The following is a 57,671-nucleotide window of genomic DNA, read 5'->3' as shown; positions in this document are numbered from 1 at the left end:
AGTGTAAGGGCTAATGGAGCGTGATGGGGGGATTCGGTATTGACGGTTTTACTGCCCAGGCTGATAAAGACCAGCGGGCTGAGTAAAACAGCTTTGTAGACCAGTTTCATGACGGACAAGGGGAGACAGGACCTGACTAGGTGCCAGATACTGAAGCGGCCTCGTTTCTAAATCTACCTGTTTGCCGACGAAAGGAGTTGCAGGTACTGTAGCCAGAAAACGGCTATATGGGAGTAAATGAAGACGGTTGCCTTTGGTTACTCCGGACTAGGCAGGCAATGACGTAGTCAGTAGGAGTTTTGTCTGCGCCTGCTGGTTTAGTTTATTGATAATGCGGGTATGCTCCGCCAGCTTTTTATAATTTTCGGTTGGTAACGACTTGTTTGGGCAACTTACTGACTCCATATCGATTACCAGCCTTTCCATTTGCTTTTGCATCGTCACCAGCAGCGTTATAAGTACATCGACAGGACATTGTCCAACGAAGGAACGAGTTGCGGCTGCACTTACCGTTTGCTCCGGCTTATTCGGGCTGATACAGGCCAGCAACTTGTTGTAGTTTTCGTGTAAACGAGCGGTCGCTTCAGCCCATTCCGTCAGAATAGTGAAGGACGTGTTGATCGTTTGTAATTGATTGGCTGTCTTTTTCGGCAGAGCAGTCATAGCGTGCGTTCTGGTAAAGGATTGACTATAAGATAGGGGTCTTGTTAAACAAAAATCCTGCGCTATACCTGCTCAGGTAAAAATCAAACCAATGTTAAGGAGGTGTTTGGGGCTGTTCCAAGGGCCCATTTTGCTCATTTATCGTGCGTATAAATCAAGGCATCGCCTATTCCATTTGTTAATAGATCATCAAAACTAATGATGGTCCCCATCGGCGGGTATGTACCTACTTTTGTAGAGTAGACGGTCAGGGTTGAGTTAAGTAACAAAAAGATATTGATGAGTAGATAAATTCGACTCGTTCACTAGACATGATAACAACTGATATTTGTATTATTGGCGCTGGCCCGGTGGGCTTGTTTGCTGTTTTCGAGGCTGGTTTATTGAAAATGCGCTGCCACCTGATTGATGCGTTGCCCCAGGTGGGTGGGCAACTCTCGGAAATTTATCCACAGAAACCAATTTATGATATCCCTGGCTATCCGGCCATCAATGCACAGACGCTGGTCGACAATCTGATGGAGCAGATTGCGCCCTTCAATCCGGGATTCACCCTGGGCGAACGCGTTGAATTGCTTGACCGTCAGGATGACGGCTCGTACCTGATTACGACCAGCGACGGGACTACCGTACATTGTCAGGTGGTGGTTATTGCGGGTGGACTGGGTAGCTTCGAACCCCGCAAACCCGACATTTTGAACCTGGAACACTTTGAAGGAAAGGGGGTTAGTTACATGGTTAAAAATCCGGAGCAGTTACGCAACCGGCGGGTAGTGCTGGCTGGCGGGGGTGACTCCGCCCTCGACTGGACCATTTTTCTGGCTGAGATAGCTCAGGAAGTGACGCTTGTTCACCGTAGCGACAGTTTTCGGGGAGCACCCGACTCGGCCGAGAAAGTGGTGGAGCTGGCCAGGCAGGGGCGCGTTAACCTCGTTCTTCAATCGAACATCACCAGCATCAATGGAACTGGCCATTTGCAGGAGGTTACCATTACGGCGAAAGACAAATCCACTACAACCCTGCAAGCCGATAACCTGATTCCTCTATTCGGATTAACGCCTAAACTCGGGCCCATTGCCGACTGGGGGCTGAACATCGACAAATCGGCCATTAGCGTCAATACGACCGATTACTCCACAAACGTCGAGCGCATCTACGCCATTGGCGATATCAATACGTATCCGGGAAAACTAAAGCTGATTTTGTGTGGCTTTCACGAGGCTGCGCTGATGTGCCAGAGTGCCTTTCACCACGTTCACCCGAATCAAAAACTGAGTTTCAAATACACGACCGTCAACGGTATTCCTACTTTTTAATATGATTACATTCACCGTCGAAGACCGCAATGGCGAACAGAAACCGGTAGAGGTGCCCGAAGGAATTAGTCTGAACCTGATGGAAGTACTGAAAGCGTCGGACTACAACATCCTGGCGACCTGTGGTGGCATGGCCCTCTGTGCGACCTGCCATGTTCAGGTACTGAACGGATTCGATAACTTACCATCCGCACAGGATCTCGAACTGGACATGCTCGACACCCTGCCAGACGCTGATTCGGATAGCCGACTCGCCTGCCAGATTCGGGTAGATGAAGCTCTCGAAGGGGCAATCTTTAAACTAAAAAGTGAGGAGCCTACCTAGGGGTACTGGTTTGTGGAAGATATTACAATCAATATGTTTCTGTTAATGGTATTATTGGGCTGATTGTTAGAATTTTATTTGGTCTATTCATTAGAATAGGAAATAAAAAAGCTTATTTGGGTTTGTTTTATAAGCTACTCAAATAAGCTTTTTATTTTAGACATCAACCCATGAAGAAGTTTACGTTGCTGAGCCTGGTCGTGGGGCTCTGGTTGTACCAATCCGTTCAGGCTCAAACCTTCTCGCTGGAAGCGGTAAAGAGTTATCCTTTTCCAAATGAACTGACCAGCTCGGCCAAGGGATCGCGTATTGCGTGGGCATTTAATGAGCAGGGTAAACGGAATGTGTACGTTGCCGAAGGACCGGATTTTACCCCCCGAAAGCTGACTAATTACACGGAAGATGATGGACAGGAAATTACCAGTTTGTCCATTTCAGATGACGGGAAGTGGGTCGTCTATGTGCGGGGTGGCGATCATGGAGCCAACTGGGATGATGAACTGCCCGTCAACACTCTGTCGACGCCGGTGCCACCCAAAGTTCAGATCTGGAGCATTCCGTTCGCGGGTGGCGAAGCCAAAGCCATTGCGGAGGGCGATGCGCCCGCTATTTCGCCCAAAAGCGACCGGGTTGCCTTCATCAAAGGTGGCCGGGTTTGGGCGGCTCCGCTGGATGCTTCCTCCGCAGCCAAAGTTCTGTTTACCGTTCGGGGGACGAATAGCTCTATTCAATGGGCACCCGATGGGTCGAAACTGGCGTTTGTGTGTGATCGGAAAGACCATGCCTTTGTGGGCGTTTTCACCAACGAAACGACACCCATCGCGTGGATAGCGCCGTCGTTCGCGCAGGATGAGTCACCACGCTGGTCTCCCGATGGCAAACGGCTTGTTTTTGTACGAACCCCCGGTTCGGGCGGGGCTCCCGATTCACTGCTGGCCCGCAAACATCGTCCGTGGTCGATCTGGACCGCCGATGTAACGTCGGGCAACGCATCCCAGATTTGGCAGGCTCCCAAAACGCTGGCGGGTTCGGTACCGTCCACGCATGGAGGCTTTAACCTGCACTGGACCGCCAATGAGCGGATTGTTTTTTTGTCGTACCAGGATGGCTGGCCCCACCTGTATTCCATGCCCTCGTCGGGTGGCTCTCCTTTATTATTAACATCCGGGCCGTTTATGGCTGAACACATTACCATGAGCCACGACCGAAAATGGCTATTGTTCAGCGGCAATACGGGTCCTGATAAACTGGATATTGATCGTCGGCATGCCGTTCGCGTACCGGTCGACAAAGCGGCTATGGAAGTGCTTACCCCAGGAGCGGGCCTGGAATGGACACCCGTTGTAACGGGGGATGGGGCCACCATCGCCATGATCAGTGCCACGGCCCAACGCCCACCACTGCCAACCGTGATGGCCTTTACCAAAGGAACACCTAAAGTGTTAGCCCAAAATCTGGTACCGGCAAATTTCCCGACCAGTCAGTTGGTGCTACCTAAGCAAGTTACCTTCAAGTCACCGGATGGCATGACCGTTCATGGTCAGCTCTTTGAACCAGCGGGCGGGAAAAAAACAACCGAACGCAGTCCGGCGCTTATCTATGTGCATGGTGGCCCTCCTCGTCAAATGCTTTTGGGCTGGAATTATTCTGACTATTACGCCAACTCCTACGCCCTCAACCAGTACCTGGCCAGTCAGGGGTTCGTGGTTTTGTCGGTCAATTACCGGCTGGGTATTGGGTACGGCTATGATTTCCATCAGCCCGCGAATGGAGGGGCAACCGGTGCATCGGAATACCAGGACGTGCGGGCAGCTGCCGTATGGCTGGCGGAACAGCCACAGGTCGATGCCACCAAAATTGGTATTTACGGTGGTTCGTATGGCGGTTACCTGACGGCGCTGGCGCTTGCCCGTGATTCCAAACTTTTTGCGGCTGGTGTGGATATTCATGGCGTCCATGACTGGAGCCAGCAACGGTACGGTGTTAGCTCGACGGATCGGTTTGAGAAAATTCCGGATGCCGACAAAGCGGCTAAAGTCGTCTGGGAATCGTCGCCGGTCTCGTCCGTTAGTAGCTGGACATCGCCCGTGCTCATCATTCATGGCGACGATGACCGCAATGTACGCTTCAATCAAAGTACGGATCTGGTCCGGCGTCTCGACAAGCAGGGCGTTCCCATGGAGACGCTGGTGATCGTGGACGATACGCACCACTGGATGAAACACACTAACGCCTTGAAAATGAGTGCCGCTACGGCTGAGTATTTCAAACGCAAGCTGATGAAGCCCAAGCAGTAAGTACGGTTTTTGGTGCGGTCGGGTTTAAGAACCCGACTTCACCGTATAAACCTCAAGCCACAAAATACGCTCTTTCTTAACCATTAACTTTATGCACCTCTTTACTACTAAACGACTGAGTTCCATGCTACTGGCCGGGCTGGCGCTCGGTAGCCTGACCATCCAGGCACAGCAAACCGGGCCGATGAAGATTGACGAAACGTACAATCAGAAGATTAAGGAATACACGACAGATTCCCGGTTTCTGCCCGCGTCGGTGCTCAATCTTCCGGACGATGCCAGGATTCCATCACCGCTCAAGCATTTTGGGCAAATCGTCGGGACGCCGGGTGTCATTCATCGGACCCCCGAGATTTATGGATACTACAAAAAGCTGGCGCAAACGTCGCCCAACATTACGATTCAGCAGGTAAGCACGACTGAAGAGGGTAGGCCGGTTCAGTTGGTGGCCATTGGGAGCGAGGAGGCTATGAAACGGCTCGATCATTACAAGAAGCAACTCGCTCTCCTGGCCGATCCGCGCAAAATGAATGGCCAGAATCTCGATAAAATTCTGGGCGATACCAAACTGGTTTATTACCTGAATGGTGGGCTGCACTCGCCGGAAATGGGCTCTCCCGAAATGTTGATGGAACTAGCTTATCGGCTGATTACCAGCCAGGAAGCGGAAATTAAAACGATTCGGGATAACATCATTGTCCTGATCAATCCGGTGTCTGAGCCGGATGGGTGGGACAAGCAGGTAGACTGGTACTATCGCTTTACGAAATCCCGGAAAGACTTTGATGACGGCTTCCCCAAATCGCCACCCTATTGGGGGAAATACACGTATCATGACAACAACCGGGATGGTTTGCAGATTTCTCAGGCGCTGACAAAAGCGCTTTACAACGTATTTTACGACTGGCATCCTACCGCCAGCCTCGATCTGCACGAATCGGTACCGCTGCTGTATATATCGACCGGAACCGGCCCATACAACGAAACCATTGATCCAATAACCATTGGCGAATGGCAGATTATGGCCCATCATGACATTACGACGCTGGCGTCGCAGGGCATTCCGGGCGTGTTTACCTGGGCATTCTACGATGGCTGGTACCCGGGTTATGCCCTCTGGATTTCCAACAACCACAACGCCGTCGGCCGCTTCTACGAAACCTTCGGCAATGCTGGCGCGAACACGTACCTGCGCGATCTGTCGGAGCAAAAGTATGCGGGTGATCCGGCCACGACCAAAGAATGGTACCGTCCCGTTCCGCCTACCGAAAAGGTGTACTGGTCGTATCGAAACGGGATCAACTACATGCAGGCGGGTGTGCTGGCGTCGCTGTCGTACGGGGCAACGAACAGCCGCTTAATGCTGAAAAACTTCTACCAGAAAGGGCTTAATAACATCAAAAAAGGTATGGAAGAAACGCCACGTGCCTTTGTGATTCCCAAAAATCAGCGCGACCCCGCCATGGCCGATTACCTGGTCAACCAGTTACGGGCGCAGGCTATTGAGGTGCACAAGGCGGAATCGGGCAAGAATCAGGGCGATTATGTCGTGCTGCTGAATCAACCGTACCGGAATCTGGCCGTTTCGCTGTTAACCAAACAGAACTACCCAAAGGAAGCCAAGTTTCCACCCTACGACGACATTGCCTGGACGATGAGTTATCTGTACGGAGTCGATGTGAAAGCCGAAGACAGCGTCAAGTACGTTTCCAGCGAACTCAAGTTAGTGAATGAGCCTGTCAAATACGCTGGCTCCGTTGGTGGCGATGGAACCAACTATGTCCTCAATTACAAAGCCCAAACCAACGTCCTGCCTGCGCTACTCTGGCTCAAAGGGCAGAACAAGCAGGCCAAAGCGGTAGTGCTGGATACAAAATCGACGATTAGTGGGATGAACGATACGCTGTCGGCGGGGAGCGTCGTGTTTAAAGGGCTAACAACCGAACAGTCGAAGAAACTTGCTTCGCAGTTCAGCCTCGATTTACAGGCTACCAAAGCAGAGCCAACGGGTTTGGGAACGTCGTTGCGACAGCACGAGGTGAGCCTGCCCCGCGTGGCCATTTACCACAGCTGGTACAACACGCAGGATGAAGGCTGGGCGCGATTCACGTTCGAACAACGCGGCATTCCCTATACATCGATCAACAAAGACCATCTGAAAGCCGGCGAGTTGCGGAAGAAGTTCGACGTTATCCTTATTCCCCGTATGCGTGGCTCGTCGACCAATTTTATTCATGAAATCGACAAGAAGTTCGGGCCGCTTCCGTATACCAAAACGTCGGAGTTCCAATCACACGGCTTTCCGGATGCAACAACGGATATGACGGGAGGACCGGGTTTCGAAGGTGTCGAGAAACTGAAGCAGTTTGTGGAACAGGGCGGTGTGCTGGTCACCCTGGACAACTCATCGCTGATGGTTGCCGAGATGGGTATTGCCCGTGATCTGGACGAAGTTAGTGCGCCAACGTTGTTTCACCCCGGCTCCATCGTAACGGTCAAAAACCGGAAACCAGAAAGCCCGGTTATGTACGGTTTTCCGGAAACCTTTCCCATCTTTCGGGGTATTGCTCCGTTGCTGCAAACGAAGAAATACAATCGTGATATGATGCTGATGCAGTATGGCACCAAACCGCTGAAGGATGAAGAGGAATATAAGGGCCTGATCATGGGGATGCCCGACAAAAAACTTGCTAAAGAAACGGCCAAAGCGACCTCTAAGAAAGAAGATCCTTATGTGCTGTCGGGTATGGTGCGCAATGAGCAGGCAATCATTGGGCACGGCGGTATTTTCAACGTACCCGTTGGTGCCGGTCGTGTCATTGCGTTCACGTTCGATCCGCTACACCGGTATCTGAATCATCATGATGCGCCCCTGCTGTGGAACGTGCTGATCAACTGGAACCATCTGGAAACACCTGCCAGTCCGGCTACGGCAGAAACCGCCGTTCAGTCATCCACAAAGTCGGGCGGTGGAAAGTAGGAAAACAACAAAATAAGTGAGACAGACGTCTGTCTCACTTATTTTGTTAAAGTGGTGTCAGTTTCATAAAACTGACGAGCGCGGTTTCTCAAAACCGCGTTAACCAGATTAATCGGTAGGTTTTAAGAAACCTACCAAGTCAGTTTTAAGAAGCTGACACCACTCTATGGACGCCGATAACATAAATTACGAACATAAGTAAGTAGAAAAAGAAAGAGTCAGTGATATCATTAGCTGTCCAACCGACTCTTTCTTTTTCCAAATTTGACAGATCAGCGTTTAAACTGGGCTAGCAGGTAGTCATAAAAATAATTCACGTTCACATCGGTCGCGATAGTCAGTTCGTAGCCCGCTTCGTCAAGGTAGGTTTGCCCGGCATTGGGTGGTCGGGTACTGACGTTCGCTTTTATCCGTTCGGTAGTAAAGTGCTCAGGCATGGCCAAATAACTGGTTGCCAGAATATCCCACATGAAATACGTGTACTGATAACTCGGAATGGTGTCGATGGTCAGCGCCCAGAGCTGGCCCGTAAGGTTGGATAGTCTGTACTCTATCTGCGTGGCTAGCGTAGACAAAAAGTCTTTGGTGACCGGCACGTGATTCGTAACATCCAGTGGAATGAGGGTCAACGGTAATTCATACGAAACCAGCTTTTGCGAACTGATCGGGTCCCAGAAAACATTCCATTCGGCGGAGCCATCGTGCTGATAGGTCTGTACATTTCCAGGAACACGAAACGCCCCGGCCATCCAGACGATGTCCGCGATTTTATCTTTTAACTCGGGGGCTCGTTCCAGGGCCATAACCAGATTGGAACACGGTCCCGTCATCAGAATGCTAACCTTTTCAGTAGTCTTCGTCAACGTCTCCATGATCAGCTCGGGTGCACTCAGATACGAGTACGGGTCGGGCGATTTGGGCAGGTTGATTAGCAGTGGTAAGGCATTGATAATTTCGGGCCGCGCCCGCCATTCGCCCGGAAAGGCGTTAATGCCGTAGTAATCACCTCGTCCCAATGGGATATGTTCCTGCTTCATCAGCTGGAGCAGCTTGTACGTCGATTCTAGAGCGGGTTCAATGTAACAATCGGCGGGCGTAACCGTGACGCCGATCAGCTCAACGTCGGGCATGGTCAGAACAAGCAGTTGTGATAACAGATCATCAATGGCCCCATCGTGATCCATTAAGAGAAGTTTGGGCATTACAGAAAGCAGATTTTAAGCTTGTTAACGACTTATGTTTAGTTGCGGCAGCCATACCCCTTACGGAGCCAGTACGCCCACTTTCAGGAAGCTAACGCCCGGCTTGCCGTGGTAGACCCGATGAGTGGCTTTCTTGTAATCAGACTCTTTGGCGCTAAAGACGGGGACGAATGTTTGCGGATTCAGGTCACTCCAGGGAAAACAGGAACTCTGTACCTGCACCATAAGCCGATGCCCTTTTTTGAACGTATGCAGCACATCCTGCAACTCGACCGCAACCGGAGTTGGCCGATTGGGGCTGAACGGTTCCGGTTTGCTGATGTTGTTCCGGTAGCGTCCCCGGATAATTTCGCTCCGTACTAACTGCTGATAATCGCCGTAGACAACATCTGGTTTCTTTGGATTCTGAGGAGCATTAGGCGGATACACGTCAATGACTTTAACGACCCAGTCGGCATCGGTGCCGGTGGTTGACACGGTAAGCTGCGCCAAAATTGGTCCGGCCAACGTCATGTCTTCGGTAAGCGTATCGGTTTGAAACGTCAGTACATCTGGGCGAGCCGAGGCAAACCGCTGATCCTCCACCATGTAATCGGATGAGAAGCCATCGTTGATTTTGCTGGAAAACGGCACGGGATGCGCTGGGTCAGACGGAAATTCGGAGAAGGCGGCACCGGTTGCTGACGAGGTAAAACTAAGTTTGCCGTTGCCTGCCAAATAAAGTTGTTTCTGAACAATACCTTTTGGTGGGTAAGTGTCGAAGGACCGCCAGCGATTTGTCCCGGTTTCAAACAGCGTAGCTTCGGGGAGTGCCAGCGGAGTCGCGGTCTGACCGTTCGATTCATTGAAGAGGTAATGTTTAAAGAATTTAGCTTCGATATTTTCCTGATAGTAGGGCGATACTTTCGAGCCAAAATCCAGGTCGGCGAGCGTCTGCCCCGACGGGCCCGCCCAGCCGCCATGTACCCAGGGACCTACCACGAAAATGTTCTGGATGCCGGGATTCTGTTTTTCAATAGCCTTGTAGGTATTGAACGTACCAAACAAATCCTGCTCATCGTACCATCCGCCCACGACCATCACGGCTTGCTTGATGCCCTTGAGGTGCGGTAGAATGTTGCGTTTTTTCCAGTGTTCGTCGTAATCCGGGTGCTCGAAATTCTCGTGATAATACTTGTTTCGCCCTTTGTAGTACGCGCTTTCCGAATTGGCGGTTGGCCCCATGTTCAGGTAAAAATGATACCCGTCGGGATCGTTGATATCGAAGAGAGCGGGTGGATTTTGTTTGGTTGGCTGTTTGTGCTCCTGAAAAAACGTATAGAACCCAAAGTTAGCGGCAATCATAAAGGCTCCGTTGTGGAACGCATCATCGCGCCAGAGGTCGGCCATCGGGGCTTGTGGGGAAGATGCTTTCAGCGCCGGATGCCCGGAAACGGCTCCCGCTGATGTAAAAAAGCCGGGATAGCTAATGCCCCATTGACCCACGTTGCCATTGTTGTTAGGGATGTTTTTCAGTAGCCAGTCGATAGTGTCGTAGGTGTCGGAAGCCTCGTCATGATCAGCGTTTCCTTTTTTTACATCTACGTGAGGAGTCATCTCCACAAATGTGCCTTCGGAAGCCCAGCGCCCCCGAACATCCTGATACACAACGATGTAATTGTCGCGAAGCATGAACGCATTGGGGCCTACCCGCCGACGAATGCGATCGACTCCGTAAGGCTGACAACTGTAGGGCGTCCGTTGCATAATGATCGGATGTTTAGCCGTCTGATCCTTCGGGGCATATACCTGCGTAAACAGTTTCGTGCCATCGCGCATGGGCACCATAAACTCAGATTTCTGGTAGTTCTCCCGCACATAAACGGAATCCTGGGCAGGCGTAAACGGGTATGGATTGGCCGACGACGTCGTTTGGGCAACGACAGCTACAGGCATCAGTAACAGGAGTGTGACGAGTGTTTTCAAAAGGATAGTTGATAGAGTTAGTGTCAATGCAAAATAAAACCTAATGGCGCTGGTTGATTGTTAATTACATTCAGCTCAGAAGTGGGCCATCTCGATCAGCTCAAAAAATAGCCGGGCGGCTGGCTCGATCAGGTTATCGTTGAAATCGTAGTCGTCGTTGTGCAGGGCTGGCGAATCTTCACCATTGCCGATGCCAAACATAGCGCCGGGAAAATGCTGGGTAAACAACCCGAAATCTTCACCCCATTTGAACGGTTCCTGTTTCTCAACAAACGCATAGTCCAGCTTCAACGCGCTCCGCCTGATCTGGTCAAAAGCTTCTGTATCGTTTTCGTTGGCAAAAAAGGATTCGGTATAGCTCGTTTTTATCGAAAGGCCACTGGCAGTTGACAACTCAGAAAGCAGCGCCTGCAACTGAGTCGTGAGGGCTTCCATCCGATTGGCATTCCGGGTCCTTAACGTCAGATGTACTTCGCCATAACCCGCCGATATGCCGTACGATTTTTCGCCCATCGTCGTGTAAGCCGGCGTTACGAGCGCAAAGCTATCGGACCCAGGGTCTGTGTTTTGTAAGGGTCTGGTTCTGAGTAAGAAATCTGCCATTGTGTAGGCTGGATTCAGGCCCTTTTCTGGTTCGGCCGAATGCGATACCTTTCCTTCGAAGGTGGTGATCAGGGTGAGTACGGATGACGTGAACGAGCCCGGTTTGCACACGATGACCCCTGTTTTGTAGCCGGGTAAATTGTGCAGAGCAAAGTTTCGATCGGGGTGAATACCAGCAAAGGCGGGGTCGTTCATAACGGCCTCGGCCCCTTTCCCGTTTTCTTCTGCGGGCTGAAATAGTAAATACACCCGGCCTTTGGCTATGGGTTTCTGGTCCAGCAGCGATGCCAGCCGGGCCAGAATTGCCGCATGACCATCGTGTCCGCACTTGTGTGAAACGCCATCGATTCTCGATCGATGGGCAAATGTATTTGTCTCCTGTATTGGTAACGCATCGATATCCGCCCGGATCAACGTGACGGGTCCTTCGTCGTTTTGGCCATACTGTAGCAACAAGCCGGTATTGGCCACCTCAATCATACGGGTTGGTGCAAACTGACTGACGAAGGATTTTATCCGTCTCTGCGTATCAAACTCCTGACTCGACACTTCGGGGAATTGGTGAAGCTCCTGCCTGAATTGAACAAAAATGTCTGGTGCATCGACAGTCATAGAATAGCTTATTTGGATGAATATTAAGTGCAGTAGTGCAAAGACACGAAGAAAACGGTTGGGCCGTTGCAGAACAAATAAGCTTGTTACCGGCTTCCCGAATACCTGGCGGGTGCACTATTTTGAGGAATGCTTTTCTGAATGAACTTCCTCAGGTGTTCGTTGCTGGTAGCGAGGTCTTCTTTGCGCAGATACATCATGTGGCCGCTCCGGTAGCCAATCCACTCCATTCGGTTGTTCAGTTTGCCGCTGGCGTCCATCTGCCACATATTATATTTGGCATTAAAATAATCGCAGGCTCCGTCGTAATAGCCCGATTGCACCAATACGTGCAGATACGGATTCTGAGCCATTGCCTGACGCAGGTTTTCGCCCGTGTGGTTGTTGGTATTGTCCCAGGGGAACGTGGGGCCGAACATGTAATATTTCAGATCGGTTTTGTAGTTCAACTCTTCGCGCATAAACATGTTGATGGCGGGTGTAAAGGAGTGCAGCCAGGAGGTTAGCTCCGCATTGTAGTCGGGACCGATACCGGCATCTTTGCTGTCCATACCCAGGTACCGGGAGTCAAGTCGGCCCACTGTCTGGCTCTTGCTTCGGAGCAATTCTTTCCAGAAAAAGTTAGCGGGTACATCCAGATTCTGCTGCATCACGGCCGTTTCGGATAAGCCCGAATACCGGGCCACTTTAGTCGCTATCTCCTTCCGTTTCTGATCGCTCAATGAACCGCCGAGGGCCAGCGCAGGCAGGTATTCCGAAATCGTGAACGCTTCTACTTCGGGCAAAATATCCGTTAAGTCTTTCTTCTGCAAATCGGCCGGTAACGCTTTATGATACCAGGCCGTTGCCGCAAAGTAAGGGAGTTTAAGGGCTCCTTTTGCCGGGCCATCCCGTTCGATACCTAAGTCCGTAGGCGATACCAGAATGACACCATTTAGGTACATCCAGTGGGCATTCTGAAGTTCCAGCGCCAGGCCTGATACGCGGGTCGTGCCGTAACTCTCGCCAATCAGATACTTAGGTGACGCCCAGCGATTATACCGACTGACGAAGGTGTTGAGCCAGTCGGCCAGGTATTTGATGTCGGCGTTGACGCCGAAGAATAGTTTGCCTGCGGGAACATCTTTGTTGGCGGGGCGCGAAAAGCCCGTGTTGACCGGATCAACGTAGACAATATCGGCTACGTCCAGAATCGAGTTGGGGTTGTCTTTAATGCCATAAGGCTGGGTCGGGTAACCTTCATCATCGATTTTCAGGATGCGCGGGCCGGTATAGCCAATCATCATCCAGACGGAAGCCGTACCAGGCCCGCCATTGAACGAAATGACCAGCGGACGGGTGGTGCGGTCGGCTACGTCGGAACGTTCGAAGTAGGTGAAAAATACCCCGGCAATGGGCTTGCCTTCCTCATCCCAAACGGGGATGGTTCCGACGGTCGCTTTATAGGGAACCCGCTGGCCTTTGATCGTGACCTGCCCATTGGTCACAACCTGCGAATCCAGGTTCAGGGTGCGGGAGGCTGCACCGGCCTTGTCTTCTTTAGGGGCTTGTTTTTCAGTGCTGGCTGGCTTTTGAGCAACTGAGTTGGTAAATGTGTAGCAACAGATGAATAGGATCAGGAAAACCTGTTTCATGACTAGTGACGTGACTGACGTAGTAAGTGGTGGTTGGGCCGGGTGCCATTTTCGGCCCAAGATAAGCAGAATAGCTGCGTAAATCGTGCATTTCGATAAGACGTATTTCTATAAAATGGCCAGTGTAGGTGTACTGACTTCCTATAAAGATTTCTTATATAATGCTATTTTGTTGTACGTTTAGGGTTTATTATTCCGTTGTTCAGGCCGTTTGCCAAATTAAGTATTTTTATGAAGCCTATATTCTTAAGTCTCTTGCTGCTTACTTCGGGCGCCTACGCCCAGTCATTGTCCAAACCTGAAGCGAGCGTTATTGCCACCGTCAGAAAGCAGATGCCGGAAACCGAAGCCTTTCTCGAAAAGGTCGTCAATATCAATAGTGGCTCGCTCAATAAGGAAGGCGTACGGACGGTTGGCAAGTTGATGTCGGATGAGCTCGATAAACTGGGCTTTAAAACGGAGTGGATCACGCTGCCCGATTCCCTTAACCGAGCCGGGCACCTGGTGGCCACCCGACAGGGAAAGAAAGGGAAAAAGCTGTTTCTAATCGGTCATCTGGACACTGTCTTTGAAAAGAGCCTGCCAATGGAGCCCTTTACACGGGTTAATGATTCGACGGCGTCGGGGCAGGGCGTTAACGACATTAAAGGGGGCGACGTGCTGGTTATTGCCGCGCTGAAAGCCCTGAATGCGCAAAAACTGCTCGACGACACATCGATTACGGTTTATTTTACCGGCGATGAAGAAAGTGGGGGCGGAGCGGCCAGCCGGATCGATTTTGTAGAACGGGCCAAAAAATGTGACATCGCTCTGGCCTTCGAAACGGCGCAGGGGTTGCACAGCGTTACCACCGGTCGGCGGGGTGCCAGTAGCTGGACACTCAACGTAAAAGCCCGAACGGGGCACTCATCCCGGATTTTCAGCGATTTGGGTTACGGGGCTATTTATGAAGCCGTTCGTATTCTGAATGAGTTTCGGCGCACGCTGGGCCAGGAACAATACCTGACTTTCAATCCCGGTTTGATTGTAGGTGGCTCGGAGGTACATTATGATGACAAGACGGCCAAAGCAGAAACCATCGGCAAAACGAATATTGTGGCCGGAACGGCGCTGGTAAAAGGCGACCTGCGGTTTCTGACCGAAGTCCAGAAGGAAAGTGCCCGAACCCGTATGCGCGAAATCGTCGATAAATCCTTGCCCCTTACCAAGGCAACGATCTCATTTGCCGATGGCATTCCGGGCATGGAACCATCCGCGGCTAACGATGAACTTCGTAAACAACTGGATAAATTGAGTCGCGATATGGGCATAGGCCCCGTTCAGGCGGGTGACCCGGGGTCGCGCGGGGCGGGTGATGTATCGTTTGTGGCGCAGTACATGCCCTGTCTGGATGGGTTGGGCGCATCGGGCAAAGGGGCGCACAGCATTGAAGAAACCATGAATACGAAAGAATACCCCTTGCTGATTCAGCGTACGGCTTTGTTTATCTATCGGCTCACGAGGTAGGTTAATTTTTAAGTCAATTTCGAAAATTTAAGTTTAGCATTGTGAGTTTTCCAGGCTTTGGTGCTTTTGCTTTAAATACAACTATTTAAGTATGTTCAGTAATCATAAAGCAACAAGCACTCGTTTCATTGGCCTTTGGTTGGCACTCATCTTCAGCCTGAATCAGGGGTTTGGTTTCGCCCCCAAACGGGAATTTTACCAGGTCAAAATCTACCACCTCAAAGACAGCAACCAGAAAGATCGGCTGGAAACGTATCTGAAGCAGGCTTATCTGCCCGCGCTGCATCGGGCAGGAGTTGGTAAAATTGGCGTCTTTACGCCAGCGGATGCCGACTCACTGGTGTATCTGTTGATTCCGTTCAAATCGGTAGATCAGTTCATGGGACTTCCCGAAACACTGGCGAAGGACAAACAATACGCGTCGGCCGGACAAGACTATCTGGAAGCGGCATTTGACAAGCCGGTTTATAAAGGGTTCGAGTCGATTCTGATGGAGTCATTTGCCGGTATGCCTACTATGGTTCTGCCGAAGTTAAACGCGCCAGCCTCCGAGCGCATTTATGAACTTCGCCGGTACGAAGCCGCCACCGAAAAATTGCATGAGAACAAGATCAGCCAGTTCAACAATGGTGAGCTGGATATTTTCAAGCGGTTGGGGTTCAACACCGTGCTCTGTGGTCAGGTGAAAGTGGGAGGCAAACAGCCAAGCATGATGTATATGACCTCGTTCGAAAACAAAACCGAGCGTGATGCTCATTGGAAAGCATTTGGTGCCGACCCCGCCTGGAAAACCTTGAATGCACTTCCGGAATATGCGCATAACTTTCTGAGGGCCGATATTTATCTCTTGCATCCAACCGCCTACTCGGAAATTTAACGTGACGCATCCGTCAGAACAGAACGTCGATTGGACCGGCTTACGTGAATGTTGGGGAGAATTGTATGGGCGGTAACGCGTCGCTGAGTGGTCAACGAAGAATGCAATTTCCGGGCATAATGGCCTCTGTGAAGAAACGACCGTAAGTGAGAATTTTCCTAACAATTCACGTTTAACCCTCCAGTGCCATGAAAAAAGTAAGTGCCTTTTTCTTCTTTTTGCTACTGATTATTGCCGGAAACAGTATTGCTCAGGCGCCCGTTCCAGCCGATTTCTTTGCCGGTAAGTGGGATATCGTGGTGGCAGGAACACCCAATGGCGATACACAATTGGTGGCTAACCTGGTTCGAAAAGACGGTAAATTAACGGGCGAAATAACTACGCCTGCCGATACCACCAAGGGAGCCATACCAATCACCAAGATTGACGAAGGGACAGATAAACTGGCACTGTATTTTACGGCTCAGGGCTACGATGTTAACCTTGATCTAACCAAAGTGGATGACGATAATCTCAAGGGCAGCCTGATGAATATGTTTGATGCCAAGGCAAAGCGGCTGAAATAGTAGTCAGAATGTAACACGTTTATCAAAATGAGGACGGCAATGAACGCTGTCCTCATTTTGCGTTTTACCCGTCGATATAACTTTCTGAAACAAAAGATGAACGAAAGGGAGAAACCCGCGCGGATTCCGCTAAAGTGCTTATTTTTACCCACGTACCCGTTTTTCTTATCCCTCTTTCATGAATAAACGATTACTCTGGCTTCTTCCCGTTCTTCTAATTGCTGCCGTCTACCTGTATCCTACACCTACGAAAGACGCGCTCGATTTATACACGGGTACGGACAAAACACCTATCAACGGGCTGGCGGCTTTTCGGAAACTACCGACACAGTCTATCGAAACGCAGGGATACAACTGGACGTATATAGCCCTGGGAAAAGGCCCTCAAACCATTTTGTTTCTGCACGGGATGACGGGAGGCTATGACTTCTGGTGGCAACAGATGAACGCCTTTAGCGTTTCGTATAGAGTAATCAGTGTCACCTATCCGCCCGTCGATAATCTGGCTGACCTGGGCAAAGGCATCATGGCCATTCTCGACAAAGAAAAGGTCGATTCGACGATTGTTGTTGGCAGTTCGCTGGGTGGCTACCTGACCCAGTATTTACTGGCAACGTATCCTGAGCGGGTAACCAAAGCCGTTTTAGGCAATACGTTTCCGAAAAATGATATCTATGAAGAGCAGAACCAAAGCCGGATTTCGCTAGCTACCTGGCTGCCCGAGTGGGTGGTGATGAACGCGCTCCGTCAAAACCTGACCAAGGTGGTGATACCCACCTCCGAGAATAATCCGCTGGTGGGAGCGCAACTGCTTGAGAATACCTACGGACGCATGTCGAAAGCGCAGTTTCTGGCTCGGTATCACTGCGTAATTGATCAATTCCAGCCAATTGACGGGAAACAATTGACAGTCCCGCTGTTGATTCTGGAGTCCGATAATGATCCACTGATACTCCCTGAACTGCGCACGAAGCTGAAACAATACTACACAACAGCGCAGGTGCACACGTTCCATCGGAAAGGCCATTTTCCGTACCTGAACGATCCCGAAGAGTACAATACTGTGTTGCGGGCGTTCCTATCGAAGTAAGTGCACAGAAAAATGAGTAAGCATGGAGACACAACGAGTACAGCGCTATTCAGGCAATTATTCACTGTGTTCTTTGTGCCTCTGTGTTTGTTGATATTATTTTAGTTAATCCTTCACAATCAATCCGTTAAACCAATCTTCATGAAACACCTACTTCTTTGTCTGCTGGTTTTCAGCATCAGCTTTTCGGCATTTGGTCAGCATAAAAAAATCGTTCAGCCGGGGAAAGCACCGGCCAATCCCTATCCGTTCAGTCCGGGTGTTATCAGCAATGGGTTGCTGTTTGTGTCGGGGCAGGTGGGCACCGATCCGCAAACGGGCAAACTGGTGCCGGGTGGAGTAGAAGCGGAAACCAGACAAACGATTCAAAACATCAAAACGGTACTTGAGGCTGCGGGTGCTTCTCTGGATGATGTCGTGAGTGTAACGGTGTATCTGAGTGATATGGATGACTTCCCGAAGATGAACGCGATTTACAAACAGTTTTTTAAAGAAGGTACGTACCCGGCTCGCACAACGGTGGGCGTCGCGAAGCTCGTGTTCGGGTCCAGTGTTGAAATGACCATGACGGCTGCCCTGCCCAAAAAATAAATTAACCCTTCTTCCCAAAACGGTTCAATGAATAAATACACAAGATTACTTGTCTTGGTGCCCCTGTTCTGGGCAAACCTATCCGTCGCTCAAAAACAAAAAACGACCAAGCCAACCCAATCCACGGCCGTTTTTGCGGTCCCGGCCCGGCTCACGCAGGAACTGATGCGCCTATCCGATATGTCGGGTGGGAAAGTAGGCATTTGCGCTACACACATCGAAACCGGAAAGACAATCACGCAAAACGGGAAAGAAGGGTTTCCGATGGCAAGTTCCTACAAGGTCGCTATTGCCACCCAGTTGCTGACCCGCGTAGACAGCGGTAGCCTAACGCTGGCTCAACTCATACCCATCACAAAAAACGATTTTCATCCGGGTAGTGGCATGCTATCGGATCGGTTTAACTGGCCCAACTCACCAAATTCTGATCTTTCCTTATCGGTCAGAAGCCTGCTCGAACTGATGCTGCTTATCAGCGACAACAGTGCAACGGACATTTGCCTTCGGCTGGCGGGTGGCCCTGCTGCCGTAAACGCCTGCATGAAGCGAATGGGCATTGAAGGCTTGCGTGTCGATCGGCCAACTGCCTGGCTTATTGCCGATTGTGTGGGCATACCTATGGCTGCCGATCAGCCCTGGGCACCTGCTCGCTACGATTCACTGGCCAAATTCAGTACGGCGTTGACGCGCGAAGCCAGTTATGTAGCTTTCGAGAAGGACCCGCGTGATACATCGACCCCGGAAGCCATGACGCTGCTTTTAACGAAACTGTATACGCAGCCCCTGTTGAAACCAGCCAGTCAGGCACTGATTCTCGATATTATGAAGCGTTGCGAAACGGGACTTGCCCGACTAAAAGGAGCTCTCCCGCCCGATACGGAAGTGCTGCACAAAACAGGTACGATTGGGCTGACCGCCAGTGATGTCGGTATTATTACATTGCCGGGCAACGCGGGTCATGTGGCTATCTCCGTCTTCGTCAAATCATCTCCTAAAGATGGCTCTGTTCGGGAGCGAACCATTGCCGAAGTAACCCGGACCATTTACGATTACTTCCTCTTTTTGTAAGTGTGACAGAAAAATACATAGTGGTGCTGTCAGTTTCTTAAAACTGACACGATAGGTTTCTTAAAACCTTTTGAAAAGGATATCAATTGACCTAGGTTTTGAGAAACCTCGCTCGTCAGTTTTAAGAAACCGACAGCACAAGTAGACCTGTTACACGATCTGGTAGGTCAGGTTTATTACAGTGACCCGCGCCGGATCATGTAAAACGGATTTTTGACTTTTATCCGCTTGTTGTCCAGCAGGAGCGAAGCTGCCGTATAGCCCATTGCCTCGAAGTCGGTTGTGATAACGGTAATATTCAGTAATTCCTTGAGCGTAGTCTCATTAAACGAAATAACGCCAACGTCATGGCCTAGTTCGAGATTTGATTGCCTCGCCTTTTTTACTACTTCCGACAAGTCGGTTTCTTCAACGACTACGTAGGCCGTGCTTTCCTGCAAGTGCTCGTGAATGGCGTTTTCCTTGATCGAGAATTCCTTGTTGTAGTTAACGCAAAACGAACGAAACCCGTGGGCAATTTCAACGGGATAGTTGCCGTCACTGGGTAAAATAAGGACCATCCGGCTATACTTATCCAGTAAATCCTGGGCGTTCTCGAGCGCCCCGCAAATGTCTTTATCGAAGTTCTGATAAACGCTCAGGGGAGATCCTGCCAGTTCGGATACGTCTTTATCCAGCAGCACCAGTTCATTAGGCGGGATGGAGGCAAGCACGCGCATGTAATCGGCTTTGTCCAGATCCTGGGTAAAATGGGGCATGACAACGTAATAGTTGTACTTGCCCAGATTTTTGGCAATAATTTCCTGGAAATGGCAGGCGTTGTAGTGGTGAATCTGCAAATCGACCGTTGCCTTCTCGCCGAGTGCTTTCAGAAAGGCATAGTAGATGATTTTCTTGTATGAACTGAGCTTATTGAAGACCAGGAGGATTTTTATCTTAGCGTCCGTATTCGTCTGCACATAATAGCCCTTACCCTGCACGGAAGTAAGGTAGCCTCGCTCCCGGAGTTCACGGTAGGCTTTCTCTACGGTGTCCCGGGCAAGGTAATATTCCACGCTTAACTCACTGATAGACGGCAATTGCTCCTTGTTTTTCAGGACACCCCGCTCAATGTCGGTAATGACCGATTGGACAATCTGCTTATACTTAGGCGTCTTATCCTTCGGATTGAACTGAAGTTTGTAAGCAGGCGAACAGGAGTCGCTATACCTATCGTCAAGATCGTCGTAGAGTTGACGGCGACTAGAACCTGGAGACGTAAGTTTAGCAATCATACTAATCGATCTTTATGTACTATTCTGGGAGCGAGCAAAGCCAATCCACACTACGATGGCTGGAAATCTTTATAAGCTTCCGAATAATAGCAGATATAAAGAAGCAATTTACGCACTTTTTTTCTGCAAACGTTGCCGGTAACGTTATTGAAGAGTATGAATGCTAGATTTAGTTGTAAAAAAAGAAGGCATAAGGGGTCTTCTATGTGACACATTTCATACGCATGTTGTCACCTCAGACAAAAGAAAAATTGTACTTAAACGTGAAGGTGCCTAAGCTGTAGTTCGTTGCTCTCAACCGATTTGACAAATGTCCGTTTGTCTTACTCCACCCATGCTGCGCGAACGGACGGCGGCCTGTCATTGCCCGATCATCAAAAAGCTGAAATCACGATAGAAAATTAATCCTGCGCTGGTAGATGATTGTCCGTTCTGCCTTTGCGTAGTAAATACGGTTTTAATGAAGCCGCCCGCTCTTATCTACCCGCTTTGAACGCCCAACTATGCCCAAGACCTTTACTACTGGTTTCTTGTTTGCCTTTCTTTTGTTTCCCGCAGCACTACTGGCCCAAACGACACCTTCCCGCCAGGCCTGGATCCGCGGTAAGCTGGTGGATGAGAAAAAAGCCCCAATTCCGTTTACGACCGTTGCCCTGCACCGAACGGCTGATTCTGTGCTGATAACCGGAGTTGTGGCCGACGAGTCGGGGGTATTTGCGCTGCAAATCAGGCCGGGTCGTTATTACCTCAAAGTTAGTGCTGTCTCCTATCGCGAGAAAATAGTACCGGCTATCGACGTGGATGAGCAGGATAAGCAACTCGGTTCACTCGTACTTGTGGCCAGCGCCAAACGGCTGGATGAAGTAGTTGTCAGAGGAGAAAAGAGTCAGATGGAGTTGGCGCTGGACAAACGAATATTCAATGTCGGGAAAGACTTGGCCAATGCCGGGGGGACGGCTTCCGACATCCTGAAAAATATTCCGTCGGTGGCTGTGGATGGAGATGGCAATGTGAGCCTTCGGGGCAGCAACAGTGTTCGGATTCTGATTGATGGAAAGCCATCCGGGCTGGTGAGTTTTAAGGGCGGAAGCGGCCTGCAACAATTGCAGGGGAGCATGATTGAACGGGTAGAGGTTATCACCAACCCATCGGCTCGCTACGAGGCCGAAGGAATGGGTGGTGTAATCAACATCGTATTGAAGAAAGAACGAAAGGAGGGGTTCAATGGCTCGTTCGATGTCATTACGGGTTATCCCACCAACTTTGGGGCTGCGGCCAACATCAACTACCGACGCAAAAATTTAAACTTTTTTGTCAATTACACGGCTTCCTTCCGCAACACACCCGGCCGGAGTTCGCTCTATCAGGAAGTGTATAGCAACGATACCACCTTCGTGTACCGGCAGAATTCAACCAGTAGTCTGAAAGGCCAAAATAATAATGCCCGCGCGGGTATTGACTATTATTTCAACCCTAAAAGTATACTCACGGCTTCGTACACCTGGCGTCTCAGCAAAGGCAAACGCTTTTCGGATATTCAATACCTTGACTATAAAACCAACACGAACGATGTGCTGCAAAGTATCACGAGCCGAACGCAGGACGAAACCGAAACCGAGCCCAACTCGGAGTATGTCGTGAGTTATAAAAAGACATTTGCCCGTGAAGGCCATGAACTTACCGCCGATGTCCGGTACCTGGACAACTGGGAAAAGTCGGACCAGTTTTTTGCTCAGAAAACCTCATTGCCCGATGGGAATTCGTCGACGATCCCAAGTACATTGCAACGGGCGCTCAACGATGAAACCGAGAAGCAACTGCTGGTACAGGTCGATTATGTGAAGCCATTTGCCAAAGATGGAAAGCTGGAAGGGGGCTTACGGGTTAGCTCCCGCAACATGACGAATGATTATTCGGTTACCCAGCAAAATACGGACAACACCTGGACGCCCTTGCCCGGCCTGACCAATGATTTTTTGTACGTCGAAAAAATCAATGCTTTGTATGGGATTGTTGGTAACAAGGTTCGTAAGTTCTCGTATCAAATGGGGCTTCGGGCGGAGTGGACAAACGTAACGACAACGCTTAAACAAACGAACGACGTTAATCCGCGCAGCTACGCCAATTTGTTTCCGAGTGTCCATGCAACCTACGATTTGCCCCGCCAGCATGCGTTGCAGATCAGTTACAGCCGTCGGGTGCGTCGGCCGCAGTACAATGACCTAAGCCCCTTCATGACCTTCAGCGATAACCGGAATTTTTTCAGCGGGAATCCTGATCTGAATCCCGAATTCACCAATGCGTTTGAAGTCGGTCATATCAAATATGTTGAGAAAGGGTCGATGAGTTCGTCCGTTTATTACCGGCACACGACGGGGAAAATCATTCGGATTCGCCGGGTCGATGACCAGGGGAATTCGACGACCCGCCCCGAGAATCTGGCAACCGAGGATTCGTATGGGGCTGAATTCACGGGTTCGTATGCGCTTTATAAATGGTGGAAACTGGATGGGAGTGTAAACTTTTTTCGGGCGGTTACCAATGGCGGTAACCTCGATGCCAGTTATCAAAGTGATACGTATAGCTGGTTTACGCGATTAATGTCGCGCTTTACGATTCTGAAAAGTACGGATTTCCAGTTGCGGGGAAACTACGAAGCGCCCCAGAAGACGCCCCAGGGCACCCGTCAGGCCATTGCCACGCTGGATTTATCGCTGAGCAAGGATGTGCTTCACAACAACGGCACGCTGGTGCTCAATGTTATCGATGTGTTCAACTCCCGGCGTTATCGGTCCATTACCGAAGGGGCTAACTTTTACACCGAAAGCAGTTCGCAGGGACGTTTGCGGCAACTAAATCTGACGTTCAATTATCGTCTGCATCAGGCTAAAAAGAAAACCAAAGAGCCCGGAGAAGGGGAGTTCTAGTTAGCACAAGCGGAAGATCTGGCCAGTGGTTTCCTCGGACCGTGAGGACACGGCCTGAGGAAACAGAACGCATGGTTAATGAACCTGTTTGGGGTTAACGTTGTCATTACCATCTGTAAGAAAGACAACATTTACCCAAACCCATCTTCGAGTTGACAACTACACCCCAACAAACGAAAGCGGCTTTATTTGCTCTGTGCCAGACGTACGTACAGAAACGCATCGACACGGCTCGAGAGGCAATGGAAGCCGCTCAGGAAGCGGCCAATTCTGAGTCGAAGAGTAGCGCGGGCGATAAGTATGAAACCGGGCGGGCTATGGCCCAACTCGAACGTGACCGTCACGCGCAGCTACTTGCCGAAGCCCAGAAGCTCGAACGTGAGTTAACCCAGCTCAGCGTCGACAAAATGTATGAGACGGTTCAGCCCGGAAGTCTCGTCATTACCGATCGAGGGAAATTTTTTATCAGCGTTGGCGCTGGTAAACTAACTGTCGATGGTGTGGACTACTTCGCTGTTTCGGCGGCATCGCCCATTGCTTCGGTACTGGTCGGCCGCAAGGCCAACGATACCGCACTGTTTAACAAGCTCGTGTATCAGGTAATGGCGGTACATTAGATCGGATAATTTATTTCTGTCATCCCGACGCAGGAGGGATCTTGAACTATCCTCCTACCGAAGATCCCTCCTGCGTCGGGATGACAGAAATAAATTATCCATGTTGACTTATCACGCTTAATACACGCGTTCTCCACCAATCCAGGTTTGTTTTACTGTTGTCTGGCGCAACTGTGGGTTGGGTGCGGTCATGATGTCGCGGTCGAGTATAACAAAATCGGCTTGTTTGCCAGCGGCTATACTGCCTCGCAAATGATCCTCAAAACAGGCGTAGGCGGCCCAGCGGGTCATGGCCAGCAGGGCTGATTTACGGTCGACGGCGTTTTCCATCTGATAGCCACCCGCCGGAAAGTTTTTGGCATCCTGACGAGCTACGGCAGAATGAAAACCAAAGAGTGGATTGACTGCTTCGACCGGGAAGTCGCTGCCAAAGGCAATCAGTCCGTTCTGTTTCATAAGGTCCTTAAAGGCATAAGCCCCTTTTACGCGAACGGGACCCAGGCGCTCGCTGGCCCAGTACATATCGGAGGTGGCATGTGTCGGCTGAACCGATGGAATAATGGAATACTTACCAAACTTCCAGAAATCGTCGGCCGATACAACCTGGGCATGTTCAATGCGCCAGCGCCGATCATTCGATCCCTTCAACAGTTTTCCGTAGAGGTCAAGCATCAGGTGATTGGCTGAGTCGCCGATACAGTGCGTATTGGCCTGAAAGTCTGATGCATACAATAGCTTGGTCACACGCTCCAGCTCCGATGGACTGAGCAGTAGGAAGCCCCCCGTTTGAGGCCGGTCGCTGTAGGGACGTCGCAGACAGGCACCGCGTGAGCCCAGTGCTCCATCGGCATACAGCTTAAACGATTTTACCGTTAGGCGGTCGGTCTGAAAAGGCCCCCGTTTGAGGAAATAGTTTAGATTCGGTTCGCCGAGGCTGATCATTGCATAATCGCGGATTTTCAGCTTGGAGGCCTTCTGCAGACTGTCGATCAGATTGATTTCATCGGGGCTAATGCCCGCGTCAGAAACGGTAGTCAATCCCAGCGATACGCAAACTTTCTGCGCTTCCAGCAACATAGTTGCTTTATCAGCCAGATCAGGCTGGGGGATCACGCGCTTGATAAATTGCATGGCGTTGTCCACTAAAACGCCCGTCGGCTGGCCATTCTGGACGATGACCTCGCCCCCTGGTAAGGTTGAACCAGCCGTTACCTGTGCCAGCCGCAGGGCTTTTGAATTGACGAACAAAGCGTGGCCGTCTACCCGCATGAGCGCAACGGGAACATCGGGGAAAGCTGCATCCAGTTTTTCTTTGGTAGGGAAGGTTTTTTCAGGCCAGTCATTCTGATCCCAACCCCGACCTGTGAGCCACATGGCCTCCGGGTGCTTCTGGCGAAATGCCTTCAAACGGTCAAGCAACTCGTCGTACGAGCTTGTACCCACCAAATCGGCCTGGGTAAGTACCTGGCCAAGACCCAGGAAGTGGGAATGAGGATCGTAGAAGCCGGGATAAACGGGCTGCCCACCCAGATCGGCCGTACTATCGGCCTCATACTCGCCGGCCAGTGTGCTGGCCTGACCAACGTCCAGAAATTTGCCGTCCCTGATCACGAACGCGTCGGCGATGGTAAAGCTTGAATCGGCGGTGTAGATGCGGGCGTTTTTTACGAATAAATCAGCCTTTTTTTTTGACGAACAACCCAAAAGAGCGGTCAGAAAAGATATTAACAGTAGTAAACGATGCATAATGGAGACTTAATGAAAAATGCAAGATAACTCAAAGTTAATAAGCTACTGAGTCAATCGCAGATTCTCTTACTTTTGTTATACGTGTCGTTGTTAACCTATATTCGATGAAACTCAGCAGTTACCTTCTTTTAGCTTTCCTCCCTTTTACGGCTCTTGCGCAACAGCAAACTCAACCCGCCCAAACCCCAATACAACGTGCCCTTCGGAACTCTACGATTGTACAGCAAGGAGAAGTAGTTACATTGGGAGATGCCATTCGAACGGCACTTGCCCAAAATTATCAAATTAAATTAACACAGGCGCAGCAGCAGATAGCGGTGTATAACAACACGTTGGGCAATGCGGGTATGTTGCCTAGCCTAACCGGTAACCTGAACAACAATAACTCCAATCAGCACTTACGGCAGACATTCTTAACGCCTACCACCCAGCCAGGTGACCGGCCGGGTGTCATTAGCCGCAATACAACGGTTGGTATCAATTTTAACTGGACTATTTTCAACGGCTTTGCTACGTTCTATGTGCTCGATCAACTGAAAGAACTCGTGCGGATCAGCGAAGTGAACACCCGAGCCAATATTGAAGGAACGGTAGCCAGTGTGTCAACGGCCTATTATGACGTGGTGCGTCAGTTGCAACGCCTAATGGCCGTACGACAGGCGCTGGATATATCGCAGTACCGGCTTGATCTTGCCAAAACTAATTTTGAAGTTGGGAGCTTCTCCAAAGTCGATTACCTGACAGCTCAGGTTGACTACAATGTGGATAGTGCCGCTCTGATCGCGCAACAGTTAGCCTTGTCAAATGCCAAAATCCTGCTAAATACCCTTTTGGTTCGCGACCCGGTTACTGAATTTGCCGTACGGGATACTATTCTGGTGCGTTCGAATTTAGAGCTTGGCCAACTGCGGGAATCACTGATCAACAATAACCCCCTGCTGGCAGCCGCCGTTTTGAGCAGGCGCGTGGCTGACCTGAATATAAAATTAGCCAAAGCACAACAGCTCCCCACGTTAAATCTGTTGTCGGGCTATTCATACACCAGCACCAATAACCAGGGCGGTAACACGATTGTGGCGACGGCCAGAAACAACGGCTTTACGTACGGGGTTCAGGCGTCGGTGCCCATTTTTAACGGGTTTAACCAACGGCGGCTAAATCAGGTGGCAGCCGTCAATGCCCTGTCGGCCGAGTACCAGGCCAACGACCAGCGCGTACAGCTGGATCTCGCACTAACGCAAACTTATCAGCAGTATAGGACCAATTTACAACTGCTATCGCTCGAAATTCAGAATTTCAAAATTACCACTCAGAACGTAGATATCGCCTACGATCGCTACCGCTTGGGAACGCTGACCGCCGTTGGCTTTCGGGATGTACAGCGCAACCTGCTGGATGCCCAGCTTCGCTTGATCGATGCCGAGTTCAATGCCAAGACGGCTGAGATCGAACTGTTGCGCTTAAGTAGCTCCATCACGCAGGAGCTTGGCCGTTAGATAACCCGTCCAATCGGTTTAGGCGTCAATTGGTTAAGGTAGGTATTGGCTAAGCCAATTGGTACGAACTCATTAACGCCTGATCGATATGCCCTGGACAAAGAAAGACTATCCTGTCTCGTTGAAGAATTTTATGGCGCCAGTTCGAAACAAAGCTATCGCTATTGCCAACGCCCTATTGGCCGAAGACACAGAAGAACAACGCGCCATCGCCATTGCAACGGCCAAGGCGGAAGAGTGGGCCACTAATCGGGGCATCAAAATCCGTAAGGATAATGCCCCGGAGACAAAAAAGTAACGTAAAATGGCGGATGCAGGTGTGGGTTCTTACCTAGCCCGGTCCGCCATTTTACGTTACTTTTCAACCGTCTTTTTGATTTGGTCTTTCAGAAACTTGAGCAGTAGTTTCTCAATGCCGTCGAGTCCGTACGGGCTACTTTGCCTGAATCGGGCCTTTTGCTTAATGTAGGGATTTAAATCCTGGCACTCGTAGGCTTCCAGAATTTGGGGATGTACATAGTGTTTCCGGCAAACGGTACGGGTATTGCCCAGTTTATGCGACACTTCGTCTAGAACGGTATTAACGTTTTTCTTCAGTTCTTTGTCGGTCTCGCAGGGTTCCAGTTCGGCCAGAAGCCGTAGCGCGTTGACCGTGCCCGCCCAGGTGCGGAAATCTTTTGCGGAGAAATCGTCGCCCATGGTTTCATGCAGGTAAGCGTTTACCATGCCGGAGTCGATTGGATGCCGATCCCCATTCTCGTCAAAATATTGAAACAACTCCTTGCCCGGAATATCGCGGCATGCTTTTACCAGGCCGGATAACCGCCGATCATGCAGCGTGATGTCGTGATAAATGCCTTTTTTCCCTTTGAAGCTAAAGCGCACTTCTGTGCCATCCAGCTTCACGTGCCGGTCTTTGAGCGTCGTTAAGCCGTAAGAGCCATATTCTTTCTCATAAGCCGCGTTTCCTACCCGGATTAGGGTTTGCTCCATCACACTGAGGGCGATGGCAATCACTTTATCGCGTGAAAGCTCGGGTTTCTTCAAATCGCTTGCCAGTCGTTTACGGAGCAGGGGCAGGGCTTCGCCAAAAGCCACCATCCGAAAGAATTTTGTCTGGCTCCGAATCGCATTCCATTTGGCATGATACCGATATTGCTTCCGGTTTTTGGTGTCGATGCCCGTTGCCTGTAAATGGCCATTCGCCCTGGGGCTGATCCATACATTTTCCCAGGCGGGCGGCAACATCAGGCTGCGGATACGGGCCAGCATTTCGGGATTGTCAATGGGCTTGCCATGCACATCGGCATAGCTGAACTGATCCTTTGACTTTTGCCGGCTAATTCCCGGCATCGTATCGCTCATATAAACCAATCGGGCTACCTTGGCCGTTTCGACGGGGTCATGAGCTAATTCCAATAAATCCACGTTCGTTGAGTATAGGTCGTAAAACAAGTGATTGAGTAACTGGTTTGACAAGCGATTGGTTAGCCGGTCAGGCAACTTTTCACTTATCTCAGGCCCAGATCATTCGCTTGTTCGTTATTTACGGGCGCCCGCCCGCCAGTCAGATGCTTTCCCAAAGAACCATAACGCCAGTGTGGTAGCATAATGGTAAAAATCAGTTGGGTGAATGAAGCCATCAAATGAGTCTGCTTTCGTAGCCAACCCCATCATCATGGCAGCCAGAACGACCCAAAGCCCTCGCTTGTTTCGCTGAAGAAGCGAAAAAACAGCCAGTAGCATAAGTATCAAAATTCCCATAGAGGGCACAATAGGCGTAAATACGCGAACCGTAGGTAACAACAGGATTATGAACAGAAATAAGCCGAAAAGCACCGTGGTCACGAAGGAAATCAGGGTAAGCGTCTGCTGGTTCAGCAGGGCGTAAACGGCCGTGACCACACACACAACACCCAGTGAATCAGCCAATACGATCATGGATCGATGTAGTGGTTCCAGTGATTCGTTGCCGGCGAAATGGAGAACGCCAATGAGGGCTGCTACGGAGGTTGTCAGCAGAAAGAAACCCCAGAGTAACCGGTTAAACAGGGAAATGCGTCCAAAAAAGTGCCAGAACACTCCGACGCCCGCCCCGGCCAAAATAGAGCCGGAAAGGATGTGCGAAAAAATCATCACGTAATTTACGAAGTTTCGGCTACTTTTGCCCAACTTTTTAAGCGGAATAGGCCTATTAAGCCAAATAGAAAAGAAGGTGATTCCTCGCGGAATACGTTCTACTTTGGTTTGCAGGCTTCTTCCGACAATTAACCGTATCGCCAACGATTTACAAACCGTCATGAGCGTTTTAGTCAACAAAGACTCCAAAGTTATCGTCCAGGGCTTTACCGGCTCGGAAGGCAGTTTCCATGCCCAGCAGATGATTGAATACGGCACCAACGTTGTTGGGGGTGTAACACCTGGCAAAGGTGGTCAGACGCACCTTGACCGGCCCGTATTTAACACGGTTCAGCAGGCTGTCGAGCAGGCCGGCGCCAATGTTTCCATTATTTTTGTGCCACCGGCTTTTGCGGCCGATGCCATTATGGAGGCCGCCGAAGCGGGTATCAACGTGATCATCTGCATCACCGAAGGTATCCCCACGGAAGACATGGTCGCTGTAAAAAATTACCTGTCTGGTAAAGACGTTCGGCTGATTGGGCCAAACTGCCCCGGTGTTATGACGGCTGAGGAGTGCAAAGTGGGAATTATGCCTGGTTTCATCTTCAAGAAAGGGACCATTGGTATCGTCTCTAAATCAGGTACGCTGACTTACGAAGCGGTTGACCAACTGACGAAAGCCGGTTTAGGCCAATCGACCGCGATTGGTATCGGGGGCGACCCAATCATTGGGACAACGACGAAAGAAGCTGTCGAACTGCTGATGAACGATCCCGATACCGAAGCCATCGTTATGATCGGTGAAATTGGTGGCGGTATGGAAGCCGAAGCCGCCCGCTGGATCAAAGCCGATGGTAACCGGAAACCGGTTGTGGGCTTTATTGCTGGTCAGACGGCCCCGAAAGGACGTCGGATGGGCCATGCAGGCGCCATCGTTGGCGGAGCTGACGATACGGCCGCAGCTAAAATGGCGATCATGCAGGAATGTGGTATCCATGTCGTGGAGTCACCCGCGTTGATTGGCGACACGATGCTTAAGGCATTAGGGAAATAAAAGCGCGAAAGAGTGAAAGAGCAAAAGAGTGAAAGAATAAAAAGATATGTAATGAGCAGGATAGCCATAGCAACGCTCTTTCATTCTTTCGCTCTTTCGCTCTTTCTGTTTTTCCCCGCTACGGCCCAGACCCGCGTCACGGGCGTTGGTCCCGAAGGGCGGTATTACCCCATCCACGATTTTCGCGACGATTTTCAGGTGTATGACGAGGGGGCTAAAGCGTATATCCCTTACATAATTGAACAACACGCGGGTCAGACGGCCTTAAGTGCCTATGTTGATCTGGAAAGCAACCGGCACTACAGCCTGCTGATTTCTACTAGACGGGATGGCTATTTATTCATCAATGCTGCGCTCAAGCGCAAACTTATCGCTGACCGGTGGCAAGTACTCAGCATTGACAGTTTGTTTCGGGTGTATCGTCAGCCCGAGATTTTCCTCACTATTTACGGGGCGCCCGGCCTCGATGACAAGCGCGTACTGATCGGCTACCCAAAGTCTACTACGCAAAAACAGGTGGTGCTGGGAGACGATAACTTGAGCGTTCGGCCTCGTCCGCAGACGATTTACGATAATTTTCTGAGTATGGGCCTATTGTTTTTGCTGGCCACGCATGCTTTTCTGTTTGCTCTTTATCACCGGGCTTTTTTACGCTTTTACAGCTTACAGGATTTAGTATCTTTTCGAGCCCAGGAAGAGTCGTTTTTAATAAACAGACCGCTGAGTAGTACGAACATGCTCTTCACGCTCAACCTGAGCTTTATTGTTGGTTACCTGATCATTTTCGTACAGAGTCGTAACCTCGATGTGTTTGCTTCGCGGACATTACTGCTTGGTGAACAGCATTTTGGCTGGCTCATCGGTGAGTTTTTCCTGGTTAGTGGCGTGACTTTTTTAAGCCTCATCGGGAAGTATGTTTTGCTGGAAGTGATGGGTGGTTTATACAAACTACAGGATATAATCCATGTTCATTACTTTAAGATATTGCAGTCGTCATTATTGTTTTTTACGGCGCTGGCGCTCCTGCTATCCATCATTCAGTTGAATGCACCTACGTTAATGTGGGTGCCCAACATGCTACTTTTACCATTAATCGGGTTCTATCTGGCGCGCCTGATCCTCCTTTACCTTGTGATCCGAAGCTTGGAGCCTATCAAGAATCTTTATTTATTTTCGTACCTTTGCATCGTTGAATTGATTCCACTCATAATCGGTTTGCGCTTTGCGCTTTGAGGAAAAGTGGTCAGTGATAAGTAAGCTAGATTCGGTTTTAAGTATTGCCAGATGCTTGAAAAGTGAAAATTAGCTGTTGAACCCAGTAGAGATTCAATGAACGAACCCAGTATGCAATCCACCGAAAACCGGCTCACGAAAGTAAACCGGATGTTAGTGACCCAATCCCGACCAGCCGACGAGAAATCTCCTTATTTTGATTTAGTTAGCAAGTACAATCTTCAAATCGACTTCCGGCCCTTTATTCAAATTCAGGGCGAGTCGTTTAAGGATTTCAGGCGGCAGAAAATTAATATATTGGCGCATACGGCCATTATTTTCACCAGCCGGAATGCTATCGACCACTTTTTCCGGATCTGCCAGGAAGGGCGCGTCGAAGTACCTGCCGACATGAAGTACTTCTGTATTTCAGAGCAAACGGCCAACTACCTTCAGAAGTATATCGTCATCCGGAAACGCAAGATTTTCAATGGGACAAAGACGGCTTCCGAATTATTTGATTTGATCAAGAAACACAAGAACGAAAAGTTTCTGTTTCCCTGCTCAAACATCCGGCGGAACGATATTCCAGAATTTATGGATACGAGCGGTCTTCACTTCACGGAGGCCGTCATGTACGATACCGTACCGACCGATTTATCAGACCTCGATATTCAGAGTTACGACATCATAGCTTTCTTTAGCCCATCGGGTGTCAGTTCACTGTTAAGCAACTTTCCGGACTTCAACCAGAACGGCACACGCATGGCTGCTTTCGGCCCGACAACGGCCAAAGCGATTAAAGAAGCAGGCTTGACACTCGATATTGAAGCTCCTTTGCCCAATGCGCCGTCAATGACAGGAGCCCTGGACCTGTATCTAAAAAAGGCTAACAATCAGTAAACCGTAGCCGTTATACGAAAAGCGAAATGCCGGAAGCGAGTAATAGCCTCACGTCCGGCATTTAGCCTTTATTTAAGGCAAATAATTTGGCCTTGCAGGCGTTTAGTTGTAAACTGTGATATTGTTTACCGGAGCGCTGGTTTAATTTGCAGCCAGTAGTTCTGAATTTCGGTCAGGTCGTATGATTCGCACACTCTACGTTTTTACTTTTGTCCTGTTAACGATTGTGGCTCCCACCGCCTTTGCCCAGCAGGATCCGCAATTCAGCCTATACATGTATAACCCACTTTACTACAACCCGGCCGCAGCTGGGTCGGAAGGGGTTTCGCGCATTCAAATTATACAACGGACACAATACCTGGGTTATCAGACCAGCGGTACAGGCGACGAAAGTGCCGCGCAAAGCACCCAGATGCTGTCGTTCAATATGCCACTGGCCCGAATCAAGAGCGGTATTGGTATTTATGCGTTGAACGATAAATACGGACCATCCATTAATCAAGCCGTACAAGTGTCATATGCTTACCGGCTCGCGTTGAAAAACGGAACCCTGTCTTTGGGAGTTCAGGCTGGTATGTTTAATCGGGGTTATGATTTCAATCAGTTTCGCCCCGGCGATCCAGGAGATCCGCTGCTTCCCAGCGGCCGGATCAATCAATTCAAACCGGATATTGGCGCAGGCGTATATTATAATACGACCGATTATTGGCTTGGTGTTAGTATGACACACTTGAACAAGGCTAAATACAGTTATGTAGCTGATCGTTTAACGGATCCGTCAGATAGTAAAGCTTACCTCACGGCTGGTTATCGGCTTGGTATGGGTTACAATATAGATTTACAACCGTCCGTATTGGTACAGTATAGTACAGCTGCTGGTCTTCCAGGATCTACAGTTGCCTTGAATCTGCTGGGTACATACGATAACCGCATCTGGGCGGGTCTGGGGTACCGGTTAAAAGATGCGGTAATGGTCACAGCTGGCATAAACTTAATGCGAAACAACGCGTTGAGAGTTGGTTACGCGTTGGATATTGTTACGAGTGGCAGTCAGGTAAAAAGCCCGACATCGCACGAGATCCTCTTATCCTATGCGTTGCCCGCACCGGATGTACGAAAAAAGCCTATTATCAGGACTCCACGTTTCCGATACTAGATAGTCCATAGAGTAATTAATTTCTTGGTTAAGTTTAGCGTAAAGCGGCTTTTTGGCAATATTCTTGTTAGGCAGTTTGCAGCGAGAAACTTAATTTTGGGGGATTCGCTGGAGTTTTCGTCTGAATTGTCTGGTTCAACAAAAATCATGCAGAGAAAATACGCCGAACCTGAATTTAACATACAATAACCAAACAGATTTTCGTTTTTAGTCTGGTCTCGCACAAGAAGAAGGTAAAAGTTCGACAATGATGAAGTATAACTGGTTAACAGTCAACGCAACCCGGGTAGTGATGGGCGCGGCAGTCGTACTGCTTTTGCAAGGTTGTGGCTTTCTGAAGTCAAAATTTGGCGGTAGTGGTAGTAAAGGAGGAGAAGTAGGCGTTACAAACGGTGAGATCACAGCTACCGGGCGTAAAGGCTGGAAACAACCAACTCCCTTCGGAATGGTCCTGGTGCCCTCAGGTTCGTTTATTATGGGGCAGGCCGACGAAGATGTGGCCGCTACGCAAATTAACATGAATCGGCAGGTAACGATTAGTTCATTTTACATGGACGATGCTGAAATCTCGAACCACGAGTATCGGCAATATGTAAATGCCCTGCTGGCTGACTCCGTTTCGACGCTGGGCGAGGAGGAGATTATGTCGAAATATTACCCCGATACGACTGTATGGAAAAACGACTTTACTTATCACAACGGTGATCCGATGCTTGAGCATTACTATGGACACCCCGCCTTTGATACGTATCCTGTCGTTGGTGTGAGTTGGATTGCTGCCAAGCATTTCTGTAAGTGGCGCACCAATACGCTCGACGATTTCCGGACAAAAGATGGTGGTTATAAATCGTTTGGTTTCCGGCTTCCATCAGAAGCCGAATGGGAGTGGGCTGCACGGGGTGGTAAAAACGGCGCGAAATATCCTTGGGGTAACCCATATGTAGCAAACGGTAAAGGCTGTTACCTTGCCAACTTCAAGCCACAGCGTGGTAATTTCGATGCAGATGGCTATCCCTACACAGCACCAGCAACGGCCTATAATCCAAACGATTACGGGTTGTATAACATGGCTGGTAACGTAGCTGAATGGTGCCGAGATGCCTACGCTGATAATACGAATGCCATTGTCTGGGACATGAACCCAGATAATCAGAACGCCGATGAACCACGAAAAGTAGTTCGCGGGGGTTCCTGGAAAGACATCGCTTATTATCTGGAAACAGGTACACGCTATTACGAATACGAAGACCAGAAACGTTCTTACATTGGTTTCCGCTGTGTTATGGACAACCTGGAAGGTCGTACGGCTTCCGGACGAGTTGGTGGTGGCAAGAGTAAAGCTCCCAAAAAAGCATCGGCCAAAAAAGCGTAGGCGCGATAGCCAAACGTAATCAGCATTTCGAGTACAATAAAGCAGTACCACCCGAGTTAATTACCTATTCCAACCAACAATAGTTTATCATGGCAGCAGCAAAGTCCTCAAGTTTTTTTTGGGATCGTTTAGTACCAACCATCTATAGTGCCGGAGCGGCCGTCGTAATTGCCGGAGCCTGGGCAAAAATTACCCACAATGAACAATTCGGTTGGCTTTTAACAGCTGGCCTTCTAACGGAAGTCGTTATTTTTATTCTGTATGCCATTCAAAGCTTCACCATGCCTGCTACGGCAGATGACGGCTATGCTTGGGAACGTGTTTATCCTGAATTAGCTGATGATTATAAGGGAGAAGCTCGTAAGCCTGCTCCCCAGGCAAATGGTCTGACAGGAAACATGGATCAAATGCTGGCTCAGGCTAAGGTAACACCAGACGTTTTTGAGCGTTTAGGTTCTGGGTTCCGCAACTTAAATGAAACCGTATCGAAGTTGACCGATCTCACAGACGCTACCGTGGCTACTAATGATTATGCCCGTAACGTTAAAGCGGCATCCAACTCGATTGGCGAAATGAATAAGTCTTATGGCACGGCTATAACGGCTATGAACTCGATGGCGGATGCCACAACGGATGCGAAAGATTACCGTGATCAGTTCCAGAAAGTAACCAAAAATATGGGTGCTCTGAATGCTGTTTATGAACTGGAATTACAGGATACCAATAAGCATCTGAAAGCAATGAACGCGTTTTATGGTAGCCTCTCCGCTGCTATGGAAAACATGAGTGACGCAAGCCGTGATACACAGCAGTTTAAAAACGAGCTGGCTAAATTAACGGGTAATCTAGCTTCATTGAACGGCGTTTATGGCAGCATGCTGACAGCCATGCGCGGTAACTAACTCTGAATATGTTGTCGAGTCTAACGTTGTCAGATACCGAATTTAACGTTCGTAACTGACAACGTTAGCCTTACATTGCCCCAACTGTACATATAACCGCTACGGCGGCCTTTCCACAACTTTTTTATTATACTACCATAGTTTATGGCAGGCACAAGAGAGACACCCCGTCAGAAGATGATCGGGATGATGTATCTGGTTTTGACCGCATTACTGGCTCTGCAAGTCACGTCGGCCATTCTGGAAAAATTCGTTTTAATTAACAACAGTCTGGAGCAGTCGACCGGCGCTGTCAGCAAGGTAAACCAATCTACATTCGATAACATCCGGGCAACGGTTGAAAAGTCTGGTAACCGGGCCGCAGATTTAGCTATCGTGAAGCAAGCCGATGAAGTACGGAAACTAACGGCTGACATGAGCGGTGAGCTTGACAAGATTAAAGACCAAATTGTCGCGGAGAGTGGTGGGCGTGATGAGTCCGGTAATATCAAGAATCTAAGCGAAGAGGAATCAGTTGCTCAGCTCATGATCGGTACCAACCGCAACGGGGCTGCTTTCAAGCTGAAAGATCAGCTAAACAAATATACGGAGGACCTTTCCCGGCTTTCAGGAAATAAATACGCTCCGATGGCGCTTGATGGGAAAGATGATCCTATTGCCAGCCTTTCTCCAGACCAGAAGCGAAAAGATTTTGCCGAATTAAACTTCGCCCAAACACCTGTACCCGCAGCGTTGGCCGTACTCAGTCAAAAGCAAGCTGATGTTCGTCGTCTGGAAGGTGAAGTGCTGGACGTACTGGCTAGCAAAGTCGGTGCGCAGGATGTTAAGTTCGACAAAATCATTGCCATGTTAAGCATGGACTCAAAGGTTGTTGTTGCAGGTACGAAGTTCAAAGGACAAATGTTCCTGGCTGCTTCATCGTCGGGTATTCAACCCCGGATGAGCCTGAATGGGGGAGCGGTTCGCGTTCAGGATGGGCAGGGCCTTATTGAATTTACGGCCCAGGGTGGTGCGTATGATAAAAATGGTCTGGCACGCCGGACATTGACCGGATCCATTGCTTACCAGACAGCAGCAGGTTTGAAAACCGTTCCTTTATCGGCTGAATATTACGTGGCTAAACCATCTTATCAGATTGAAACGGGTACGATGCCTCCTCTATATTTGGGTTGTGCAAACAAACTGAGCATTCAGAGTCCTCAATTAGGGGCTTTATGGAATCCAAGTTTCTCGGCAGATGGTGCATCAGTTGTATCATCGGGAGAGAAAGGAAAGATTACCGTTGTGCCAAGTTCAGCGAACGTTTCATTGAACATCAGTAATTCAGGTAGCTTGCTGGGCACCGAGCGTTTCCGGGTCAATAAAGTACCTCGCCCAACCTTAGAAGTAGCTGTCGGTGGTACGCGTGCCAGTGACCCACGGGGTGTTCCTGTATCGTCTGCCCGTAGCGTGCGGATTCAGGCAATTCCTGATCCTAGCTTTGCGGCTTACTCACCAGACGACGCTAAATTCCGTACAACGGGCGCTACTGTGTCACTGGTACGGGGTACAAAGCGGGTAACCTTCGTAACGGTTGGTCCAGGTGGTGGTTCCATTGCTTCATTAGCGGCTGAGGCACAGCCTGGTGACCGGCTTGTGATTCAGGTTGAAGGTGTACAACGTCAAAATTTCAGAGGTGAAGTTAGTGACGTACCGATGGGTAATACGCTTGTACAGGTTTCGCTTTATTGATGCACTAAAGCGGTTAATTGACCGTTAACTATCTGAATTGACAACAAGTAGCCATGACACAAAATAGATCGATAGGATATGCTGGTGTGCTCGCCGTAGCTGCGCTGGCACTGGCAGGGGGGGAAGCCCTGGCTCAGGAAAAGGCGAATACGGGTGTAAACGCAAACTCTGTTCGTGCCATCAATGACAACGACATTATGATGAAGAAGACCCTTTGGCGTCGAATTGACCTGAAGGAGAAACAGAATCAGTCGATGTTCTCAAAGAATAATGAGATATCCAAATACCTGATCGATGCAGTGAAAGCCGGACTGATTGATGCCTATACGAATGATTCGTGTACGACAAAGATTACAGCGGAAAAATTTCACGAAAACATGCTGATTCCGAACACTGGCGGGGGGTTATCTGCCGAGGAGAAAGCGGCCGGTTTCACGGAAGATGGTAAAACGGCTGGTGCTGACGACGGTTGGGGTACACCTGCCAAAGACAAGAAGAAACCAGCTGATGATGGCTGGGGAACACCCAAGAAAGCAGCGGCTCAACCAGCTGACGATGGCTGGGGAGCGCCTAAGAAAAAATCGACTGTAGCCAGTACCAAGAAAGGTAAAAAAGGTAAAGTCGTTGCTGCTCCAGTCATCGAGGAAGTAAAAAAAGACACGGTCGCTGCTGCTCCTGCTTTTTCTGGTGATGAGTACTTTCCCAAAGAATTAAATATTCTTGAAGTAAAAGAAGACTGGATTTTTGATCGCAAACGGTCTCGTTTGTACTATGATATGCAGACAGTGACTTTGCTGCTACCTGCCGACAAAAACCAGGCTGGTTACGAAAAACCAATTGCTTCGTTCAAGTACAAAGATCTGGATAAGCTGTTCCGAAGTGATCCGAAGAAGTTTATCTGGTACAACCCACAAAATCAGGCCCAGCACAAAAACCTGGCCGATGCATTTGACCTACGGTTATTTTACGGTCGGATTACGAAAGTGGCAAACCCTGGTGATACGGATCTTGTCGGAATGTATGGTGACCGCGAAGGCTTGCTGAAATCGTATCAGACGGAATACGAATTGATGGAAACCGAGCATGGTCTTTGGGAATATTAATAGCACTGTTAGTGGCTAACACAAAAGGCATCTGAGAACTCAGATGCCTTTTTGTTGTTGAAGAAAATGGATTTCTAACTATTGCTCAATGGTGTCGAAATACTGTTTTAATTTATCCGCACGATCTTTCCCAACGACTTCGGCAACTTCGTCGAGAGAGGCTTCCCGGATTTTCGTTACTCCTTTAAAATGCTTGAGCAATTTGGCCGCCGTTTTCTTTCCCACACCTTCTACATTTTCTAGCTCACTAATCAGGCTGTTACGACTGCGTTTGTCGCGGTGGTAAGTAATGGCAAAGCGGTGCGCTTCATCCCGGATGCGTTGAATAAGTTTGAGAGATTCCGACTTTTTGTCAATATAAAGTGGAAGGTTATCCTCCGGAAAGTAGATTTCTTCTAGCCGTTTGGCAATACCTATAATCGGGACTTTACCGTATAAATCCAGTGCTTTGAGCGCGTCGCAGGCGGCACTCAACTGGCCTTTACCGCCGTCAATGACAATCAGATCGGGTAGGCCTGTTTCCTCGGTCAAGACGCGCGAATAACGCCGGGTGACTACTTCATACATGCTGGCGAAGTCGTTGGGGCCAATAACGGTTTTTATGGAAAAGTGCCGGTATTCTTTGTTCGCTGGTTTTCCGCCGATAAAGCAGACCATGGCTGATACGGGATTCGTACCCTGAATGTTGGAGTTGTCAAAACACTCGATTCGATTCGGCAGCGTTTTTAGTTGTAAATCCTGCTTGAGTCGAATGAGCACACGGTCCTTTTTACTGGCGTTGGCGGTTGCTTCAGCGGCTGTTCGTTCCTGTCGTTCGCGCCGGAAATACAACACGTTCTTCAACGACATGTCCAACAACTTCTTCTTGTCGCCGATCTGGGGAACCGTCACTTCGGCCTTCAAATCGACATCCAGGGGAATGTTGGAAATAATTTCTTTTGCCGGGCTACCATACTGATTGCGAAATTCAATGATCATCATGGCCAGTAAGTCAGGATCAGTCTCATCGAGCTTTTTCTTGACTTCTACGGTATGCGCCTGAACGATCGTACCATTCACCACTTTCATGAAATTGATGTATGCCGCCGATTCATCGGAGGCAATTGAGAACACGTCGGCGTCCGCAATTTTAGGATTGACGACTGTCGATTTACTCTGAAACCGTTGCAGGACGTCCATTTTCTCCTTGTACTTCTGCGCCTGTTCAAACGCCAAGTCGTTGGCTGCTTCAACCATTCGATCCTTGAAGTATTCCTGCGCTGGCTTGAGGTTACCTTTCAGGATGTGATGAATCTGTTCTATGTCGCTGTTGTAATCGTCCTCTTCCTGTTTACCCTCACATGGCCCTTTGCAGTTGCCAATATGGTATTCCAGACACACTTTGTATTTACCCGCTTCGATGTTTTCGGGCGCGAGGTTATAGTTGCAGGTCCGAATCGTAAATAGTTGGCTAAACATATCCAGCACGGTATACATGGGCTTCAGATTGGCAAAGGGCCCATAAAACGTGCCTTGCTTCCGGTCGATACGCCGGGTCGTTATCACACGCGGGAAATGCTCATTGGTGACACATACGAATGGATACGTTTTATCATCCCGCAGCAGAATATTGAACTTGGGCTGGTATCGTTTGATAAGCTGGTTTTCGAGCAACAGCGCGTCAAACTCAGTATGGACGATGGTAAACTCAATTTTTCGGATCTGACTGACCAATCGTATCGTTTTCCGATCGTGTCCTTTCGAATTTGTGAAGTAACTGCTAACGCGGTTTTTAAGGTCTTTTGCCTTCCCTACATATATCACTTCACCAGTGGCGTCGAAGTACCGGTAAACGCCCGGTTCGTGAGGAACCTTGCTTAACTCCGTCTTATAATCGAATTCGGGCATACGATAAAATAGACCTGATCGGTCATCTACTAATTGTGTTATTGTTACCAGGATTCAGTACTATAAAACAAGCAACACAGGCTAAAGGTTGCTTGCCAGGACGAACAAAAAAGGCCAGCGATTGGCTGGCCTTTTTTGTTTATTGTAAGATTTCTTCTTCTCCTTCCGGTACAACCTTTGGCGGAATGTACCGTTGCGAAGAATCGATATGGTAGCCGCCACAATCAATCTTAAAGTTATTGGGCTTCCGGAAGGGTTCCGGTCTATATTGAGTTAGGGTCGGATCATTATAAATTTTCTGCATATACATCGCCCAGGCGGGCATAGCAAGTCGGCCACCCTGCCCCAGTTCGATGTTTCTGAAGTGGATGGGTCTGTCGTCGCCACCAACCCAAAGCCCCGAAACAAGGTGCTGCGTCATACCCATAAACCAGGCATCTGAATAATTGGATGTGGTTCCTGTCTTGGCTGCAATCTCATTACCACCCTCCAGCAGCTTGTACTGTGTTCGTAGCCGCTGGGCCGTTCCATTCGGATCTTCGACTGCTCCGCGCATCAGGTGCAGCATTTCATAGGCTCGATTGGCGCTGATGACCTGCTTAGCATCCGGAGTGAAGTTCTTCAGCACATTTCCGTTCTTATCCGTGATTTGAATGAGCATCATAGGACGAACACGGGTACCACCATTGGCAAAAGCGCAATAAGCCGATACCATCTCATAGACTGATACATCGCCCGTGCCGAGGCACAACGTTGGGTTGTCAGGTAGATCCTTACTTTCGATGCCCATGTCGTGAGCGTAGTTAATAACGGCGGCTGCGCGGGTCTTCTTAATCAATTGAGCGCTCACCGTGTTGATCGACTGTCCCAACGCTTCCCGAAGGGATAAACTCTGGCCACTATAACGGCCTGTCGAGTTTTTGGGCATCCAAGGCGGCCCGTTGTTGTTATCTTCACCATGCGCAAACACGGTTGGCTGATCCGTTATATGGCTACAGGGAGTTACAAACCCCTGATCCATAGCCGTCAGGTACACAAAAGGCTTGAAGGTAGAACCCGGCTGGCGTCGGCTCTGGCGAACGTGGTCAAATTTCATGTACTTGAAATTGATGCCGCCGACCCAGGCTTTTACGTAACCATAGCGAGGGTCCATAGACATAAAGCCCGTGTTGAGCAGCCGCTTGTAATACCGAATGGAATCCAGCGGACTCATTGTCGTATCTTTATCATTGCGTCGGCCGCCGTATACAAAAACCTTCATTTTAATAGGCTTTCGCATTTCCTGCCAGATTGCTTTCTCGTCATCGCCGTAAGCCGCCTTCAGTTGTTTATACCGAATTGTCCGGCGGGCTACCGACTCGATAAATCCAGGAATCTCTTTATATTTTTTGGTTCGAGGGTCTTTCTGTACCCAGGGATTCCGGCCCCGCCAGTGCTCATAAAACTTCTTCTGCTGATCGCGCATGTTGGTCATAACGGCTTCTTCAGCATAAGCCTGCATGCGGGAGTCGATGGTGGTATAAATTTTCAGACCGCTGGTATACAGATCCAGATCGGCCCCTGGGTTTTCTTCATTGTACTGTCGGATCCATTTTTTGATATCATCCCGAATAACAGATCTGAAATAAGCGGCCATACCCGTATTCTGATTCTCGACACTAAAGTCAAGTTTCAGCGGCTTGTTCTTATAAGCAAGGAACTGCTCCTGGGACAGAAGTTTATATTTTTTCATTTGTCCCAAAACTACATTCCGCCGGTCTCTCGTACGATCTTCGAACAGGCGTGGGTTATAGAAGGTAGGGTTTTTGAGCATACCCACCAGAAGCGCGGCCTCCTCGACATTCAGATTCCAGGGTTCCTTGCTAAAGTAAGTTTTAGCCGCTGTTTTGATCCCATAGGTGTTGTTCCCAAACGAAACCGTATTGAGATACATCATCATCACCTCCTGCTTGGTGTAATTTCGTTCCAGACGGACTGCCAGAATCCATTCTTTCGTTTTGGCGATGATCAGGCCAACGACAGGTATATAGCCCAACACCCCCCTTAATTCCTCCTGACGGGTATCGAACAGATTCTTTGCGGTTTGTTGGGTCAGTGTACTGCCTCCTCCCGAGCTGGAAGCATCCTTAAAGGTAATGAAGCCGCTCACCGCCCGAAACAGCGATCGTGGGTCGATACCGGAATGTTTGATAAAACGCGCGTCTTCAGTGGCCAGAAGCGCGGAGGTTACGTTCGGCGATACCTGCGAAATCTCAATGGGTGTCCGGTTTTCGACGTAATATTTCCCAAGTAACTGGTGATCGGCTGTGTATACTTCAGAGGCTTCTTCGCTCTTCGGGTTCTCGAGAGCTTTCAAACTGGGCATGCCACCAAAGAGCCACAAAAAGTTGTAACTAACTGCCAGAATGTACAAGACTAGTAAAATAACACCTAGGAGCGAGAATCGCCACAGGCTTCGGATTATCTTCCGGTAACGACCAGGAGCAAAGTCAATCATTCGTTTTTTTATCAGTTATATGCGTGCCACGCCTTCGGTAATGAAACGTTGCACCCGAAACCTTGAGGTTATAGTCTACAAACTTATTTTCTTTTTGCCGTCATCTGGTCGGCGGCAGCCTGCATCTGCTTCACGTGGGGCAACAACTGGCTACCCGGATAATCGCGAATAAATTCATTCATTGCCTGACGGTAGTCGTCTACACTTTTCACCTTGCCGACTAACATGAGTCGTAACAGAGCTAGTTTGTCCTCCAACTGACTTCCGGCAAAGCTGCCAAGAGCCGCATTCGCACGGGTAAGTGCTTCGACATTGTTGTTCGCCTTGTAAAGTTCATAAATAGCGGTGTAAGTTTTCAGAACCTGCGCTTCCGAATCGGTTGTATGAGCGGCTGCCTTTCCCGTCAAACGGGCATAGGAAGTATTAGGAAACTCGGCTAGTAACTTATCTTTCCAGGGAGACGTTTTACCAACCTGCTCATTGGAGAGGTATAACAGATAATAAACTTCCGGTTTCTGAAGCGTATTCGGGTATCTTGTTAACAGTTGCTCAAACGTTGGAATCGCGTCGGCAGGCTGATTGAGTTCAAATTTGTACAGCTTACCCAGCCTATACAACGCATTCTCGATACGTTGGTTCGCCAGTGCCTGGGCTTCTTTTGTGAAAGGGACTTTGGCCATCATCGCGTCTTTCTGCGTTTTCCGACCAGCAGCAGGGCTATTCAACGCTACGGGTATTCCACCCACCGTTGCATCCGAGGGCTGTAAAGGCGCGTTTGGGTTCACCGAATTGGCGGGTGAGACTCCATTCAATGGGCTATTGTCGGCCGCAATGGCTCCTGATGCTTCCTTGTTACTTCGTCTCCAATTGTCTTCGAGAGGTCTGTTTCCCCAACGTACCGCAAATTCCTGCTTACCCTGGCTCAGGGCAATTGGATTATAGAGAACCCAGCGTTCGGCCGGTTGTAGATTTGAATTCGTTGCCCCCGGCATTGTGCTACCAGTCCCGTTCGTTGCTTTATCTATGATCTGCTGCGCAAGAGCTGCCTGCGCTTTATCTTCTTTTTCGCGTTGAGCAATGGCTTTTTCCAATACCCGGTCGAGCGCTGCGGCATCTAATGCGGAGAGAGCCAGCAAACTATCGTCGGTCTGGATCGTCGTTTTGTACTGAACAAAATCATCGAGTACTTTTTTGCGATTCAGCAGCGCTGCGTAATCCGGCGATTGTTTCGGCAGGAGAGCCAGCGCACTGTCGTAATACACCTTCGCGTGGTTATAGTCCGCTTTCTTTTCGAAATACAACTTACCGATCTCTAGATAAGTATAGGGAACCTGAGTCGTATTGGCACCGGCAGCCTGGATCGATTGGCTATAATACGTAATGGCTTTGTCGGTACGGCCACTACGCGCTTCCAGCAAGCCCATGGTGTAATAAACCTTGTCTTTTAGATCAGCGTTTTTTCGGTCGTTAAGTAGATTCTCGAACGTTTCGGCCGATTGGGCAATTCGCTTCTGGTCACCCGTCAGGCCATTGCTCTGGATAGCATAAAGGTTTGCGTAGAACGACTGATCGTAGGTAGGGCCGGATTTCAGCACCCGCCGGTAATGATCGACGGCTTTGGCAGGTTGACCCACCAGATCATATAACTGGCCTGCAATCAGGTGAAGCCGTGCCGTCGACTCCCCTTTTTTCAGGAATGGAAATGTAGCGTCCAGAATACCGGCAGCGATAGCGTACTCGCCCTGCCGTTCGTGTAAATAAGCTTTAGTCAAGTAAAAGTCGCGGGTGTTCGGCTTGTTGAGAGGTTGATTGCGCAGATACTCGGCCACATTCAGGGCATTCGTGTAGTCACTTCCTTCTATATAGGCTCGCATCAGGCCAACCAGTGCCGTGTGTTTATCATCCTCGTTAGTTCCTTTGGTGTTGACGTACTTGAAGACTTCGATCGCATTGGGTAAATCCTGTTTGATCAGCCGTGCCCGACCAATCAGAATATAGGCGTCATCGAGCCATTTGCTGTTCTGATGTCGCTCGGGAATAAGGGAGGCTTTCTTGATGGCATCGTCAATCTGGGGCTTTACCGACTGGATACCCATAGAGTCGACGGGTAAAAGGATGGGCATCAACTGGTTGTAATTCTCCTGTCTTGATTTGAAGATGATTTGTTCGGCCTGGTTGATCTGATCCCGCGCAATGACATAGGCATTAAAATGAGCCGTCAGGTTATGATACCCTTTACTAACGGGTTTGGTACTGTATTGCGAGCATGACACCAGCCCAGCAGTTAGTGAAAGAACGGCTGGAAATAGTAGAAGGGGGATGGTGCGAAAATAGCGGGACATTCGGAAACAACACGTGGTCACTCGTACTAAAACGTTGGCGGATGACCTGATAATATGGAACCTTAGCCCAAATTAACGAATTTTGCATGGTATATAACACGACAGGCAGGAATTCTATGGAAAACACCCCCGACCAATCTGATCAGCATCCTATAAATAAACCTAATCGGGGAGAAGATCCTCTGAAAAAAGCTACCGAAAAAACGACCTCGTTTGTTCAATTCAGCGGCATCGCCTTTCAGATGCTGGGTACCATTGGATTGGGTGTTTATGCGGGTATGAAGCTGGATGACTGGCAAAATAATCATCGGCCTGTCTGGACAATTGTCCTGTCATTAACTGCTATTGGTGCCTCTCTCTATCTCTTTATTCGCCAATTAACGAAAAGATAGGGTATTTCTACTGACTTCTACTTACCAAAAAAGGAATCTAATTGCCCTGCATGATTCGAATTATTTTGTTTACTGCCTTTCTGGCAATTGCATTTTTCGTAGCCGAACGATATTCGGCATCTGTCTGGATACACCCGAGCTGGAAGGTATTGCTACTCTTTTTTTTGAGCGTCTCCTTTTTAACGCATCGTCTGGTAGAGACTGGTTTACAGGATAATCAGGAACGATTTATCCCCCTTTACATGGCCGCAACCGTTGCCCGCCTGATACTAGGACTGGTCTTCGTTGGCTTTTTCCTAGTCAACCACGTTGACCAGCGCAGAACCTTTATTTTGGACTTTCTTGTACTATATATATGTTATACAGGCTTTGAGATTTGGACCGTTACTCGTAACTTGCGACGCGATTCGTAAAATGGATCTGTCACATCATATGATGCGTTCGACTATTAAGAAAGTTTTGTTAGCAACGGCTCTCATTTTGAGTTCGTTAGTAGGTGCACAGGCACAGGAGCATGGCCACGAGAGTGAAGCGCATGCCAAACAGGAAGGCGAAGGCCACGCTGAAAAGGGGAAATTTAATGTGGGCGAAATGATCATGCACCACATTAAGGATGATCATGGCTGGGAGCTTGCTCACGGCGTTACCATCCCATTACCAGTAATCTTGTATTCCAAAGAACAGGGTCTGGAAATATTTTCGTCGTCGCGCCTGGCGCACGGAGCTACTTACAACGGGTACAAAAATGTACATGGCAAGATTCATCGTGTGAACGCAGCCGGAGCCGATGATCATGAAGCGAAGTTTTACAATTTTTCCATCACCAAAAACGTAGCGTCGCTGTTGTTGAGCGCCGTTATTATGTTATTGCTGTTTTCGGCAGTGAGTCGCGGTTACGCCAAAAACAAAGGCAAGGCGCCCAAGGGTGTTCAGTCATTGCTGGAGCCGATCATTCTGTTCGTTCGCGATGAAATTGCCAAGCCAAGCATTGGTCCCAGGTACACCAAATACCTGCCCTATCTGCTAACGTTGTTCTTCTTCATTTTGGTGAACAACCTGCTTGGCCTGCTTCCAGGCGCAGCCAACCTGACGGGTAACATTACGGTTACACTCGTTCTGGCGGTTATCACATTCCTGATCGTTACGTTTAGTGGCAACAAACATTACTGGATGCACATCCTGAAACCAACCGGTGTTCCGGTTGCGTTGCTGCCCATTATGATTCCGGTTGAAATTGTTGGCGTGTTCATGAAGCCTTTATCGCTCATGATCCGGTTATTCGCCAACATCACCGCTGGTCACATCATCATCCTGAGTTTGCTGGGGCTGATCTTTATGGCGAACCAGATGGGTGGTATGGGAACAAGCGTGGCAATTAGCCCCGTCGTCCTGTTCTTTACACTGTTCCTGAACCTGATCGAACTCCTTGTTGCGTTCCTGCAGGCGTTTATTTTCACCCTGCTCACCGCCATGTACATCGGTAGCGCTGTAGAAGATCACCACGAAGCTGATCATGGTATCGGTTTCGAAGGGACAACGTCAGAGTTAGGTTAGTATCTGTTACCGTAATGTCAACTCGACAGAGTTGGTTTTACAACCAATTTGCAATCTTTTGTTTTACTAATAAATACGTTTGATTACTATGTTCGCAATGTTGTTTTCTATGCTGTTAGAAGCTACGGGTAGTGTTTCGGTTATGGGTGCTGCTATCGGCGCTGGTTTAGCGGCTATTGGTGCTGGTCTTGGTATCGGCAAAATTGGTGGTAGCGCTATGGAAGGTATCGCCCGTCAGCCAGAAGCAGCCGGTCGTATCCAAACCGCCATGCTGATCATCGCGGCTCTTATCGAAGCCGTGGCTCTGTTCGCAGCTGTAATTTGTCTGCTTGTTGCTACGGCTTAATCGGGCCCTGGCAGACACCAAATTCGGGCAGGCTGGTTGCATTAGGCACTGGCATCCCTGCTCAACCGATTTCTGGAAACGTTCGCCCATGCGGGATTGCCGATGGGCGAACGTTCTCTAACAAAAGATTGATTCAAAACTAACTTTTCGACTTATCCATAATTCACACGCATGGACTTACTTACCCCCGATTTAGGTCTTTTATTCTGGCAGGTAGTGGTTTTCCTCGGCCTGTTTCTCATACTTCGTGCTTTCGCCTGGAAACCCATTACGGAAAGTCTTAGCGAACGCGAAAACAACATTCAGAGTGCACTCGATCTGGCCGAAAAAACACGGCTCGAAATGACCGCTCTGAAAGCTGATAACGAAAAACTGCTGGCGCAGGCCCGCGTTGAGCGTGACACTATTCTTCGTGGTGCTAAAGAAGCCGCCGACAAAATGATTGCTGAGTCGCGCGAAAAAGCATCTGCCGAAGGACAACGTATTCTGGAGCAGGCTCGTGAATCGATGAACAACGAGCGTCAGGCGTTGGTAGCCCAAATGAAAAAAGAAGTTGTTACACTCTCGCTTGATATTGCTGAAAAAGTTCTTCGTCAGGAACTTAGCGATAAATCATCGCAGGAGAAATTGGTAACGGATCTGGTCTCTAATTCACGCTTAAACTAATTCGACCATGGCAATCGATACAGTAGCTGCCCGCTACGCCAAGTCGTTGTTAGATCTGGCGCAGGAGCAAGGCCTGACCGAGACGATGTACAAGGACATGCAGTTCTTTAAAAACACAGTAGACCAAAGCCGTCCGCTGATGCTTATGCTGAAGAACCCGATTGTTCGTGCGGAGAAAAAAAATGCTGTCATCAAAGCGGCTTTTACGAACCGGGTAAATCCAGTTACGATGGCGTTCTTTGAGATCATTGCCAAGAAGAATCGGGAAGGAATCATGGATGCCGTTGCTGAACAGTTTATTAAACAATACAATAAACTGAAAAGTATTGAGCGGGCAACCGTTTTTACAACTGTGCCATTGACCGCTGACCAACGGGATAAATTTAAGGCAATGGTTATGCAAACGACAGGTGGTAAATCCGTCGAGTTAGATGAAAAACTAGACCCAAATCTGATCGGCGGCTACGTGCTGCGTTTGGGCGATCGGCAGGTCGATGGCTCCATCCGTAATCAATTGAATGAGTTACGCTTGAAGTTTTTGAATTAATAAATAGCCTGAAGATATTCAGCACTTAGTAAAATAGCCGGTTTCTCTCACGAGAAACCGGCTATTTTGTTTAAACGATTACTTTTCTACCACCACTTTTCGTAGCCTGGCGCTGGCTTCCAGGTCGATTTTGGCTCAAAATGATGCCATAAGAGAGCCGATACTGTGCGCAAGAGCGTGTAGCCTTCGTTTGTCCGCTCCCAGGTTTCATCTTTTTGGTTTTTGGTCATGATGCAGTAGACGTATTCGCCATGAGGGGCGTGCACGTATGTCACCTCCGAACGGGCCTGATTGACGGCCCCATTCTTACACGCCGTTTTTACTTCGGGCGGAATTTGGGATAAACCGTCATTATCCCAGAATTGACGCCCCAGATTTCGGTACATTTCTTCACTGGCATCGGGACTAACAGCACGACCTTGTCGAATATACGTCATCAGCTCGGCCATCTCGCGGGGTGTCGTTTGGCCCCAGCCGTACTGGGTTCGGTTGGCTTCCCGGCCGGGTGTTCGGGAGTTGACGCGTGTCTGATGAAACCCATTGGCATCGAGCCAGGCATTAATTGCCGAGCCTCCTCCCGCAAGTGCCTGGCACCAGAGGCTGCCCGTATTGTCACTGACAGTTTCCATGAGCATCACTACCTTACTGAGTGATATCTTAGCTCCATCTTTCAGAGAACCTACAATCCCGTCATCATAGTGAAGCGAGTCTTTATAAACGATGGGTTCGTCGTACTTCAGCTCGCCTTTGTGAATCTTGTCGAAGAGGCCGCACTGGATGGGGACTTTAATTGTACTGGCCGTCGGGAAAAGCGTGTCGGCGTTGATAGCGACGGTTTTTCCCGTCCGAAAATTATGAACGTAAATCCCCACATCGCCCCGAAAACCGGTCAAGACTGATCGTAGTTGCCGTTCGAGTACGGCATCTGGCTTTGAGGACTGGCCATTTGTGAGATGAGCGATCGTGATGAAGAGTAGGCATAAAAATGGTAAGCGCATCAGGTATGTAGGGGTTTAACTAGTTTAACATGCGTTCGGATAAATAGCTCACGTTCGTAAAACCGGATCGTATCGAGACGCTTCTGGTTGGTCGTTACTTCGAGATTGATGAAGTTTTCCTGCTGCGCCAATGTGTTGAGCGCGGCAACAAGTTGATGGCCAATACCCTGGCTTCGAACAGCCGGCTCCACAAACAATTCCTGTATTTCGCCTACTTTGCCAGTATGGTGTAATAAATGCTGAACATGGCAACTGACAAAGCCAAGAACGGAGCCAGTCTGCTCGGCTACCAGGTAATAAACATCTGGATTGCGAAGGTTACGCTGGTAAACAGCCTTGAACGCATTCACGTCAAGGACGCTATCTTCGAGCAAACAGACAAAGTTGTAAATGATAAGAGCATCCTGTTCGGTAGCGGGCCGGATATAGACATCCGTTGGTAAAGTAGATTGGGTAAGCACTGGATTTATATACACCTTATAACGACCAGAAGCGATCAAGTTCGGCATTTTTTGCCTCGCTACGTACATTAACGTGCACAAAGCTAGTCCCTTTTACGCTGGCTGCAACCTATTGTATTCTTGCCGGGTCTAATGGGCAACTAAAGACCTACGCCATGAGACCGTTTTTACTCCTCGTTTTATTCGTACTTAGCCTAAGTTGCCAACAAGGTATAGATGATCATGAACGGCTTTACGGTCGGTGGCTTTTGGTCGATGGCTCGGCTTTGCTGATTAGACAGGCCGCTGTCAAACAGCCCATCCATTTTACCTTTTCAGCGACGGGTACGATTGGATCAAACTGGTCAAATTGCTACTCATACACGTTTGGCAACACTGGTGAATTGCTGGTTAGCAATGGTTGCATCGACTGCGCCGGTCCTGGTTGTGATGAGGCCATTTGGCGCTACTCCTATAGGTCCGTAAACAAGCTGGTAATAGAATTTGCGGCTGGCGACATTGGTATATTACAAAAGCAGTAAAGAATTTAAAACTTCTGCAAAGCGTCCGATTCGAAAATATGCTTGCCTGTCAGCCCCTGTTGAGCCGTTTTAAGCATAGCTGTCGCCACTTTAGCCGCATCAATGCCTCTGTATTTAGCAGGAATCAGGGGTTTGAACAGGCGCATGGCGCTCTCCGCCAACCGTTCGCCCAACCGGTTTTCGCCCCGATTACCAATCAACAGAGAAGGTCTGTAAATAAGTAAGGTCGGGTAATTCAGGCGGTCCAGATCACGCTCGACTTCGCCTTTGACCCGATTGTAGAAAAATGATGACGCCGGATCGGCCCCCATTGATGTAACGATGGCGAATTGCTGAGCGCCATTTTCCAGGCCCAAACGAGCAATTTCCAGCGGATATCGGTAATCTACTTTCTGGAAAGCCTCTTTTGAACCGGCTTTTTTCATCGTTGTGCCGAGACAGCAAAAAATATCATCTGCCTGCGTCACTAGTCCATTTGGGTGGTCAAATTCGAATTGAATTTCCTGCAAACGAGGATGCTGCCAGGGTAACGGCTTGCGAACCAAGACTTTAATGTTAGTATAAACCGGCGAGTTAACAAGCTGTCTGGTTAAAAAATTGCCGATCAGCCCCGTTGCGCCGAGTATCAAGGCTGTTTTTTGAGTAGGTATAGTCATGTTTAAAAGAGGGGATTTTTGCTAAATTAGGCACTTCATCGAAAATAAAGTATACATCGCCTATTTCTATTTTATGCGTTCAATTGGTTCATTCATGACTGGGCTGTTATTTTTTTTGACAGTTAGCTCGGTTGTTTCTTTTCGACTTTACGATGATGAATTCATCCAACGACTAGTAGAACAATTTCGTGTTTATACGGGGCAGCATCCTACTGAAAAAGTGTATATTCATATCGACCGGGATGCGTACCTTATTGGTGAAACGGTTTGGTTAAAAGGCTATATTTTCGACGGTAAAACCCACGAAGCTGATACACTCAGTAAGGTTTTATACGTTGATCTGGTCGATGTAAAAGCCCGGCGAGTTCGGTTGCGAACGCAGCTTAGAGCTACCAATAGTTACGCACCAGGCCAGCTTCTGCTGCCCGATTCGCTGCCTTCGGGTTCTTACCAACTTCGGGGCTATACGAACTTCATGCGAAACTACCCGGAGGCCTATTTCTTTACGAAAAGGGTAACGATTCTACGGGCCGATGAGCCAGGCGCGACACCACGAAACCCAACCGTAATTCCTAAGCCCGATGTGCAGTTTTTGCCCGAAGGCGGACATCTGGTTAATGGGCTGACGAGTCGTGTTGCGTTTAAAGTGGTTAACTCCTCGGGGGAAGGGCTCGCTGTGAAAGGATTCGTGCTGGATACGAAAAAAGATACAGTCACTGGGTTTACAACGACTCATCTGGGCATGGGTTACCTGATGCTCAAACCAGAAGCGACTCAACTGTACACGGCCTACGTAACCCTCGCCGACGGGACGCTTGCCAGCTATCCAATGCCAGCCGTGCAGGAACAGGGCGTGGTGATGCAGGTTGAAAATCTGACCAATAAAGACAATGTGCTGGTGTATCTGATGAATAACAAAACGGCAACCGATTCGTCGGCGACGCTGACGCTCGTGGCGCAGACTCGCGGACAACTTATCCAGGTGGCCAAAGTGCCCGTATCGCGGAAAACGGCGATGATCCGGTTACCCCGGGCCGCTTTCCCGGAGGGCGTTGCGCAGCTAACGGTATTTGATGAGACACACAAACCGGTTTGTGAGCGGCTGGTGTTTATTAATAAAAATGAGCAAATCAACGTGGCAGTGGTTGCCGACAAAGCCGTTTATAAAAACCGTGAACAGATTAATCTCACCATTACGACCAGTAGTGCTGATGGCAAGCCAGTCCCGGCCAACCTGTCGCTGGCGGCTGTTGATGCCAGACTAGCCCCCGAAGCTGACTCCATGGGGGCAACGATCCGGTCGCATCTGCTGCTGTCGTCTGATCTGACCGGTACCATCGAACAGCCCGATGCGTACTTTAACCCAGCCAATAAAGATCGGTGGTTGCATTTGGATTTGTTACTGTTGACTCAAGGATGGCGACGGTTTGCCTGGGCCGACGTGCTGGCAGGAGCGGTACCGCCAACCAAATACCCAATAGAAAGGGGCTTGTCTCTAACGGGGCGGGTAATGCGCCCGAATCAGAAAGACATTGGCGGAAAAGTTAAGCTAACGTTTATCATCGCCAAAAAAGACAGTACCCGTGATGTGCTTGTGGGCGAGACGGATGAGTCCGGGAATTACGTGGCCTACGATCTGGATTTTACCGATACCACAACCGTACTGATTCAGGGCCTGAAAGGAAACGCCAACCGAAATCTGGTCATCACGCTCGATCAACTCCTGACACCAACGGTTACGCTTGTTCAGGCTCCGTATAATCCAATGGAGTTTCGGGCCGATGAGCTGGCCGAATTCATCCGGCGAACGAAAGAAAACCAGGAGATAGAACGTCAACTTAAGCGCAATGGTGAAGTTCTGTTACAGACAGTTACGGTAAAGGCGAAAAAAACGGAGGAGCGCGACTCGCGGGTTATCTATGGTAGACCCGATGCGACAGTTAAGTTCGATCCGATGAATACCGCCGGGCGAATGACTATTCTGGACGTAATTCAGGGAAAAGTTGCGGGGGTGCAGGTGACGGGAAGTGGCTTCAATGCCAGGGTGCAGATTCGCGGAGCTGCCAATTTCAGTGGACCGGTAGAGCCTCTGTTTATGCTGGATGGAATGCCCATGGACCTACAGGGTATTATGAGTATTTCTGTGCAGGATGTGGATCGGGTGGATGTACTGAAAGGGGCGTCGGCTGCCATTTATGGGTCGAGGGCGTCGGGGGGCGTCATTTCCATTCTGACCAAACGAGGGCAACCCAACTATGACTTATCGAAAGAAGCTGCGCCGGGTACATTGCTGGCCAAACTGCCGGGCTATGCGCCTGTTCGTCAGTTCTATGCGCCACGCTACGAGACTAAGAAACCGGAACATGTCCGGCCCGATCATCGAACGACCCTCTTTTGGGCACCCATGATTCAGACGGATGCTGAGGGCAAAGCAACCGTTTCGTTCTTTGCCTCCGATGCAAAAACGGATGTACGTATTCGGGTGGAAGGAGCCACGTTTGCCGGAATGCCAGGCGTAGGCAAGCGCAACGTGCGGGTAGAGTAAAAAAAGGGAGTCGGCCAGCCGACTCCCTTTTTCGTTTTGATAAATTGGGGGCTGCTTAAGCGCCCAGTATCTGCATTTTGATGGGGTCCCAACTAACGGCTTTCTTTTGCGCAAAGCTCATATTGCCGCACTGGGTGGGTCCGCAGGCGCGAAGACCAAACGTGGCATCTTCCACATTGGGCGCGTTGGTACGTATCGAATTGAAAAAGTTAACAAAGTGCTCGTACCGATCGCCTTTGTAATCTTTGGGGAAAGAATACTTTAACTCTTTGGGGCCTTCCAGTTCGGGGTGTGGGGGATACAATTTATTGTACTCCTTCACATACAATTCCTTCTGGTCTTTCGGGAAATTGTCGATCGACATGCCCGGAGCCTTCGGAAATTTGTTTCGGTGAACGGTCAGGCTATCGAAGCCCAGGGATAAATCGCCTTCGGTTCCCACAATCCGAACGAGGTAATTGCCACCACCACCATCCACGAAGTTGGAGCGTGTGGTCAGATTGAATTCCGGATGTTCGGCTGTTTTTGGGTAATCGTAAATACTGAGTTGAATATCAGGTACATCACGCCCATCTTTCCAGTAACGGGTTCCACCACTTGAATAAACGCGGTTGGGTCCTTTCGAGCCGGTGATGCAGTGCAGGGACGTGAGCAGGTGAACGTAAAGGTCGCCTGCAATACCCGTTCCATAATCCTGATAATTACGCCACCGGAAAAACCGGAGCGGGTCCCATGGCCGCTTGGGTGCGCTGCCCAGATACGTATCCCAGTCAACGGTTTGTGGAGAGGCATCGGGTGGAATCGAATACTGCCAGGCACCCATGGCGCTATGCCGATCGTAGATCGCTTCGGCAAAAACAAGCTCACCAATATCACCGGCCTTCATCAGTTCGCGCGCTTTGGCGATCAGGAGCGAACTGGCAAACTGGCTGCCCACCTGAAAAACCTTGCCCGTTTCTTTCGAAACCTTAATGAGCTTATGACCGTCTTCCACCTTCTGAACCATCGGCTTTTCGCAATACACGTGTTTGCCTTTACGCATGGCGTCAGACGATATTTTTTCGTGCCAGTGATCTGTCGTTGCGTTAATCACGGCGTCGACATCTTTGCGTTCGAGAATCTCCCGATAATCTTTTGTAACCGGCAGCTGATCCCCCCACAGTTCTTTAGCCCGGCGCAGGCGACCGTCGTAGAGATCACAGGCGGCTACCATTTCGATGCCGTCGACCATGAGCGCCGTTTGCGTATCGCCAATGCCCATACCGCCCGTACCAATGAGTGCAAGACGAATCTTGTCGTTGGCGGCCGTACTCGAGTGGCTTCGAACTAAATTAAGGTATTGAGGGATGCCGGCCGAGGTGGTTTCAGCCAGTGCTGCCGGTGCCGTAGCCACCGCTGTTCCAGCCAGACCAAGGGTCTTCAGAAATGACCGCCGGGAATTACCTTCCGGTGCAGTCGATGAAGCCGCTCGTTTTTTATCGTTCATAATAAAATCGGATTGGGGATTGGAAAACCACTTAAAAAGAAGCGAATTCGTAATATTAATTAAAAAGTCTGCTCATACCACTTTTTCCCCTTGTGACCTGCTAAAATTCGTTGTAGCATTGGCCATTATTCCTAAATCTATATGAACCTACCCTCTATTTTACGAACGGGCATGATGGCCTGTTTAGTAGGCCCCGCTTTGGCTCAACCAGCGCCGTTTCCAACCATTGGACAGATTGTGCGGGTCGATCCCCGTCTGGATATACTTATTCCGGCTGACGCTAAAGTCGAAGTACTGGCGAGCGGTTTTACCTGGACAGAAGGACCCGTTTGGGTGAAAAATCAGGCCTGTCTGCTTTTTTCAGATGTACCACAGAACACAATATTCAAGTGGACCGAAAAGGAAGGCGTTACCCCGTTCTTGAAGCCATCGGGCTACACGGGCGTAGGCCCCTATAGTGAAGAGCCTGGGTCAAACGGCCTGACCCTTGACCGGCAGGGACGGCTTATTGCCTGCGAACACGGCGACCGGCGCGTAACGGCCATGGTGCTGGACGGGAGCGGAGGCAAACGCACATTGGCCGACAATTTTAATGGCAAGCGATTCAACAGCCCCAACGATGTAGTGGCTCATTCCAATGGGAGCTACTACTTTACGGATCCGCCCTACGGCATGCCCAAAAAAGAGAAAGATCCTGGAAAAGAAACCGACGGCTGGGGTGTTTACCGCATTGGACCCGAGCGGGCAGGGGTGCCGGGCACGGTATCGATTGTGGTCAGTGACCTCACTCGCCCCAATGGCATTGCGCTGTCGCCCGACGAGAAAACATTGTATGTGGCCCAGTCCGATCCCCTTCGGCCGGTCGTTATGGCGTACCCCTTGCAGGCTGATGGTGCGGTAGGGAAGGGGCGCATCGTTTTCGGGGCCGATGGCATGAAGAAGCTGGGCCTGGAAGGTGGTTTCGATGGGATGAAAGTGGATCGTAATGGAAATTTATGGGTAACCGGTGGCGGTGGTGTCTTGGTATTGTCGGCAACGGGTGAATGCCTCGGGCAGATTAAAATTGGCGCTGCTACGGCCAACTGTGCCTGGGGTGACGACGGCTCAACCCTATACATAACCGCCGATATGTATCTTTGCCGGATTCGAACATTGGCCAGAGGCTGGTGATATAAAAGGATGAATTATGAATGATTAATGATGAGCAGAAATACGGACATCAGCCAGGAGCCTCCGTTTATAATTTATCGTTCATAATTTATCATGGACAATTGAACTCGTCGTTATTAACCTAACTTTGTATAGAATACGTAGCTTGATTGAAAGGAGGTTGTTCTCATGTTAGAGAATCGAAAGTGGGTTATTATTGGCGTTTTTTGTTTGGTTGGATTAACGTATCTGGCCCGATTATTTTATTTGCAGGTGCTGGACGATACCTACTCGCTGGGAGCCTCGAAGAACTCGATCAAGCGCGTGGTCGAAGTGCCCTACCGAGGGCAGGTGTACGACCGCAACAACCAGCTCATCGTTTATAATACGCCCGTTTACGATCTGTATGTGACCCCCAAGCAGGTTCGTATTCCGGATACGCTGGCTTTCTGTCGGATGATGAACCTGAATCTGTCCGAATTTGACAGCATCATGGGGCTGGCCAAGAACTACTCGCCGGTGAAACCGTCGCTATTTCTGCGGCAGCTCTCCAAAGAAGATTTTGCCCGAATTCAGGATGCGCTGGTCGATTACCGGGGCTTTGAGCCCGTAATCAGCTCAACGCGTACCTATCCGGCCCATACGCTGGCCAATGCACTGGGCTACGTGAGTGAAATCAGCAAAAAACAACTCGAAAATCAGGATATTCTTT

At 49.5% G+C, this 57,671-nt stretch carries 47 protein-coding genes (2 of these 47 running past the window's edge); 30 read left to right on the top strand and 17 right to left on the bottom strand.

Annotated elements, in window-relative coordinates; all coding sequences use genetic code 11:
* Positions 1-110, bottom strand: the 5' end (the start) of a protein-coding gene (locus tag ACYU8Y_RS21310; protein WP_460940121.1) for a glycoside hydrolase. 1,474 nt of this gene lie to the left of the window's left edge; only the first 110 of its 1,584 coding nucleotides appear in the window; its start codon is at positions 108-110; the stop codon falls past the left edge of the window.
* A gap of 157 nt (positions 111-267) precedes the next feature.
* Positions 268-663, bottom strand: a complete 396-nt coding sequence (locus tag ACYU8Y_RS21305; RefSeq protein WP_460940120.1) for a hypothetical protein — start codon at positions 661-663, stop codon at positions 268-270.
* A 311-nt stretch (positions 664-974) separates the two neighbouring features.
* Between ACYU8Y_RS21305 and ACYU8Y_RS21300 the strand changes: the two genes are divergently transcribed.
* The 4 genes from ACYU8Y_RS21300 (at position 975) to ACYU8Y_RS21285 (ending at position 7,581) form a co-directional block, all read left to right on the top strand.
* On the top strand, positions 975-1,979 hold the full coding sequence (locus ACYU8Y_RS21300; protein ID WP_460940119.1) for an NAD(P)/FAD-dependent oxidoreductase: 1,005 nt from the start codon (positions 975-977) through the stop codon (positions 1,977-1,979).
* 1 nt (position 1,980) lies between these two features.
* Complete coding sequence (locus tag ACYU8Y_RS21295; protein WP_460940118.1) at positions 1,981-2,304, top strand: 2Fe-2S iron-sulfur cluster-binding protein; 324 nt, start codon at positions 1,981-1,983, stop codon at positions 2,302-2,304.
* A 170-nt stretch (positions 2,305-2,474) separates the two neighbouring features.
* On the top strand, positions 2,475-4,601 hold the full coding sequence (locus ACYU8Y_RS21290) for a S9 family peptidase (RefSeq protein ID WP_460940117.1): 2,127 nt from the start codon (positions 2,475-2,477) through the stop codon (positions 4,599-4,601).
* Positions 4,602-4,692: 91 nt separating this feature from the next.
* Complete coding sequence (locus tag ACYU8Y_RS21285; RefSeq protein WP_460940116.1) at positions 4,693-7,581, top strand: M14 family zinc carboxypeptidase; 2,889 nt, start codon at positions 4,693-4,695, stop codon at positions 7,579-7,581.
* A 272-nt stretch (positions 7,582-7,853) separates the two neighbouring features.
* Here ACYU8Y_RS21285 and ACYU8Y_RS21280 read toward each other — a convergent pair whose 3' ends face one another.
* From ACYU8Y_RS21280 to ACYU8Y_RS21265, 4 genes are all read right to left on the bottom strand, one after another.
* Positions 7,854-8,783 (bottom strand): nucleoside hydrolase, encoded by a 930-nt coding sequence (locus ACYU8Y_RS21280; RefSeq protein ID WP_460940115.1) that lies wholly within the window; start codon positions 8,781-8,783, stop codon positions 7,854-7,856.
* A gap of 60 nt (positions 8,784-8,843) precedes the next feature.
* Positions 8,844-10,748, bottom strand: a complete 1,905-nt coding sequence (locus tag ACYU8Y_RS21275) for a CocE/NonD family hydrolase (RefSeq protein ID WP_460940114.1) — start codon at positions 10,746-10,748, stop codon at positions 8,844-8,846.
* A gap of 75 nt (positions 10,749-10,823) precedes the next feature.
* The gene (locus ACYU8Y_RS21270) at positions 10,824-11,963 is read right to left on the bottom strand and encodes an amidohydrolase (RefSeq protein ID WP_460940113.1); all 1,140 of its coding nucleotides are present in this window, start codon (positions 11,961-11,963) and stop codon (positions 10,824-10,826) included.
* 86 nt (positions 11,964-12,049) lie between these two features.
* Entirely contained in the window at positions 12,050-13,597 is a 1,548-nt protein-coding gene (locus ACYU8Y_RS21265; RefSeq protein ID WP_460940112.1) for a S10 family peptidase, read from the bottom strand.
* 231 nt (positions 13,598-13,828) lie between these two features.
* Between ACYU8Y_RS21265 and ACYU8Y_RS21260 the strand changes: the two genes are divergently transcribed.
* The 6 genes from ACYU8Y_RS21260 (at position 13,829) to bla (ending at position 19,295) form a co-directional block, all read left to right on the top strand.
* Positions 13,829-15,103 carry a M20/M25/M40 family metallo-hydrolase gene (locus ACYU8Y_RS21260; RefSeq protein ID WP_460940111.1) on the top strand — a complete coding sequence of 425 codons (1,275 nt, stop codon included), beginning with the start codon at positions 13,829-13,831 and terminating at the stop codon, positions 15,101-15,103.
* A 91-nt stretch (positions 15,104-15,194) separates the two neighbouring features.
* Entirely contained in the window at positions 15,195-15,980 is a 786-nt protein-coding gene (locus ACYU8Y_RS21255) for an NIPSNAP family protein (protein WP_460940110.1), read from the top strand.
* A 188-nt stretch (positions 15,981-16,168) separates the two neighbouring features.
* Positions 16,169-16,546 (top strand): hypothetical protein, encoded by a 378-nt coding sequence (locus tag ACYU8Y_RS21250; RefSeq protein ID WP_460940109.1) that lies wholly within the window; start codon positions 16,169-16,171, stop codon positions 16,544-16,546.
* A 178-nt stretch (positions 16,547-16,724) separates the two neighbouring features.
* Positions 16,725-17,636, top strand: coding sequence for an alpha/beta fold hydrolase (locus ACYU8Y_RS21245; protein WP_460940108.1), 912 nt, complete (start codon positions 16,725-16,727; stop codon positions 17,634-17,636).
* A gap of 141 nt (positions 17,637-17,777) precedes the next feature.
* A complete protein-coding gene (locus tag ACYU8Y_RS21240) occupies positions 17,778-18,227 on the top strand; it encodes a RidA family protein (RefSeq protein WP_460940107.1) in 450 nt (149 codons plus the stop codon).
* A 27-nt stretch (positions 18,228-18,254) separates the two neighbouring features.
* Positions 18,255-19,295 (top strand): class A beta-lactamase, encoded by a 1,041-nt coding sequence (gene bla / locus ACYU8Y_RS21235; protein WP_460940105.1) that lies wholly within the window; start codon positions 18,255-18,257, stop codon positions 19,293-19,295.
* Positions 19,296-19,471: 176 nt separating this feature from the next.
* On the opposite strand, the gene ACYU8Y_RS21230 is transcribed toward bla, so the two are convergent.
* Positions 19,472-20,569, bottom strand: a complete 1,098-nt coding sequence (locus tag ACYU8Y_RS21230) for a GntR family transcriptional regulator (RefSeq protein WP_460940104.1) — start codon at positions 20,567-20,569, stop codon at positions 19,472-19,474.
* A 503-nt stretch (positions 20,570-21,072) separates the two neighbouring features.
* Between ACYU8Y_RS21230 and ACYU8Y_RS21225 the strand changes: the two genes are divergently transcribed.
* Positions 21,073-23,496: a TonB-dependent receptor domain-containing protein gene (locus tag ACYU8Y_RS21225; RefSeq protein ID WP_460940103.1), complete on the top strand. Its 2,424-nt coding sequence runs from the start codon at positions 21,073-21,075 to the stop codon at positions 23,494-23,496.
* Between the two features lie 152 nt (positions 23,497-23,648).
* Entirely contained in the window at positions 23,649-24,113 is a 465-nt protein-coding gene (locus ACYU8Y_RS21220) for a 3-oxoacyl-ACP synthase (protein WP_460940101.1), read from the top strand.
* A gap of 117 nt (positions 24,114-24,230) precedes the next feature.
* Here ACYU8Y_RS21220 and ACYU8Y_RS21215 read toward each other — a convergent pair whose 3' ends face one another.
* A complete protein-coding gene (locus ACYU8Y_RS21215; protein WP_460940100.1) occupies positions 24,231-25,859 on the bottom strand; it encodes an amidohydrolase in 1,629 nt (542 codons plus the stop codon).
* Positions 25,860-25,966: 107 nt separating this feature from the next.
* Here ACYU8Y_RS21215 and ACYU8Y_RS21210 point away from each other — a divergent pair, with 107 nt between their 5' ends.
* Together ACYU8Y_RS21210 and ACYU8Y_RS21205 are read left to right on the top strand one after the other, a co-directional pair.
* Positions 25,967-27,358 carry a TolC family protein gene (locus tag ACYU8Y_RS21210; RefSeq protein ID WP_460940099.1) on the top strand — a complete coding sequence of 464 codons (1,392 nt, stop codon included), beginning with the start codon at positions 25,967-25,969 and terminating at the stop codon, positions 27,356-27,358.
* Positions 27,359-27,446: 88 nt separating this feature from the next.
* Positions 27,447-27,656 carry a DUF2188 domain-containing protein gene (locus tag ACYU8Y_RS21205; RefSeq protein WP_460940098.1) on the top strand — a complete coding sequence of 70 codons (210 nt, stop codon included), beginning with the start codon at positions 27,447-27,449 and terminating at the stop codon, positions 27,654-27,656.
* 56 nt (positions 27,657-27,712) lie between these two features.
* On the opposite strand, the gene ACYU8Y_RS21200 is transcribed toward ACYU8Y_RS21205, so the two are convergent.
* Both ACYU8Y_RS21200 and ACYU8Y_RS21195 read right to left on the bottom strand, forming a co-directional pair.
* Entirely contained in the window at positions 27,713-28,786 is a 1,074-nt protein-coding gene (locus tag ACYU8Y_RS21200; RefSeq protein ID WP_460940331.1) for a DNA topoisomerase IB, read from the bottom strand.
* A 114-nt stretch (positions 28,787-28,900) separates the two neighbouring features.
* The gene (locus tag ACYU8Y_RS21195) at positions 28,901-29,494 is read right to left on the bottom strand and encodes a DUF6962 family protein (protein WP_460940097.1); all 594 of its coding nucleotides are present in this window, start codon (positions 29,492-29,494) and stop codon (positions 28,901-28,903) included.
* A 163-nt stretch (positions 29,495-29,657) separates the two neighbouring features.
* Here ACYU8Y_RS21195 and sucD point away from each other — a divergent pair, with 163 nt between their 5' ends.
* The 8 genes from sucD (at position 29,658) to porN (ending at position 38,912) form a co-directional block, all read left to right on the top strand.
* Positions 29,658-30,533, top strand: a complete 876-nt coding sequence (sucD, locus tag ACYU8Y_RS21190) for a succinate--CoA ligase subunit alpha (protein WP_460940096.1) — start codon at positions 29,658-29,660, stop codon at positions 30,531-30,533.
* A gap of 51 nt (positions 30,534-30,584) precedes the next feature.
* A complete protein-coding gene (locus ACYU8Y_RS21185; protein ID WP_460940095.1) occupies positions 30,585-31,766 on the top strand; it encodes a DUF4271 domain-containing protein in 1,182 nt (393 codons plus the stop codon).
* 96 nt (positions 31,767-31,862) lie between these two features.
* Positions 31,863-32,648, top strand: a complete 786-nt coding sequence (locus ACYU8Y_RS21180) for a uroporphyrinogen-III synthase (RefSeq protein WP_460940094.1) — start codon at positions 31,863-31,865, stop codon at positions 32,646-32,648.
* Between the two features lie 181 nt (positions 32,649-32,829).
* Complete coding sequence (locus ACYU8Y_RS21175) at positions 32,830-33,804, top strand: PorP/SprF family type IX secretion system membrane protein (protein WP_460940093.1); 975 nt, start codon at positions 32,830-32,832, stop codon at positions 33,802-33,804.
* Positions 33,805-34,051: 247 nt separating this feature from the next.
* A complete protein-coding gene (gene porK, locus ACYU8Y_RS21170) occupies positions 34,052-35,176 on the top strand; it encodes a T9SS ring complex lipoprotein PorK/GldK (protein WP_460940092.1) in 1,125 nt (374 codons plus the stop codon).
* An 89-nt stretch (positions 35,177-35,265) separates the two neighbouring features.
* Positions 35,266-36,078 (top strand): type IX secretion system motor protein PorL/GldL, encoded by an 813-nt coding sequence (porL, locus tag ACYU8Y_RS21165; protein ID WP_460940091.1) that lies wholly within the window; start codon positions 35,266-35,268, stop codon positions 36,076-36,078.
* A 144-nt stretch (positions 36,079-36,222) separates the two neighbouring features.
* The gene (porM, locus tag ACYU8Y_RS21160) at positions 36,223-37,809 is read left to right on the top strand and encodes a type IX secretion system motor protein PorM/GldM (RefSeq protein ID WP_460940090.1); all 1,587 of its coding nucleotides are present in this window, start codon (positions 36,223-36,225) and stop codon (positions 37,807-37,809) included.
* Between the two features lie 53 nt (positions 37,810-37,862).
* Positions 37,863-38,912, top strand: a complete 1,050-nt coding sequence (gene porN, locus ACYU8Y_RS21155; RefSeq protein ID WP_460940089.1) for a type IX secretion system ring subunit PorN/GldN — start codon at positions 37,863-37,865, stop codon at positions 38,910-38,912.
* 78 nt (positions 38,913-38,990) lie between these two features.
* Here porN and uvrC read toward each other — a convergent pair whose 3' ends face one another.
* From uvrC to porW, 3 genes are all read right to left on the bottom strand, one after another.
* Complete coding sequence (uvrC, locus tag ACYU8Y_RS21150) at positions 38,991-40,799, bottom strand: excinuclease ABC subunit UvrC (protein WP_460940088.1); 1,809 nt, start codon at positions 40,797-40,799, stop codon at positions 38,991-38,993.
* A 139-nt stretch (positions 40,800-40,938) separates the two neighbouring features.
* Positions 40,939-43,296, bottom strand: coding sequence for a penicillin-binding protein 1A (locus tag ACYU8Y_RS21145; protein ID WP_460940087.1), 2,358 nt, complete (start codon positions 43,294-43,296; stop codon positions 40,939-40,941).
* Between the two features lie 83 nt (positions 43,297-43,379).
* On the bottom strand, positions 43,380-45,638 hold the full coding sequence (gene porW, locus ACYU8Y_RS21140; RefSeq protein WP_460940086.1) for a type IX secretion system periplasmic lipoprotein PorW/SprE: 2,259 nt from the start codon (positions 45,636-45,638) through the stop codon (positions 43,380-43,382).
* A gap of 116 nt (positions 45,639-45,754) precedes the next feature.
* On the opposite strand from porW, the gene ACYU8Y_RS21135 reads away from it, so the two are divergent.
* The 5 genes from ACYU8Y_RS21135 (at position 45,755) to atpH (ending at position 49,143) form a co-directional block, all read left to right on the top strand.
* Positions 45,755-46,030: an AtpZ/AtpI family protein gene (locus ACYU8Y_RS21135; RefSeq protein ID WP_460940085.1), complete on the top strand. Its 276-nt coding sequence runs from the start codon at positions 45,755-45,757 to the stop codon at positions 46,028-46,030.
* 432 nt (positions 46,031-46,462) lie between these two features.
* Positions 46,463-47,584 (top strand): F0F1 ATP synthase subunit A, encoded by a 1,122-nt coding sequence (atpB, locus tag ACYU8Y_RS21130; RefSeq protein WP_460940330.1) that lies wholly within the window; start codon positions 46,463-46,465, stop codon positions 47,582-47,584.
* A gap of 88 nt (positions 47,585-47,672) precedes the next feature.
* Positions 47,673-47,930: an ATP synthase F0 subunit C gene (gene atpE / locus ACYU8Y_RS21125; protein ID WP_082111625.1), complete on the top strand. Its 258-nt coding sequence runs from the start codon at positions 47,673-47,675 to the stop codon at positions 47,928-47,930.
* 171 nt (positions 47,931-48,101) lie between these two features.
* Positions 48,102-48,596 (top strand): F0F1 ATP synthase subunit B, encoded by a 495-nt coding sequence (locus ACYU8Y_RS21120; protein ID WP_460940084.1) that lies wholly within the window; start codon positions 48,102-48,104, stop codon positions 48,594-48,596.
* 7 nt (positions 48,597-48,603) lie between these two features.
* On the top strand, positions 48,604-49,143 hold the full coding sequence (gene atpH / locus ACYU8Y_RS21115) for an ATP synthase F1 subunit delta (RefSeq protein WP_460940083.1): 540 nt from the start codon (positions 48,604-48,606) through the stop codon (positions 49,141-49,143).
* 86 nt (positions 49,144-49,229) lie between these two features.
* Here the strand turns inward: atpH and ACYU8Y_RS21110 are convergent, their stop codons facing one another.
* The 3 genes from ACYU8Y_RS21110 to ACYU8Y_RS21100 all read right to left on the bottom strand — a co-directional run bounded on the left by ACYU8Y_RS21110 (position 49,230) and on the right by ACYU8Y_RS21100 (position 51,779).
* Entirely contained in the window at positions 49,230-50,141 is a 912-nt protein-coding gene (locus ACYU8Y_RS21110; protein ID WP_460940082.1) for a serine hydrolase, read from the bottom strand.
* Complete coding sequence (locus ACYU8Y_RS21105; protein WP_460940081.1) at positions 50,141-50,650, bottom strand: GNAT family N-acetyltransferase; 510 nt, start codon at positions 50,648-50,650, stop codon at positions 50,141-50,143. Before ACYU8Y_RS21105 ends, ACYU8Y_RS21110 begins: the two co-directional genes overlap by 1 nt.
* A gap of 478 nt (positions 50,651-51,128) precedes the next feature.
* Positions 51,129-51,779 carry an oxidoreductase gene (locus ACYU8Y_RS21100; protein WP_460940080.1) on the bottom strand — a complete coding sequence of 217 codons (651 nt, stop codon included), beginning with the start codon at positions 51,777-51,779 and terminating at the stop codon, positions 51,129-51,131.
* Positions 51,780-51,873: 94 nt separating this feature from the next.
* On the opposite strand from ACYU8Y_RS21100, the gene ACYU8Y_RS21095 reads away from it, so the two are divergent.
* Entirely contained in the window at positions 51,874-54,324 is a 2,451-nt protein-coding gene (locus ACYU8Y_RS21095; protein WP_460940079.1) for a TonB-dependent receptor plug domain-containing protein, read from the top strand.
* A gap of 55 nt (positions 54,325-54,379) precedes the next feature.
* Here the strand turns inward: ACYU8Y_RS21095 and ACYU8Y_RS21090 are convergent, their stop codons facing one another.
* On the bottom strand, positions 54,380-55,810 hold the full coding sequence (locus tag ACYU8Y_RS21090; RefSeq protein WP_460940078.1) for a Gfo/Idh/MocA family protein: 1,431 nt from the start codon (positions 55,808-55,810) through the stop codon (positions 54,380-54,382).
* 141 nt (positions 55,811-55,951) lie between these two features.
* Here ACYU8Y_RS21090 and ACYU8Y_RS21085 point away from each other — a divergent pair, with 141 nt between their 5' ends.
* Both ACYU8Y_RS21085 and ACYU8Y_RS21080 read left to right on the top strand, forming a co-directional pair.
* Positions 55,952-56,980 carry an SMP-30/gluconolactonase/LRE family protein gene (locus tag ACYU8Y_RS21085; RefSeq protein ID WP_460940077.1) on the top strand — a complete coding sequence of 343 codons (1,029 nt, stop codon included), beginning with the start codon at positions 55,952-55,954 and terminating at the stop codon, positions 56,978-56,980.
* A 168-nt stretch (positions 56,981-57,148) separates the two neighbouring features.
* On the top strand, positions 57,149-57,671 hold the 5' portion of the coding sequence (locus ACYU8Y_RS21080) for a penicillin-binding transpeptidase domain-containing protein (RefSeq protein ID WP_460940076.1). 1,433 nt of this gene lie beyond the right edge of the window; the window shows 523 of its 1,956 coding nt (coding positions 1-523); it begins with the start codon at positions 57,149-57,151; its stop codon lies beyond the right edge, outside the window.

The organism is Spirosoma humi (assembly GCF_054776575.1).
Note: the sequence above shows the minus strand (reverse complement) of the source record. Positions and strands in the feature narration are given on the sequence as shown.

Coding starts and splice junctions, on each gene's coding strand:
- ACYU8Y_RS21305 (WP_460940120.1), bottom strand. CDS start 663: ATGACTGCTCTGCCGAAAAAGACAGCCAATCAATTACAAACGATCAAC.
- ACYU8Y_RS21300 (WP_460940119.1), top strand. CDS start 975: ATGATAACAACTGATATTTGTATTATTGGCGCTGGCCCGGTGGGCTTG.
- ACYU8Y_RS21295 (WP_460940118.1), top strand. CDS start 1,981: ATGATTACATTCACCGTCGAAGACCGCAATGGCGAACAGAAACCGGTA.
- ACYU8Y_RS21290 (WP_460940117.1), top strand. CDS start 2,475: ATGAAGAAGTTTACGTTGCTGAGCCTGGTCGTGGGGCTCTGGTTGTAC.
- ACYU8Y_RS21285 (WP_460940116.1), top strand. CDS start 4,693: ATGCACCTCTTTACTACTAAACGACTGAGTTCCATGCTACTGGCCGGG.
- ACYU8Y_RS21280 (WP_460940115.1), bottom strand. CDS start 8,783: ATGCCCAAACTTCTCTTAATGGATCACGATGGGGCCATTGATGATCTG.
- ACYU8Y_RS21270 (WP_460940113.1), bottom strand. CDS start 11,963: ATGACTGTCGATGCACCAGACATTTTTGTTCAATTCAGGCAGGAGCTT.
- ACYU8Y_RS21265 (WP_460940112.1), bottom strand. CDS start 13,597: ATGAAACAGGTTTTCCTGATCCTATTCATCTGTTGCTACACATTTACC.
- ACYU8Y_RS21260 (WP_460940111.1), top strand. CDS start 13,829: ATGAAGCCTATATTCTTAAGTCTCTTGCTGCTTACTTCGGGCGCCTAC.
- ACYU8Y_RS21255 (WP_460940110.1), top strand. CDS start 15,195: ATGTTCAGTAATCATAAAGCAACAAGCACTCGTTTCATTGGCCTTTGG.
- ACYU8Y_RS21250 (WP_460940109.1), top strand. CDS start 16,169: ATGAAAAAAGTAAGTGCCTTTTTCTTCTTTTTGCTACTGATTATTGCC.
- ACYU8Y_RS21245 (WP_460940108.1), top strand. CDS start 16,725: ATGAATAAACGATTACTCTGGCTTCTTCCCGTTCTTCTAATTGCTGCC.
- ACYU8Y_RS21240 (WP_460940107.1), top strand. CDS start 17,778: ATGAAACACCTACTTCTTTGTCTGCTGGTTTTCAGCATCAGCTTTTCG.
- bla (WP_460940105.1), top strand. CDS start 18,255: ATGAATAAATACACAAGATTACTTGTCTTGGTGCCCCTGTTCTGGGCA.
- ACYU8Y_RS21230 (WP_460940104.1), bottom strand. CDS start 20,569: ATGATTGCTAAACTTACGTCTCCAGGTTCTAGTCGCCGTCAACTCTAC.
- ACYU8Y_RS21225 (WP_460940103.1), top strand. CDS start 21,073: ATGCCCAAGACCTTTACTACTGGTTTCTTGTTTGCCTTTCTTTTGTTT.
- ACYU8Y_RS21215 (WP_460940100.1), bottom strand. CDS start 25,859: ATGCATCGTTTACTACTGTTAATATCTTTTCTGACCGCTCTTTTGGGT.
- ACYU8Y_RS21210 (WP_460940099.1), top strand. CDS start 25,967: ATGAAACTCAGCAGTTACCTTCTTTTAGCTTTCCTCCCTTTTACGGCT.
- ACYU8Y_RS21205 (WP_460940098.1), top strand. CDS start 27,447: ATGCCCTGGACAAAGAAAGACTATCCTGTCTCGTTGAAGAATTTTATG.
- ACYU8Y_RS21195 (WP_460940097.1), bottom strand. CDS start 29,494: ATGATTTTTTCGCACATCCTTTCCGGCTCTATTTTGGCCGGGGCGGGC.
- sucD (WP_460940096.1), top strand. CDS start 29,658: ATGAGCGTTTTAGTCAACAAAGACTCCAAAGTTATCGTCCAGGGCTTT.
- ACYU8Y_RS21185 (WP_460940095.1), top strand. CDS start 30,585: ATGAGCAGGATAGCCATAGCAACGCTCTTTCATTCTTTCGCTCTTTCG.
- ACYU8Y_RS21180 (WP_460940094.1), top strand. CDS start 31,863: ATGAACGAACCCAGTATGCAATCCACCGAAAACCGGCTCACGAAAGTA.
- ACYU8Y_RS21175 (WP_460940093.1), top strand. CDS start 32,830: ATGATTCGCACACTCTACGTTTTTACTTTTGTCCTGTTAACGATTGTG.
- porK (WP_460940092.1), top strand. CDS start 34,052: ATGATGAAGTATAACTGGTTAACAGTCAACGCAACCCGGGTAGTGATG.
- porL (WP_460940091.1), top strand. CDS start 35,266: ATGGCAGCAGCAAAGTCCTCAAGTTTTTTTTGGGATCGTTTAGTACCA.
- porM (WP_460940090.1), top strand. CDS start 36,223: ATGGCAGGCACAAGAGAGACACCCCGTCAGAAGATGATCGGGATGATG.
- porN (WP_460940089.1), top strand. CDS start 37,863: ATGACACAAAATAGATCGATAGGATATGCTGGTGTGCTCGCCGTAGCT.
- uvrC (WP_460940088.1), bottom strand. CDS start 40,799: ATGCCCGAATTCGATTATAAGACGGAGTTAAGCAAGGTTCCTCACGAA.
- ACYU8Y_RS21145 (WP_460940087.1), bottom strand. CDS start 43,296: ATGATTGACTTTGCTCCTGGTCGTTACCGGAAGATAATCCGAAGCCTG.
- porW (WP_460940086.1), bottom strand. CDS start 45,638: ATGTCCCGCTATTTTCGCACCATCCCCCTTCTACTATTTCCAGCCGTT.
- ACYU8Y_RS21135 (WP_460940085.1), top strand. CDS start 45,755: ATGGAAAACACCCCCGACCAATCTGATCAGCATCCTATAAATAAACCT.
- atpB (WP_460940330.1), top strand. CDS start 46,463: ATGATGCGTTCGACTATTAAGAAAGTTTTGTTAGCAACGGCTCTCATT.
- atpE (WP_082111625.1), top strand. CDS start 47,673: ATGTTCGCAATGTTGTTTTCTATGCTGTTAGAAGCTACGGGTAGTGTT.
- ACYU8Y_RS21120 (WP_460940084.1), top strand. CDS start 48,102: ATGGACTTACTTACCCCCGATTTAGGTCTTTTATTCTGGCAGGTAGTG.
- atpH (WP_460940083.1), top strand. CDS start 48,604: ATGGCAATCGATACAGTAGCTGCCCGCTACGCCAAGTCGTTGTTAGAT.
- ACYU8Y_RS21110 (WP_460940082.1), bottom strand. CDS start 50,141: ATGCGCTTACCATTTTTATGCCTACTCTTCATCACGATCGCTCATCTC.
- ACYU8Y_RS21105 (WP_460940081.1), bottom strand. CDS start 50,650: ATGCCGAACTTGATCGCTTCTGGTCGTTATAAGGTGTATATAAATCCA.
- ACYU8Y_RS21100 (WP_460940080.1), bottom strand. CDS start 51,779: ATGACTATACCTACTCAAAAAACAGCCTTGATACTCGGCGCAACGGGG.
- ACYU8Y_RS21095 (WP_460940079.1), top strand. CDS start 51,874: ATGACTGGGCTGTTATTTTTTTTGACAGTTAGCTCGGTTGTTTCTTTT.
- ACYU8Y_RS21090 (WP_460940078.1), bottom strand. CDS start 55,810: ATGAACGATAAAAAACGAGCGGCTTCATCGACTGCACCGGAAGGTAAT.
- ACYU8Y_RS21085 (WP_460940077.1), top strand. CDS start 55,952: ATGAACCTACCCTCTATTTTACGAACGGGCATGATGGCCTGTTTAGTA.